Origin of the sequence: Embleya sp. NPDC056575, assembly GCF_042793325.1 — a bacterium.
GTDB lineage: Bacteria > Actinomycetota > Actinomycetes > Streptomycetales > Streptomycetaceae > Embleya.
The window spans coordinates 9,032-65,166 of record NZ_JBHTVA010000047.1 but is presented as its reverse complement, the minus strand read 5'-3'; the positions used below and the strand labels follow the sequence as shown (position 1 = coordinate 65,166).

Sequence of the window (56,135 nt, the reverse complement as noted above, 5' to 3'; positions counted from 1 at the left end):
ATACCCGGTCGCTCTCCGACGCGCCCCGTGGCGCGGAGTGGTCCACACCCTTGCCGTATGGTGAAAACCGCCTGTCGAACGGCGAGTTGGGGAAGCCAGTGAAGACTCCGAAGATCCCGGCACACGAGCCCGCCGGCACGCCCGGGCCGACGGGCACGCCCGGGCCGACCGGCACGCACGATCCGGCCGCCGCCCCGGACGCTCCGCACACCGCCGACCCGCCCCGCCCGGCGACCACCCCCTCGGGCGCCCAGGCCGTGCAGCGCGCCCTCGGCATCCTGCACTGCTTCCGGGCCGGCGGCACCGACCTGAGCGCGTCGGACATCGCCCGCCGCCTGGGCCTGTCGGTGTCCACCGCACACCGGCTCGCCCGGACCCTGGTCGGCGCGGGCTTCCTGGACCAGGACGACCGCACCAGCCGCTACCGCCTGGGTCCCGTGGTCGCCGAGTTGGGCCTGCTGGCCTACCACCAGCGCGGCCTGCACCACGCCGCCCCGGAGTTGGAGCAGCTGTCCCGACGCACGTCGGCGACGTCCGACCTGGCCATCCGCAGCGGCCGGCACACCCTGGTCCTGGTCGGCAGCTCGGTCCAGCCCGGCACCGGCCTGGGCCTGCGCCGACCGCTGCACTCGACGGCGCTGGGCAAGGTCCTGCTCGCCTGGGCCGACCCGGCCGACGGCGGCCTGGCCCCCCTGCTCCCGCTCGCCCCGCAGACCGACCGCACGATCGTGGACCCGGTCGCGCTGCAGGCCCAGTTGGACGCGGCGCGGGCGATCGGCTACGCGCTCAACGACGGCGAGTCGGTACCGGGGGTACGCACCCTGGCCGTACCGATCCTGAACCGCGCCGGCCACGCGCACGCCGCGCTCGCCGTGCGCTCCACCCCCGCCGTGATGACCGACGAGCGCATCCCGTGGTTCCGTGACCGGGCCCAGGCGTGCGCCGACGCCCTGGAGGTACTGCTGCTCCCGCCGCATCGACGCCGACTGCGCGAGTCCGGACTGCCCGCCGAGTAGGCGCACACCGAAGGGCCCGCCCGGACCCCCGGCGAAGCGGGAGTCGGGGCGGGCCCGAGAAGTACCGGTCAGGCGGCGGCGACGAGCGCGTCGCGGCCCAGCACGCGGGTGCGGGTGGTGGAGGTGACGGTCGACGTTCCCTTCGGGCGGGCGAACACCGCGAGCCGCAGGAACACGAACCGGGCCAGACCCGCCACGCCGGAGGCGGTGAGATAGGTGGCCTGCTCGACCATGATGCTCGGCGCCGCCTGCACCGCGTGCAGCCCGAGCATCGCGGCGGTGGTGAACAGGTAGGCCACCAGGGCCGAACCGCCCGCCTGGACGTGCGCCTTGAGGTCGGCCCGACCCGCGCGGAAGGAGAACCGGCTGTGCAGTTCGGTGGCGAGGACGGTGCCGGCCGCGGTGACCACGGCGTTGGTGACGACGAGCGGCAGGGTCCCGTTCAGCGCGACGAGCGCGGCGCTGGAGGCCAGTCCCGTACCCCCGCCGAAGACCACGAATCGAACGAAGGAGGCGACCGTGCCGGGGGCCGTCGAGTTGGTGGTGTCCTGCCCTGCGACCCGGCTGCGGTTGTTCACGTGACTCTCCTCGGCCCCCTGCGGACCCCCTCGGTCCGACAGGTCCAACCTAGGGATTCGGCAACACATTCCCCATGGTGCTCACTTCCCTCTGTGGGTAGGGCTGGCCCCACCCCGCACAGGGAGGCCCGCCGGCGGTCGAAATCGTCGTCCACGAGCCCGAAACACGCCCGACAAACCCCCATGAAACCGGACAGGAATCCGCCCGCGAACCCACCCCCCGGACCGGGGAACCAACCCGGCCCGCAACTCGTTCCCCGCGAATGTCTTACTCGTCACATCTCCCGGATCCGCGGCCTTTCCCACTCCCGACCCCCACGACCATCCACATGGTTACCGCGAGCCGGTAGCATTAGTTTCGTGAGCACACGAATCGCGGGCCTCGCCCCCGGCGGCGCCCCCCTGCTCGGCGAACCGCTGCCGGTGGAGCTGGCCAATACGCGCTACGCGGTACGGGGCACGCCGCACGAGGGGCTGGCCGAGCCCACGCACCTGGCCGCCTGGCTCCGCGACATCGCGCCGCGCCTGGTCGACCCGCCGTCCGAGGCCGCGCTGCTCGCCGTGGACGCGCACGACCTGGCCCGCGCCCTCGACCTGCGCGACTGCGTCGGCGCCCTGCTCACCGCCGCGATCACCGACACCGTGCCGGCCGCCGAGATCGTCGGGCGGCTGAACACCTATACCCGGGCCGCCCCGCGGTGGCGCGAGCTGACCTGGCCGACCGCCGTCACCCGCACCGAGGCCGACCCGATCACCGCGGCCCTGGCCGAACTGGCCGGCGCCACCGTGGACCTGCTCGGCGGCGCGGACCGCACCGAGCTGCGGGCCTGTCACGGCCCGGGCTGCATCCTGCACTTCGTCCGCAACAACCCGCGCCGCGAATGGTGCTCGGCGGGATGCGGCAACCGCGCCCGCGTGGCCCGGCACTACCGGCGCGGCAAGAACCCACCCGTCGACGGCTGACCCCGTCCGCGGGAGACACGGGAGACACAGGAGACAAGGGACTCCCCTGAAGACCGGAATGCCGGCCTCCGAAAGACTCTGGGCGAATCCCCAGCGAGAGGCTCAGATCTTCCATGCGCGTTCCGTCCCTGCTCCACACGCGCTCCGCGGGCGCCGCGGCCGCCGTCCTGGTCGCCACCACACTGCTGTCCGGCTGCCTCGGCAAGAGCGACGACAAGAAGGAGCCCAAGGCCGCCCCGGCCGCGACCGAGACCAAACCCCCGATCGTCACGATGCCCCCGGCTCCGACGCTGCCCGCCAAGTCCGACCCGTCGGCGAGCCGGCCGCCCGCCGGCACCGCGAACCCGAACAGCAGCCCCGGCCGGGTCAAGATGGTCAAGCTGCACAAGGGCGACTGCATCAACCAGAAAGGGGAGGACGTCCTCACCGTCGCGTGCACCACGCCGCACGACGCAGAGGTGGTGGGCGAGTACACCATCCCCGACTCGCTGCCTCCGACGAGCATGAAGTTCAAGGACGAGATCACCGCGAAGTGCACGGAACTGACCTCGGGCGCGGCCGGCCGCAACAGCACCATCGAGTTGTCGAAGCTGTCGTTTCGACCCACGTCCGGCAGCTGGCTCAATGAGCACGACCGGGACCTGACCTGCCTGCTCAAGCGCACCGACGGCACACCCCTGACGGCGCCGCTGAAGTAACGCGGCACGCCGCACCGTTCCCGACCGCAGCCGACCCCGCCCGTGTCCCCGGGCGGGGTCGGCTGCGGCATGTCGGGCGCCCCTCGCGCGCGATCGCGAACCGGCTCCCGCCGGCGGTCGCGGACCCGCTGCCACCCACCGTCGTGAACCGGCCGACGGACGACGGGAATCGGCCGCGATTCCTTATCGCGTTGGCGATGATCGATGGCCTCTTCGGACCGGATTCACCCGTTCGAGGGGCTTGTGGGCCACACGACCGATCCGCCCCGGGCATCCGCGTAGCCTGGCGCCCGCGACGGTGGCTCGAATCGCCCTTCGGGCACCGGCACCGGCCGCGAGCGCACCCGAACATGCCACCGGCGGCCCGATCCGCCGAGCGGTCCGCAGGACACCCGCACGATTCGATTCCGACTTTTTCGAGGATGCCGATGGTTCTCGCTGGATCGTCCCCCGGAGGCCGACGGCCGGCCCTCGTCTGGATCCTCCCCTTCCTCGTGACAGCCGTGTGCGCGGCCGCGGCCGTGGCCGCGGTCTCCGACCAGGCCCGCCCGGCGGTGGCCCTGTGCGGCGGACTCGCGACCGTCGCCGTCGCCGTGTGCGCCGCGGAGGCGGGCAGGCGCGGGCGCACGATCGCACAACTGCACACCAGGCTCCAGCAGCAACAGATCGGCCTGCGCCGCCGACTCGCCGAGCAGGAGTCGGAGATGATCCGACTCTCCGAGGAGATGTTGCCCGAGGCGATCGGCCGACTGCAGATGGGCGAACCGGTGCCCGAGGTGATGCGCAAGGTCGCGCCGCACCCCGAGGAGCCGACCGAGTTCGCCATCGCGCACCGCAACGTGATCCGCTCGGTGATCGACACCGTCAGTGCCGAGGAGGACCTGCGCGAGTCCGCCCAGCGCGCGTTCGTCAACATCGCCCGCCGCGTCCAGGCCACCATCCACCAACAGGCCCAGGACATGCGGGACATGGAGGACCGGCACGGCGACGACCCGGTGGTCTTCCGCGACCTGCTCCACCTCGACCACGGCAACGCGCTGATCGGCCGCATGGCCGACAGCATCGCGGTGCTCGGCGGCGCCCGCCCGGGCCGCCAGTGGGAGACCGACATCGGCATGTACAGCGTGCTGCGCGGCGCGATGTCGCGCATCCTCGACTACCGCCGGGTCAAACTGTCGTCGGTCGTCGAGGTCGCGGTGATCGCCCAGCACGTCGAACCGCTGATCCACGCGATCTCCGAACTCCTCGACAACGCCACCCGATACTCGCCGCCCTCGACCACCGTGCACCTGAGCACGACCGAGGTGCAGAGCGGCATCGCGGTCGAGATCGAGGACGCCGGCGTCGGCCTGAGCGAGGAGGCCCGCCGCCGCGCCGAGCGCATCCTGTCCCTGGACGGCGACGCGCTCAACCTCGGCGACCTGGGCGAGACCCCGCGGCTGGGCCTGACCGTGGTGGCCCGCCTCGCGCACACCTACAACTTCAAGGTGATGTTGCGTCCGTCGGCCTACGGCGGCGTGCGCGCCGTCGTGGTCATCCCGCAGAACCAGATCACCGCGAACGTGCCGCCGATGTACCCGATGCCGGAGCATCTGTCGCACCTGGAAGAACTCCCTTCCCTGCACGACCTGATGACCGAGACTCCGGCGCACACCGAGTTCGGCGCCAACGGTCTGCCCCAGCGCCGCCGACGCGGCCTGGGCACGGTGCCCCGCGCCGGTGGCACGCGCGGACACCGCGCGGTCAAGCCGACGACTCCCGCCGCCGCCCCGAGCGTCGACGAGACCCCGCCGGGACTGGGCCTGGACGCCTTCCTCAGCGGCATCAACGGCGAACCGCCGCCCAAGGAACGACGATCCGAGACCGGCGAAAACTCGTGGGACGACGGGGGATACCGATGACGGCGTACCGACCCAACATGGACTGGATGCTCTCCGACCTCGCGAAGAGCGTGCCCTTCACGCGCTACATCGTGCTGCTGTCCGCCGACGGACTGCGGATGGCCCAGCACAACACCGCCGCCGACACCGCCGACCGGCTCGCCGCCGCGTGCGCCGGCCTGCAGAGCCTGGCCGCCGCGGTGGCCGCCGAATTCCCCAAGGGGGACGGGCGGATGCGGCTGGTGGTGATCGAGGTCAACGGCGGCTACTTCTACATGATGGCCGCCGGCGCCGGCGCCTACCTCGCGGTGCTCGCCGACGGACAGGTGGACACCGGCCTGCTCGGCCACCGCATGCGCGACCTGGTGATCCGCATCGGCGAACACCTGACCAGTCCGCCACGCCGCGACGGGGCCTTCCCGTGAGCGTGCCGCGGCGCACACGGCGCGTTCCCTACCCCGAACGGCTGTACCTGGTCGGGGAGAACCCGGACGACCCCGGCCGGTTGGACCTCGTGACGCTGTTCGTCGGCAAGCACACCCCCAGCCGCGGAGTGGGCCCCGAGCCCGCCGCGATCGTGCGGATGTGCGAACAACCTTTGTCGATGGCGGAGATCTCCGCCCACATGCGGTTACCCACCAGCGTCCTGACGCTGGTGCTCACGGACATGGTGACCGCGGGCGAGTTGGAGGCCCGGGCCCCGATCCCGGCCGCGTCGTTGCCCGACATCGATCTCCTCAAGGCGGTGATGCATGGACTACAACGGCTCTGAGACCCTCGTCGGGCCGCGTCCCGAGGACATGCTGCCCGCGACGGCCACCTCCGCGGTCAAAGTCGTGATCGTCGGCGGATTCGGGGTCGGCAAGACCACCCTCGTCGGCGCGGTCAGCGAGATCCGTCCCCTCACCACCGAGGAGACGATGACCCAGGCGGGCGTCGGCATCGACGACCTCGCGGGCGTCGAGGCCAAGACCACCACGACGGTGGCGATGGACTTCGGCCGGATCAGCCTCAACGAGCGCCTGGTGCTCTACCTGTTCGGCACCCCCGGGCAGGAACGCTTCTGGTTCCTGTGGAACGGCCTGTTCGACGGGGCGCTGGGCGCCGTGGTGCTGGTCGACACCCGGCGCCTGGAGGTGTGCTTCGACGTGATGGGCCGCCTGGAGGATCGCGGCGTGCCGTTCGTGGTCGCGGTCAACACGTTCCCCGAGTCGCCGGCCTACCCCATGGACGAACTGCGCGGCGCGCTCGACCTCGACGACACCGTACCGATGGTCGACTGCGACGCCCGCGACCGAGGTTCCAGCCGGGATGTGCTGATGGCGCTCATGCAATACCTCCACACGCTCACCACGAACCGGGAGACGCCATGACCGCTCCTCCCCCCGTTCCGCCGCCCGGTTGCCCCGCGCACGCGGGCGCGACGGCCACCGAGGGCATCACGCGGTTGTACGGTCCGGAGACCATCGCGGATCCGGGTGCCGCGTACGAACGACTGCGCGCCGAATACGGGGCGGTCGCCCCGATCCTGGTCGACGGCGACTTCCCCGGCTGGCTGGTGCTCGGCTACCGGGAGAACCTCGAGGTCATGCGCACGCCGAGCCGGTTCTCCCGGGACGCGCGCAACTGGCGCGACTGGCGCGAGGGCAGGATCCCGCCGGACGCGACGATCCTGCCGATCATGGAGTATCGCCCCGACTGCGTCTCCAGCGACGGCGCCGAACACCAGCGGTTGCGCTCGGTGGTCACGGAGAGTCTGGACCGCTTCGACCGGCGCGGCATCCGCAAACACGTGCAACGCCTGTCGCACGACCTGATCGACCGGATCGCCGCCGACGGACACGCCGACCTGGTCGCCCAGTTCGCCCAGCAGTTGCCGATGCTGGTCATCGCGCAGCTCTACGGTCTGCCCGACGAGATGGGTCCGCAACTGGTGCAGGCCAGCGCCGAGTTGATGATGCAGAGCGAACGCGCCCTGGAATCCAACGAGTTCATCCTGCAGACGCTGCGCGATCTGGCCGACCGCAAACGCCGCGAGCCGGCCGCCGACTTCCCGTCCTGGCTGATCGAGCACCCGAACCGGCTGTCCGAGGACGAGGTGCTGCACCACCTCAGGCTCGTGATGGTCGCCGCCAACGAACTGACCATCGCGCTGATCGCCAACACCCTGCGCGTGGTGCTCACCGACGACCGGTTCGCCGCCTCGCTGGCCGGCGCCCGGCTGAGCCTGCCCGACGCGGTCGAGCAGGTCCTGTGGGACGAACCGCCGTTGTGGGTCATCCCGGGCCGCTGGGCGCTGGTCGACACCGAGTTGGGCGGGCGGCGGATCCGGGCCGGCGACCTGCTGGTGCTCGGCGTGATGGCCGGCAACGTCGACCCGCGGATCCGTACCGACCTCACCGTGCCCGTCCACCACAACCGGGCCCACCTGGCGTTCAGCGGCGGCGCGCACCTGTGCCCGGGACAGGACATCGGCCGGGCCATCACCGACACCGCGATCGACACCCTCAACAGCCGACTGTCCGACATCCGACTGGCCCACCCGGACCGGCCGCCCGCCTGGCACGCCGCCACCTGGGCCCGCTACCTGACCTCGCTGCCCGTCGAGTTCACCCCGGTACCCCTGGTGGAGCCCGCCGAGTGGGTCCGCCCCGCCCGCGCCGACCACACGACCCGCCCGCCGGAACCGCTGCTCCCGCCGCCGCCCACCACGTGGTGGGCGCGGCTGAGCACGTGGCTCTTCGGCTGACCCGGCGAGCGCCGGGCCGCCCCCCGGCGCTCGCTCACCGCACGAACACGGTGCGGGCCCGACCCGCCGGGTTCACCGCTTCGCGGTGATCACCCGCAGCAGGGCCCCGACCGCGTCGACCATCGCCGCCCGCGAAGCGGACAGCGCCGGTCGCGGGTCGGCCTTGCCGGGGGTGGCCGCCAAGCGCTCGCGCAGCGTGCCGGTGTAGGCGATGTTCAGCGCCGTACCGACGTTGATCTTGGTCATCCCGGCCGACACCGCCGCCCGCAGCTCCTCGTCCGGCACACCCGACGAGCCGTGCAGCACCAGCGGGACGCCGACCGCCGCGCGCAGCCGGGCGATCAGGTCGTGGTCGAGCATGGCGGTGCGATCGAGCATCGCGTGGCTGCTGCCGACCGCGACGGCCAACGCGTCCACTCCCGTGGCCTGTACATATGCCGCCGCCTCGGCCGGATCCGTGCGCGCCCCGGGCGCGTGTGCGTCCAGCGCGGGATGGCCCGGCTTGCCGCCCACCTCGCCGAGTTCGGCTTCCAGGGTGATGCCCCGAGCATGCGCCCAGACCACCGCGTCGGCCGTCGCCGCCACGTTCTCCGCGTAGCCGAGCCGCGAGGCGTCGAACATCACCGAACTGATCCCGGTGCCCTCGGCCGCCGCCAGCAGTTCGACCGACTCGACGTGGTCCAGGTGCAGTGCCACCGGCACCTCGGCCTCCTCCGCCAACACCCGGCACGCGGCCGCGAGCGGCCCCAGCCGCCCGCCCCGGAACTTCACCGCGTTCTCGCTGATCGCCACCACCACCGGCAGTCCGGCCCGCTCGGCGGCCGTCACCACCGCCTCGGCGTGTTCGAGGGTGATCACGTTGAACGCGGCCACCCCCACCCCGTCCGCCCGCGCCGCGTCGGTCAGTATCCCCGTCGAGGTCAAGCCCATCGCACAACTCCTCTGGAACGATCCCGCCCGGCACCACAACCATCACCACCGCGCCGCCCGCGCCCTACGCCGGCGGCGCCACCGCCTCCACCCGCACCCGAGGCCGCCAGGCCCGGTACAGCTCGCCGTCCACGTCCCCGGCCAGCGGCGCGGCCACCGCCGCCGCCGACAGGGCCACCGCGTCGCGCAACCGCTCCGGCCACGGCACTCCCTCGGCCAGCCCCCGGGCCAGCGCCGCGACCGCCGCGTCCCCGGCGCCCGTGGCGTTGCCGTGCACCGACTCCGGCGGCACCGCCCGCCACCACCCGGCGTCGGAGGCGGCCAACATCCCGCCCGGACCGAACGACGCGACGACCGCGCCGCCGGCCCCCGTCCGCGCCGCCAACCGGGCCACCGCGCGCAGCGGATCACTCTCCCCGGTCGCCGCGCGCAACTCGTCCGCGTTCGGCTTGACCACATCCGGCCCGGCCGCCACCCCCGCGAGCAGCGCCGGCCCCGAGGCGTCCAACAACACCGGCACGCCCGCCTCCCGCGCCCGGGCGACCAGTTCCGCGTACCCGCCCTGCGGCACCCCCGGCGGCAGACTCCCGGAGAGCACCAACACCGAGGCAGCGGGCAGCAGTTCGGCCGCCGCGGCGACCACCCGCGCCCACTCCTCGGCGGTCCGCGAGGGGCCGAGTTCGTTGAGCGACGTCGCGCCGCCCGAGGCGGTCTCCACGATGGTCGTGGTGCACCGCGTCTCGCCCACCACCGGCACCGAGGTCAACGCGATGTCCGCGGCGGCCAGGTCGGCCCGTATTCGCTCGCCCGTCGGCCCGCCCAGCGGCGCCACCGCCGCGACCGCGACCCCGAGCGAGCGCAACACCCGGGTGACGTTGATCCCCTTGCCGCCGGCCCGCCCGCCGACCGACGCCGGCCGGTTCGCCCCGTGCCGCTCCAGTCGTTCCAGGTGGTAGGTGACGTCCCAGGCCGGATTCGGCGTCACCGTGACGATCACGACGCCCGCCCCGCCGGCCCGCGCCCGAGGTCCGTCACGACGCGTCCAACACCACGGACCGGGTGAGGTGCCTCGGCTCGTCCGGGTTCAGCCCGCGGCTCTCCGCGATCGCGACCGCGAGCTTTTGCACCCGGATCAGCTCGGCCATCGGGTCGAGCGCGCCGGCCACGAAGGTGCCGCCGGTGACCGCGACCTGCTCGGCCAGCCCCTCCGGCACCGGACCGAACACCCACGTGACCCGGTTCGGCGCGGCGATGCTGATCGGCCCGTGCCGGTACTCCATCACCGGGTAGCTCTCCGTCCACGCCCCCGCCGCCTCGCGCATCTTCAGCGCGGCCTCGGCGGCCAGCCCCGCCGACCACGACGAGCCGAGGAAGGTGAACTGCTCGGCGGCCACGAACGCCGCGTCCGGCTCCCAGGCGACGGCGGTCCGCGCGTCCCGCACCGCCGCGGCCAGGTCCTCGCCCAGATGCGCGCGGAACAACGCGAGCGCCGTGGTGGCGAACCGGGTCTGCACGACCGAGCGCTCGTCGGCGAAGTCGAGCATCACGATCTCGTCCGCCGCGGTCGTGATCGGCGTGCCGGGCGGGCCGGTGATCGCGGTCGTGGCGACCTTGCCGCGCACCTCCGCGAGCAGCCGCAACACCTCGGTCGTGGTGCCGGAGCGGCTCAGCGCGACCACCCGGTCGTAGTCCCGTACGCCGGGGAACTCCGAGGCCGCGAAGGCGTCGGTGACGCCGAGCCCGGCCCGCTCGCGCAACACCGCGTACGCCTGCGCGATGAACCACGACGTCCCGCAGCCGACGACCGCGACCCGCTCGCCGCTTTTCGGCAGCCCCGCGCACTCTCCCGCGAGCGCGGCGGCGCGGGCCCACAACGCGGGCTGGGTGGCGATCTCGGCGGAGGTGTGACTGACGGTCGTCATGGCGCTCCCGGGGTGCTCGGACGATGCGCAGTGCTGCGCACTGCTGCACTCACATGCTTGAAACTATTCATTTGATAGCAGTTTCACGCACGAATGAGCAACGTCGTACACCCGACCCAGGCCCGGCTCATCCCGATTCACGGCAAATTTCGGCACGATCGCCGCCCCGTGCCCCGCCCGCCGGCGCCGATCACCCACCCCGCCGGACAGGGCCTAGGCTCCTCCCATGGATGGATTGGCCGACCTGCTGCGCGGGATCAGGGCCGACGAGGCCCTGTTCGACCGGCGGATCGTGCCCCCGGCGGGGTCCGTCCGACTCGACTGCCGCACGCCGCTGACCGTCTGCGCACTCGTGCGCGGCGGCGGGCGCATCGTGCCCGAGGGCGGCCCGTCGCGCGCGCTGCGCCCGGGCGACACGGCGGTGGTCCGCGGCCCGGCCCCGTTCACCTTCGTCGCCGACGCGCCCGCCGACCCGGCCACCGACGCGCCGGCCGAACTGATCTCCGGCGCCTACCGCACGCACACCGACATCGGCCGCCGGCTACCCACCGCGCTGCCCGACCTGCTGGTGGTGCCGGACCCCGACGGCGACCATCAACTCCTGGACTTCCTCTCCGCCGAGGTCGCCGCCGAGCGGCCGGGCCAACAGGTCGTGCTCGACCGCCTGCTCGACTGGTTGCTCGCCTGCACGCTGCGCGCCTGGTTCGACCTCCCCGAGGCGCACGCCCCGCAGTGGTACCTGGCCCTGGCCGATCCGATCGTGGGCGCCGCCCTGCGCGCCGTACACGACGCCCCGGCCCGCCCCTGGACGATCGCCGCCCTGGCCGCCGAGGCCGGCGTGTCCCGCACCTCGCTCGCCGAACGCTTCACCGCCCGCGTCGGCCAACCCCCGCTCACGTACCTGACCGAGTGGCGGATGGCCCTGGCCGCCGAGCTGCTCACCGAACCCGACGCCACGGTCGCCGCCGTGGCCCGCCGGGTCGGCTACGCGGACGCGTTCGCGTTCAGCACCGCCTTCAAACGGGTCCGCGGCCTGAGCCCGTCGGCCCACCGCGCCGCGTAGTACCGACCCGCCGCGAATCCGCGCGGCGAACGAGGTTCCGGACGCACGCACATGCCCCCCGGCTTCTCACCCATGGTTGCCGGGCGAAGCGCGAAGCAGGCTGGACGCATGACAACCACGAACCGACCCGCATCGCGGCACCCGATCCTCGTCCTGGGCGGCACCGGCAAGACCGGCAGCCGCGTGGCCGCCGCCCTGCGCGCCCGGGGAGCCGACGTCCGGGTCGCCTCCCGATCCACCGAGGTGCCCTTCGACTGGTCCGACGAGAGCACCTGGGATCGCGTCCTGGACGGCGTCCGTGCCGTCTACCTGGTCCCGCTGGACGGCGCCGAGGCCGGTCCCGCCTTCGTGCGTCGGGCGGTCGCCGCCGGCGTCGAGCGCATCGTCCTGCTCTCCGCGCGGGGCGTCGACACCCCCGGCTACTTCGCCGCGGACGATCCGGCCACGCGGGCCCGACTCGACCTCGAGGCGGCCGTGCGCGGCGCCGGCCCGGCGTGGACGATCCTGCGCCCGGGGTGGTTCGCGCAGAACTTCAGCGAGGGCCTGTTCCGCGACGGCATCCGCGCGGGCGAGCTGGTCCTGCCGACCGGCACCGCGGCGGTGTCCTTCGTCGACACCGAGGACATCGGCGCCGTGGCCGCCGCCGCCCTGCTCGACCCCGGCCACGACGGCGAGACCTACGAACTGTCCGGACCCCGGGCGGTGACCTTCGACGCCGCGCTGACCGAGATCGCCGCGGCCGGCGGTCTGCGGGCCGACTACGTGGCCGCCGACCCCGACGAGTACGCCGCCGCCCTGATCGCCCAGGGTGTGCCCGAGGTCGAGGTGGCCATGTGGACCTCCGCCCTGGGCAGCATCCATCGCGGCCTGGAGGCCGCGATCTCCGACGGCGTCCCGCGCGCGCTGGGCCGCCCGGCCCGCGACTTCACCGAGTTCGTGCGCTCGGCCGCCCCCACCGGCGCCTGGACGCCCTGACCCCCGACCACCCACCCGCCGGGCCCGTCCGACCACTGCGGACGGGCCCGCCCGCACGCCCGCGACCGAATTCCCACCGCCCCGCCGGATGTCCCGCCCGCGCCGCCGGAGAAGGCGAAAAGAATCCGGCCCGCAATCACCCGACCGCATTCCCGATGCCACCCGCCGAATCACCGCGCTCACCCATCGCGTCCGAAAGCGGCACGCTCGGTATCGGCCGCCGAAACCTTCCGCCCGAATTCACTCTTTCGCCGGCGCGGCGCACCGGATATCCATCCCGCCGGCAAAACAATCACGCGCAACCGCAACCACCCGAACAGCCGATGAATACCAACCCCGGCGACACCCGATTCCCGGCGGCCCGCACCACCGCGCGCATTACCGCCGCAGCGCCGCGGAAAAGTCCCGGCCGCCGCTTTCCGCCACGCCCCGGTCCGCGTCCCGGCCCTCGCCGGCCCACCCGCCGGAGCCCGACGACCGGCGACGGCCCCCGACTTCGCGGGCGTAACGCGCCCCAGGGCGGGCATTCTCAAGACAGGTTCGGGATCGTCCGAGCGACCCCGACGCCGACGACCGGTCCCTGTCCTGTCCCTCCGACCCCACCCTCCCCGAACATCCGTCTCGTCCCACCGGCATCCGGTCGCCGCCGATCCCCGGCCCGGCAGGCGTGTGCGACCGCGCCCGAGCCCGGAAACCCGGGCCCATCGGCACGATCACGCAGATCACCGGACCGTCCCGCACACTGGGGGACCAACCGCTCGAAGCCGCTGCGGACCGACGTGACCCAGGTCACCCTCGTGGAGGCGTAACACTTGTACCGATCGGAGCGATGCCTTGAGTGGCGCCGGCAGCGCCGACGGGTCCGGTCCCGCGGATCCGTCATCGATTCGGTGTAGTTGCGGCGCCGCAGCATGCCCGCGTGAACCGAGAGGTTATTTGTGACCCCGAGCTCGTCCAGCACGCTTCCCAACAGAATCGCCGAATCGGAATCTCTGGTGGCGCTCATCGAGCGCGGCCGTGCCGAAGGATCGATTACCGGCGAGGACATACGCCGAGCCTTCGAAACGGATGCCATCCCTGCGACGCAGTGGAAGAGCATCCTCCGCAGCCTCAACGAGGTTCTTGACGAGGCGGGTGTGACGCTGACCGTCAACCCGGTCAAAGAGACCCAACGGAGAGACGTAGCCACAACTCGGCGATCTGTCAAGAAGACGCTATCCACGCGCTCAACCCGTGTCAAGAACACAGAGACCTTGCCCGCGCAAGCCACGCCCGCGGCAACGGAATCGGGAGAGTCCGTCGTGGAATCTGCTCCGAAGCCGAAGAAGGCCGCAGCCAAGAAGAAGACCGCGGCCAAGAAGACCACGTCCGCCACCACCACCGAGACGACCCCCGTCGAGCCGAGTGTCCCCAAGGACGCCGACGAGGCGTTGGTCGAAGAGGACCTGTTCGACGAGCCCGGCGACGCCGTGGCCCCCGAGGTCGGGCCCAGCGGTTTCGTTCTCACCACCGACGAGGACGACGCCCCGCAGCAGCAGGTCACCACCCCGGGTGCCACCGCGGACCCGGTCAAGGACTACCTGCGGCTGATCGGCAAGGTCTCGCTGCTCAACGCCGAGCAGGAGGTGTCGATCGCCAAGCGCATCGAGGCCGGCCTGTTCGCGCTGGAGAAGCTGGACACCGAGCCCGGTCTGACCCCGCAGTTCCGGCACGAGCTGGAACTGGTCGCCGAGGACGGCAAGCGGGCCAAGAACCACCTCCTGGAGGCCAACCTCCGCCTGGTGGTCTCGCTGGCCAAGCGCTACACCGGCCGCGGCATGCTCTTCCTGGACCTGATCCAGGAGGGCAATGTCGGTCTCATTCGTGCGGTCGAGAAGTTCGACTACACGAAGGGCTTCAAGTTCTCCACCTACGCCACGTGGTGGATCCGGCAGGCGATCACCCGGGCCATGGCAGACCAGGCGCGGACGATCCGCATCCCGGTCCACATGGTCGAGGTGATCAACAAGCTCGCCCGCGTGCAGCGCCAGATGCTCCAGGACCTGGGCCGCGAGCCCACCCCGGAGGAGCTGGCCAAGGAACTCGACATGACGCCGGAGAAGGTCGTCGAGGTCCAGAAGTACGGGCGCGAGCCGATCTCGCTGCACACCCCCCTCGGCGAGGAGGGCGACAGCGAATTCGGTGACCTGATCGAGGACACCGAGGCGATCCGACCGGCCGACGCGGTCAGCTTCACCCTCCTCCAGGAGCAGCTGCACTCGGTCCTGGACACCCTCGCCGAGCGCGAGGCCGGGGTGATCTCGATGCGCTTCGGGCTCACCGACGGTCAGCCCAAGACGCTGGACGAGATCGGCAAGGTCTACGGGGTGACGCGCGAGCGCATCCGGCAGATCGAGTCGAAGACGATGTCCAAGCTGCGCCACCCGTCCCGCTCCCAGGTGCTGCGCGACTACCTGGACTAGTGGCAGGACCCCGGGTACGGACGGACCGCCACGGCGGCGCCCTCCGTCCGTACCCGGCGCAATCCCCCCGCGCCACAGCACCACCTCGACGCTCGGCCGATCCCCCAAGTGCGGACATCGGCCGATTCGTCCCCTCCGCCGATTCGCGAACTCCCGCGTGCGGCAAGGGAGTCGACCGCAGGAGCCCACCGGTCGCCGCCTACCATCGGCGGTGAGCCGTTCGGCCCCTCCGGCGACCACGAGGTGTTGAGATCATGACCGAGAACGCGGAATCCCGACTGTGGTCGACCGACCCGGAGGGCGCGCCCGCGCCGGCCGGCGTCGACGTCACGGTGCCCAGCGTCGCCCGCGTCTACGACTTCCTGATCGGCGGCAAGGACAACTACGCGGCCGACCGCGAGGTGGCCCGGAAGCTGATCGCGGTGGCACCCGACCTCGCGCGCGACGCCGGCGCGCATCGGCGCATCCTGCACCGGGGCGTGCGCTTCCTGGTCGAGCAGGGTGTCCGGCAGTTCCTCGACATCGGGTCCGGGCTGCCGACCGCGCAGAACACCCACCAGGTCGCCCAGGCGGTGGCGGCGGACAGCACCGTGGTCTACGTCGACAACGACCCGATCGTGCTCGCGCACGGGCGTGCGCTGCTGGCCGAGAACGAGCGGACCACGGTGATCACGGCCGATCTGCGCGAACCCGGGTCGATCCTGAAGAACCCCGAGGTGTTGCGCCTGATCGACTTCGACCGGCCGGTCGCGCTGATGTTGCTGGGCGTCATCCACCACATCAACGACGACGAGGACCCGGCCGGCCTGCTGCGCACCTACCTCGACGCGCTGCCGTCCGGGAGTTGGCTGTTCCTGACCCACTTCCTGCGCGGCGGTCCGGAGTCGGAGCAGATGGAGCGGGTCATGCAGGGCTCGCACAAGAGCGGCCGGTTCCGCGAGCGCGCGGAGATCGCCGCCTACCTCGACGGCCTGGAGCCGGCCGACCCGGGCCTGGTGTACGTCGACCTGTGGCGCCCGGAGGAGCCGGTCGACGAGGCCGACCTCACGGTGAGCCAACGCCTGGTCCTCGGCGCGGTCGCCCGCAAGCCGTAGCGGGCCGGCGGGCCGTGGCGGTCCGGCGGGGGTGGCGGTGGTGCGTGGGCGGTGTTCGCACGATGCATACGATGAGGCCATGAGCACGCCGATCGCGGACGATCCGGCCCGGTGGATCGGGCGGGATCTGCATCTGGAGGTGTCCGGGGCGGGCGGGCGGCGGGCCGGGCTGATCCGGGCGATCCGGGAGGCTATCCGCAGCGGACGGCTGGGGCCGGACACGCCGTTGCCGCCGTATCGTTCGCTGGCGGCGGATCTGGGCATCGCGCGCAACACCGTCGCCGACGCGTACGCGGAGTTGGTCGCCGAGGGCTGGTTGACCGCGCGGCAGGGGTCCGGGACGCGGGTGGCCCGGCGGGCCGAGCCGTTGGCCGCGCCGCGCCGCCGGGCCAGGGTGCGGCCGGTCGCCGGGAATCCGGCGGGGCCGACGTACAACCTGCGCCAGGGGCAGCCCGACGCGGCGTCCTTCCCGCGCGCGGCGTGGGTGGCCTCGGCGCGGCGGGCGTTGAACGCGGCGCCGAGCGAGGCGTTCGGGCCCGGGGATCCGCAGGGGCGCCCGGAGTTGCGGGCCGCGCTGGCGGACTACCTCGCACGGGTGCGGGGGGTGCGTACCCATCCGGACCGGATCGTGGTCTGCTCCGGGTTCGCGCACGCGTTGCGGTTGTTGTTCGGCGGGGTGTTGCGGGGGCCGGCCGCGGTGGAGGCGTACGGACTCGCCTTCCATCGCTCCATCCTGGCCGCGGCGTCGGTGCGCACGTTGCCGCTGGCGATCGACGAGCACGGCGCCGACACGGCCGGGTCGGCCGCGTTGGCGCGGGCGCGGGTGGCGGTGCTCACTCCGGCCCACCAGTTCCCCACCGGCGGGCCGCTGCCGCCGGAGCGTCGGGTCGCCGCGCTCGACTGGGCGCGGGCGGCCGGCGGGATCGTGGTGGAGGACGACTACGACGGGGAGTTCCGCTACGACCGGCGGCCGGTGGGCGCGGTCCAGGGCATGGATCCGGACCGGGTGATCTACGTCGGTTCGGTGAGCAAGAGCCTGTCGCCCGCGATCCGGCTCGGCTGGATGGTGTTGCCCGGGCATCTGGTCGAGGACGTGCTCGCGGTGAAGGGACAGCGCGAGGCGTGGGCCGGGGTCACCGATCAGCTCACGCTGGCCGACTTCATCGAGGGCGGCCACTACGACCGGCACATCCGCCGGATGCGGCAGCGTTATCGGGCCCGCCGGGACCACCTTGTGGCGGCGCTGGCCGAACACGCGCCGCACGTGAGCGCGACGGGGATCGCCGCCGGCCTGCACGCGGTGCTGCAACTACCGCCAGGCACCGAGCCGGCCGCCATCGCAGCGGCCGAACGCGAGGGCCTGGCCCTGGACGCCCTGTCCGTCTTCCGCCACCCCGACACCGACTCCCCCGTCCGCGACGGCCTGGTGGTCGGCTACGCCACGCCCCCGGACCACGCATACCCGACAGCGGTAACGGCACTGTGCCGAGCCCTGACGACGGCAACGGCGTAACCACGCCCCCGAGCACCACCAAACCCGCATCCGGAAAGCCCACACCACCCGCCCGGCCGGCACTCACACCCCGACGATCAGCGGACGACTCCCCCACTCCCCACAAACCACCCACCTCCACCCCACCGGAACCCACCCCACCCACCTCCCCGGCACTCACACCCCGACGATCAGCGGACGACTTCCCCAACTCCCTGCGGACCGCCCGCCTCCGCCCCACCGGAACCCACCCCACCCACCTCCCCGGCACTCGCAACCCGACGATCAGCGGACGACTCCCCCGACTCCCCACAGACCACCCGCTCTCGCCCCGCCGGAGTCCACTCCGGCCGCCTCCCCGGCACTCACACCCCGACGATCAGCGGACGACTCCCCCGACTCCCCACAGACCACCCGCCTCCGCCCCACCGGAACCCACTCCACCCCACCTCCCCGGCACTCACAACCCGGGGATCGGCGGGCGACTCCCCCGACTCCCCACAGACCGCCCTCCTTCGCCCCGCCGGAGCCCGCTCCGCCCACCTTCCCGGCACTCACACCCCGACGATCGGCGGGCGGCTCCCCCGGCTCCCCGCGGACCGCCCGCTCTCGCCCCGCCGGAGTCCACTCCGGCCGCCTCCCCGGCGCTCGCGCCCCGATGCTCGGTGGGCGGCTTCCTCACTCCCCCGCAAACCACCCGCCCTCGCCCCCGCCGGAGCCCGCTCCCCCCGGCTCCCCGGCGCCGCGGGCCCCGCGGTCCGGCGGGCGGCGGCGGCGCCTTGTGGTTTCGGCTCGCACGCCGGTCAGGCGAGTGCGTTGACGATTGTGGTGAAGGCGGTGGGGAGGCGGTGGGCGGCGGGGACGATCAGGCGGGCGGTTCGGGGATGGGCGCGGGCGGTGAGGAGGGCTTCGGTGAGTACGCGGTGGCGGCGGGAGAGGCGGCGCCAGTCGCTTTCGTAGCGCTCGGGGCGGCCCGCCCGCACGGCCGCGACCAGGGCGCGGGCCGAGGCCAGGGCCAGGGCGACGCCCTCGCCGGTGAGCGCGTCGGTGTAGCCAGCCGCGTCGCCCACGAGCAGCACCCGGCCCGCGACGCGGCTGCGCACCCGCCGGCGCAGCGGCCCCGCACCGCGTACCTCGCCGCCCGCCGCGCCCGCGAGCCGTTCGCGCAGGGCCGGGAACGCGGCGAGGTGGTCGGCGTAGGTGCGACCGCGCGGGCCGAGCATGGCGACGCCCACCAGGTCCGGGCCGACCGGGGTCACATACGCCTCGCCGCGCGGCGACCAGTGCACCTCGACGAAATCGGTCCACGGCGCGATCCGGTAGTGCCGGCGCAGCCCGTACCGCCGCTCCCGCCGATCGCGCGGCGCGGGGCCGAGCGCGGCCCGCACCGGCGAGTGCAGCCCGTCGGCCGCCGCGAGCCAGCGTGCGGTCAGCCCGGCCGCGGTCACCGTGTGCGCGTCCTGGCGGACCTCGCCGACCCGGCCGATCCGGTGCTCCACGCCGAGGGCCAGGGCTCGTTCGTACAGCGCCGCGTGCAGCGTGGTCCGGCGCACCCCGAGCCCCGGCCCGGCCCGGAACCGCGCCTCCACCGCGTGCCGGCTGTCCACGTACCGGATCCCGGCCAACGGCCGCCCGGCGGGCGTCACCCCGAGCGCGGCGAGCGCGCCCACCCCCGCCGGCATCAGCCCCTCGCCGCACGCCTTGTCCACCGGCGCCGGGCGCGGTTCGACCACCACCACGCGCAGCCCCGCGAGCGCGCCGTGGATCGCGGTGGCCAGCCCCGCCGGCCCACCACCCGCGACGAGCAGGTCGATCACGCGATCGCCGCCGACAACGCGGCCGACTCGCAGCGGATCCGGACCACCATCAGCGCGGCGTTGAGGGTGGTGAAGGCGAGCGCGGTGATCCAGGCGCCGTGCACCAGGGGCAGCGCCGCGCCCTCCACCGCGACCGCGACGTAGTTGGGGTGGCGCAGCCAGGAGAGCCGATACGGCCCGCGCCGGATCAGCGGCGACCCGGGCACGACCACGACCTGGGTGTTCCAGTGCGGCCCGAGCGCGGTGACGCACCACCAGCGCAACGCCTGCGCGGCCACCGTGAGCGCGACCATGGTCCACCCGAGCGCGGGTACGAACGGCCGGTCGGCCAGGCCGACTTCGAGTACGCACGCGGCCAGCAGGCCGACGTGCAGCACGACCATCGGCGGATAGTGCCCCCGCCCACTGACCACGCCGCCGCGAGCCAGACTCCAGGCCAGGTTGCGCCGCGCGACCACGAGTTCGGCGAGCCGTTCGAGGGCGACCAGGCCGACCAGGGCGAAGTACCAATACATCGCGACCTACCACTCCACCAGGACGAGTTCGGAGCAGAACCCGGGGCCCATCGCGATCATCAGGCCGGGGGTCCCGGGTTCCGGCCGGGCGGCGATCGTGTCGCGCAGCACGTGCAGCACCGACGTCGAGGACAGGTTCCCGGTCGCGGCCAGGGACCGCCAGGTCATATCGAGGGCGCCGGCGGGCAGGTCCAGCGTCTCGGCGACCGCCTCCAGCACCCTGGGGCCGCCGGGGTGGCACACCCATGCGGTGATGTCGGCCGTGGTCAGGCCGTGGTCGGCGAGGAAGTCCCGGACGTCGCCGCCGAGGTGGGTGCGGGCCATCTCCGGCACGTCGGCGCCGAGCACGATGCGAAAGCCGGAGCCACCCACGTCCCAGCCCATCACCCGCTCCGAGTCGGGATACATCCGGCTGCGCGCGGCGATCACCTCGGGCCCGTGCCCGTGTCCCGGCTCGCGGTCGTCCCCGCAGACCACCACCGCCGCCGCGCCGTCGCCGAACAGCGCGCTCGCCACCACGTTGGCCATCGACGCGTCGTCGCGCTGGAGGGTGAGCGAGCACAACTCGACCGAGACCAACACCGCGACCCCGTCGGGCCGGTCGCGCAGGTAGTCGTGCAATCGGGCGATCCCGGCCGCGCCCGCCACGCAGCCCAGGCCGAACACCGGCAGGCGTTTGACGTCCTCGCGCAGGCCGAGCCGGCCGACCAGGCGCGCGTCGACGGAGGGCACCGCCAGGCCGGTCACGGTGGTGAACAGGATCAGGTCCACGTCCCGCGCGCCGAACCCGGCGGCGCCGAGCGCGGACTCGATCGCCTCGGCGGCGAGGTCGACCGCGACCTCCAGCCAGACGTCGTTGGCCGCGCCGAAGTCCGCCAACTTGGCGTAGTGGTCGAGCGGCAGCGCCAGATGGCGGGTGTCCACGCGGGCACTGGCGTGCACCCGGTCGAGTACGCGCCGATCGGCGCCGGTCGGCAGGCACAGCGCCGCGAACGTGTCGGTGATCTCGGCCTGCGGGTATCGGTGCGGCGGCAGTGCACCACGGACGGCGGCGATGCGGGTCATGGCGATTCCCCTGCTGGATTAGGGGGCGGGGCTGGAACAGCGGGTGAAAAAGGCAGGTATCGGGAGGCGGGAGAGGTAGGGAACGCTGGAACAGTGCCCAGCGGGAACACGGAACCCACGTCGTTTGCCCGTAGTTGCCGCCCGCATGCGCTCCGACCCGTCCGGCCCCACCGCCGACTCGCTCGAAGGACACCCACGTGAGTGACACCGCAGCACCGAGCCGCCCCTCCCCGCGCCCCCTCGGCCGTCCCCTCGCCCGCCTGCGCGCCCGCCGCCGCGCCGGCACTCCCGGCCGCCCCGAACGGGCCCCCGTCGTCGGCCTCCTGCTCGCCTGCCACCCCGGCCCGACCGTCGCCGTCACCGCACTGACCACCGGGCTCGCGCGCGCCGCCGGCCGGGACGCGCGCGGCTGCGTACTGGTCGGCGCGGCCGTGCTCGCCGGGCAGTTGTCGGTCGGCTGGTGCAACGACGCGGTGGACGCCGAACGGGACCGGGCGGCGGGGCGGGGCGGCAAGCCGGTGGCGGCGGGTGTGGTCGGGGCCGATCGGGTGGCGCGCGCGGCCCGCCGCGCGCTCGTGGTGTGCGTTCCGCTGTCCTACGCGTCCGGGCCCGCGGCCGGCACCGCGCATCTGGTCGGCGTGGGTGCGGCCTGGGCGTACGACCTCGGGGTCAAGGGCACGGCCGGGTCGTGGGTGCCGTACGCGATCGGATTCGGCAGCCTGCCGGCGTTCGTCGCGTTCGGGTTGCCGGGCCGGCCCGGGCCCACCTGGTGGATCGTCGGCGCCGCCGCGCTGCTCGGCTGCGGGGCGCATCTGGCGGACGCGCTGCCGGACCTGGCCGGCGATCGTGCGACGGGGGTGCACGGCCTGCCGCACCGGCTCGGTTCGACCGGGGTCCGGGCGCTCACCCCGCTGCCGCTCCTCGCCGCCACCGCGCTGCTCGCGTACGGCCGGCCGGATCGCGCGGGCCGACTCGCCCTGCTCGGCGCGGGCACCCTCGCCGCGGCCGGCGCCGTGCTCGGCGGCCGGCGGCCCCGGATCCCGTTCGCGTCCTCCGTGGCGGTCGCCGCGATCGACGTTGTGCTGCTGCTGCGCCGGGGTACCGGGATCGCACGGGCGGGTTCGCGTGACGTCGAACGATCATCACGCCAATGCGCGTAGACCCGTCCCCGCCAGAGCTGTTTCGGTATGCCCTGAAAAAGGGCTGATGGGATCAAATAGAATGATCGCCGCTTGACAGTCTGTCAAATTGGATCTTCGTATTTAACAATCTGTCCCATTGTCCCGCTCAGAGCATCAGGAAATCATTCATGCCCATAGCTCGATCCAGGATCAGTCCAAACCGCCCGCAGATCGGTCACCCCGAGCCAGCTCGTGCCGTGCCGGCACCTCTGTCCCCTCACACTGGAGGAACCCGCACATGAGCGGTCGCTTCACCCACCGCCGTCTGATCGCGTCCGCCGCGACCCTGATCGCGGGATCCATGCTGTTGACCGCCTGTGGCGACGACGGCGGCGACAGCGCGCTCGGCAAGAAGGACGAGAACGCCCCGTTCTTCAAGATGCTGCCGCCCGACGTCCAGAAGTCCGGCAAGATCACGATCGGCTCCGAGGTCGCCTACGCGCCCATCGAGTTCATGAAGGACGGCAAGGCGGTCGGCGTCGACCCCGAGCTGGCCGCGGCGCTCGCCAAGCAGCTGGGCGTCAAGTACGACTACAAGAACTCGCAGTTCGACTCGCTGATCACCGGCATCACGTCCAAGCGCTTCGACATCGTGATGTCCGCGATGACGGACAAGAAGGAACGCCAGGGCCAGGGCCTGTCGTTCGTCGACTACTTCCGCGCGGGCACCTCGATCCTGGTACAGAAGGGCAACCCGCAGAAGATCACGTCGCTCGACGACCTGTGCGGGAAGACCGTCGCGCTCCAGCAGGCGACCACCAACGAGGACGTCGCCACCGCCCAGTCCAAGAAGTGTCAGGACTCGGGCAAGGGCGCGATCACCATCCAGAAGTACGAGCACGACGGCGAGGCCCTGCTCAAGCTGAAGAGCGGCGCCGCCGCGGCCGACCTCAACGACTTCCCCGTCGCCGCGTACAACGCGCAGACCTCCGGCGACGGAAAGGACTTCGAGGTCACCGGCGACCAGATCGATGCCGGCCTGTACGGCATCGGCGTCGGCAAGGACAACACGCAGCTCCAGCAGGCGTTGAAGTCGGCCCTGGAGGCGCTGATCAAGAACGGCGAATACGCCAAGGTCCTGGCCAACTGGAAGGTCGAGGCCGGCGCCGTCTCCGAGGTCACCATCAACGGCGCCACCTCCTGATCACGGGGTCCGGCCCGCCTCGTCGCCCGACGGCCGGGCCGGACCCGACCCGCGTCCGCCCGACCGCGTCCGTACTCGTGCTCCAAGAGGAGGTCACCCGCCCGTGACCACGCCCGCAACACCCCCTGCCGACAAACAGCCGGTCAAGCGGGAACCCATCAAGGCCATCCCCGTACCGCACTACGGCCGCTGGGTCGCCGCCGTCGTGGTCCTCGCCCTGGTCGGCCTGCTGATCAACGCGTTCGCCAGTGCGAAGATCCACTGGGACGTGACCGGCGACTACCTCTTCGACGACCAGATCATGAAGGGCGCCGGCAACACCCTGCTGATCAGCCTGGCGGCCATGGCGGTCGGGCTCGTCCTCGGTGTGCTGGCGGCGATCATGCGCCTGTCCGGCAACCCGGTCACCTCGACCGTCGCCTCGGTCTACATCTGGTTCTTCCGCGGCACCCCGGTCCTGGTGCAGTTGCTCATCTGGGGCAACCTCGCGCTGGTCTTCCCGACCATGTTCGGCCAGAACACCAACGACGTGATCACCCCGTTCATGGCGGCGCTGCTCGGCCTCGGCATCAACGAGGGCGCCTACATGGCGGAGATCGTGCGCTCCGGCATCCAGTCGGTGGACGAGGGCCAGACCGAGGCGGCGCACGCGCTCGGCATGTCCAAGGGCCGCACCCTGCGCCGGATCGTGCTGCCGCAGGCGATGCGGGTGATCGTGCCGCCGACCGGCAACGAGTTCATCAACATGCTCAAGACGTCCTCGCTCGCCAGCGCGGTGGTCTATCCCGAAGTGCTGCAGAAGGCGAAGGACGTGTACACGCACAACCTCGCGGTGATGGAACTCCTCTTCGCCGCATGTTTCTGGTACCTGCTGCTGACCACGGTGTTCAGCATCGGCCAGTACTACCTCGAGCGCTACTTCGCTCGTGGATCCAGTCGAGCCTTGCCGCCCACGCCGCTCCAGCGGATCATGGCCAGTGTGTTCAGCACCCGGCGCCAGGGGGTCGAGACCCGATGACGACCAATCTCGACAAGCCCGCCCCCCGCCCGGCCGAGCCCGGTCGGGTGATGGTCCGGGCCCAGGACGTCTGCAAGTCGTTCGGCCCGCTCGAAGTGCTCAAGGGCATCGACCTGGAGGTCGCGACCGGCGAGGTCATGTGCATCGTCGGCCCCTCCGGCTCCGGCAAGTCCACCTTCCTGCGCTGCATCAACCACCTGGAGAAGGTCAACGCCGGGCGGTTGTGGGTGGACGGACAGCTCGTCGGCTACCGGGAGAAGGACGGCAAGCTCTACGAGCTGAAGGACAGCGAGGTCGCGCTCAAGCGGCGCGACATCGGCATGGTCTTCCAGCGCTTCAACCTGTTCCCGCACATGACCGCCGCGGGCAACATCATGGAGGCGCCGACCCAGGTCAAGGGCATGGGCAAGACCGAGGCCCGGGCCCGCGCGCACGAGCTGCTGGCGCGGGTGGGTCTGGCCGACAAGGCCGACGCCTACCCCTCGCAGCTGTCCGGCGGCCAGCAGCAGCGGGTGGCCATCGCCCGGGCGCTGGCGATGGACCCCAAGCTGATGCTCTTCGACGAGCCCACCTCGGCGCTCGACCCCGAACTGGTCGGCGAGGTGTTGGAGGTCATGCGCGGGCTGGCCGAGGACGGCATGACGATGATCGTGGTCACCCACGAGATGGGCTTCGCCCGCGAGGTGGGCGACTCATTGGTGTTCATGGACGACGGGTTGGTCGTCGAGGCGGGTCATCCGCGCGAGGTACTGGCCAACCCGCGGCACGAGCGCACGAAGGCGTTCCTGTCCAAGGTGTTGTGACCTCGGCGTAGCGCGCGTCCGGTCGGGCCGGCGGCCGTCCTGCTCCGTCCGGGGCGGCTCGCCGGCCCGGACGGAGCAATTCCGTTCGAGTCGTGGCGCGCGTGGGGTAGGGGCACCGGTGTTGCCCGGCTCGGGAGTCCGGGGATCCACCACCGCGGAGGAATCCGTCATGCCGCACACCGCCGACCGCCTCGCCGCACTGGCTCAGCAGGTCCTCGGCCGCCCGTCGCCGATCCGGATCCGGGCCTGGGACGGCAGCGAGGCCGGTCCGCCGGACGGTCCGGCGCTGGTCGTGCGCAATCGCCGTGCGCTGCGTCGGCTGTTGTGGTCGCCGGGCGAACTCGGCTTCGCCCGCGGCTGGGTGTCGGGCGACCTCGACGTGGACGGCGACCTCTACGACGCGCTGACCCGGCTGTCCGGTCTGGCGCTCAACCGCGACGAGCCCGTGCCGGCGGGGCCGGTGGGCGGCGTCTTCGGGGCGGCCCCGCGCGGACCCGCCGCCCGGCTGCGCGAGGCCGGGCGTACCGCGCGCGCCACGGCCCGCCCGCTGGGCACGGTGCTCTCCCTGACCGGGCTGCCGGTGCCGCCGCCGGCGCCCGCCGAGGAGGTTCGGCGCCGCCGGGGCGTGCTGCACAGCGTGCGCCGCGACCAGGAGGCGATCCGGCACCACTACGACGTCGGCAACGACTTCTACGCCCTGGTCCTGGGTCCGTCGATGGTCTACTCGTGCGCCTATTGGGATCGTCCCGACGCGACGTTGGAGGACGCCCAGCGGGCGAAGCTGGACCTGATCTGCCGCAAGCTCGCGCTCGGCCCCGGCATGCGGCTGCTCGACGTCGGCTGCGGGTGGGGCTCGATGGCGCTGCACGCCGCCGAGCACTACGGCGTGGAGGTGGTCGGGATCACCATCTCGCACGAACAGGCCGACCTGGCCCGCAAACGGGTCTCCGAGGCCGGTCTGACCGGGCGGGTGGAGATCAGGATCCAGGACTACCGCGAGCACGCCGACGGCCCCTACGACGCGATCTCCTCGATCGGCATGGCCGAACACGTGGGCCGCGTGCAGTTTCGCGCCTACGCCGACACGCTGTACGAACTCCTGCGCCCCGGCGGCCGGTTGCTCAACCACCAGATCTCCCGCCGCCCGGTACCGAACGAAGAGACCTACCAGGTCGACGAGTTCATCGACCGCTACGTCTTCCCCGACGGCGAACTGGCCCCCATCGGCACCACGGTGTCGGTCCTGGAGGAGGCCGGCCTCGAAGTCCGCGACGTACACGCGCTCCGCGAACACTACGCGACCACGCTGCGCGCATGGGTGGCCAACCTCGAATCCAACCAGGAGCAGGCAGCCCGCCTGACCACCCAGGGCAGAGCCCGCGTCTGGCGCCTGTACATGGCCGCCTCGGCCCTGGCCTTCGAACAGAACCGGATCGGCGTAAACCAGATCCTGGCCGTCAAAACCCCACCCACAGGCCACTCCGGAATGCCCCCCACCCGAACCCTGTAGCCCCGGGCCGTCGCCTATCGCCCCCTCACCCACCAGGCATCCTGGGCGGCCTTGATCCTCTCCCACACCTCCCGAAACGCGTCCTCCGCCTCCGCCTCCCCCAAAACCGGCGGCTCCCCCCACTCCGCCACCGCCCCCACGGGACACCCGACCCGCTCCAAATCCGCCAACAACGCGAACCACGCCTCCCCGTCGGCCGGTTGCACCGTCGCAAGCACACCGCCGTCCACGGCGCAAAGCTCCGTGAGCGTCCCCTCGGGCCGAAGCCCCACGTCTCCCCCACCCACGTACCGCACCATCCGACCCACAACCGGAGGCGGCAGCCGAAGAATCACCAGGTCCCGCACATCGGCGACGAATTCCGTCCCGGCACGCAGCCGCAAATGCACCTGCCGCCCCTGCACATCCATGAGCACCCCCTCACGCCCCGAATACGCGTCCCGACACCACGCGTGCCGATAGCGCTCGAAGAACTCCCGCCCCCGATCGATGTCTTCCTGCGTACTCCCCGAAACCCACCGCCGAGTCGTCGATCGATATGCCATAGCGCACGTGTCCCTTCTCGTGAGTGCGGCCGACGCCGACTGCCCCACTCGCACGGTTGAGACGGGGACGCGATTCGCGTGGGCGGCGTGCCGCACCTGTGACCGTAGGGACGGTGCCGGAGGCGGGCCAGGGACGGGGTGGGCGACTTTGCCTGCGGGGTGGGACGTCGTGTCCTACTCGGTGGCGATTTGCAGGCGGTCCGCGAGGGCGAGGATCGGGGCGGAGCGGCGGTGTTCGCGGGAGGTCAGGTCGGTGATGACTCGGCGGGACGTGGCGTGGTAGCGGAGCCATTCCGGGGCGGTTTGTTCGGCTTTGAGGATGGCGTGTGTGGCTCTGGTGTCGTCGGCGAGGTCGATGTGGGCCAGGGCGCGGTCGACGTGGTGGCGGGCCTGCCACGTGGGTGGGAGGTGGTGGAGGCCGGTGATGCGGCGGGCTTCGGTCAGGGCCTGTTCGGGGCGGTCCATTTCGACGTAGGCGTTGACCGTGGCGACGCCCGCGTTGGTGGGGCCGAACGGTGTGGCGTAGTCCGTGCGGTCCGTGCCGATGCGGGCGGCGGCGGCGTTGGCGAGGCGCAGGAACTCGGCGGCGGTGTCCTTGCGTTCGGCGCGTACGGCGGCCGAGGCGGCGCGTAGGAGGAGGATGCCCCACAGCGCGACGTCGATCAGCGGTGTCTTCGTCAGCGACGGCTCGATCTTCTCCGCCGTTGCCTGGGCCACCCGTTGGGCGTCGTCTATCCGGCCCTGCTTGCTGAAGATCCAGGACAGTGTGGACATGCCGATGACTTCGAGGCGGGGGTCGTCGGAGTTCCGGGCCGCCCCGCCGGCGCGTTCCATCGCCGTGTACGCCGCGTCCTCCTTGCCGAGCGCGGCCAACGTGGTGGCCGCGACCTGGTACGCCTCGGCCAGTACGGCGAACGAGGCGGCGCGGTCGGCACCTGCGTGTTCGCGTGTGGCCGACCGGGCGTCCGCGATCAGGCGCGGCAGGATCGTGGCGATCTCCGACAGCCTCCCCTCGCGACGGATCGCCTCCGTCGACCGCAGCGCCTCGCGCAGATCGTGCACGGACGGCGATTCGCCGTCGGCGACCGCCGTTTCGTCGTCGAGCAGTTCGGCGACGGGAGTCACCGCCCGGCGCAGTGCCAGCAGGCTCGGGGACGGATCCCGGTCCGCCGCCGCTCCCTGGAACGTGGTCGGCTGCCCGATCAGCGTCGACGTCTCCACGTCGAGCGCGCCCGCGAGCGCGTTGAGTGTCGAAAGCCGGGCCGTGACGCGCTGGTTCTGCTCCAGTTTGCGGACCACGTCCACGGACACCCCCGCGACGGCGGCGAGCGATTCCTGCGTGTATCCCCTCCGCAGACGCAACCGCGCGATGCGGTCCCCGATGCTCTCTCGCATGGTCAGACTCCCGGCAGGTTGGGCGCTGCCCACCACGGTACGCCCCGATACGGGCGGGTCGGCAGCGCGAGCCGTCGGCGGCGAAGTGTTTGACCCTCACGTGGCGTCATGGCGCATTGTCGGGGGTGTGGAGGAGCACCTGACTGTGGGGCGTGTGGCCGAGTTGGCCTGTGTGAGCGTCCGGACGCTGCATCACTACGACGAGATCGGGCTTGTGCGGCCGTCCGCACGAACGAGGGCCGGCTACCGGGCCTATGCGGCCGGGGACGTGGAGCGGTTGCGGGAGGTGCTCGCCTATCGGCGACTCGGCTTCGGGCTGCGCGAGATCGCGGATCTGGTCGACGATCCCGACACCGACGCGGTCGCGCACCTGCGCCGATTGCGCGGTCTGCTGCTGGAGCAGCGCGACCGGGCCGCCGCCATGGTGACGGCCATCGACTCGGAACTGGAGGCACGGGCAATGGGGATCAGAACCACCTCGGAGGACCAACTGAAGGTATTCGGCGCACAGTTGTACGACACGATCGGATCCGCGTACCCGGTGACGCGCCGCACCGAGCCGCGCATCGCCGCGCGGGTCTGGGCAGCACTCGGCGACGCCCGAACCGTCCTGAACGTCGGCGCCGGCACCGGCTCGTACGAACCCCCGGACCGCGACGTGACCGCGGTGGAGCCGTCGGCGGTCATGCGGGCGCAGCGTCCCGCCGGCGCGGCCCCGTGCGTGGCGGCGGAAGCGGAAAGCCTCCCGTTCCCCGACCGGTCCTTCGACGCGGCCATGGCCTTCAGCACCATCCACCACTGGCGGGACCCGATCGCCGGACTGCGCGAGATGCGGCGGGTGGCCCGGCGCGTGGTGGTGTTCACCCACGACGCGCACGACACCGCGTGGCGGGACCGGTTCTGGCTCATCCGCGACTATCTGCCCGAGGTCACCGGACTCGTCGCCGGCCGGCCCTCGGTGCAGCGGTTGGCCGGCACGATCGGTGCCCGCCTGGAGCCGGTGCTCATCCCGTGGGATTGCGCCGACGGCTTCTTCGAGGCGTACTGGCGCCGCCCCGAGGCCTACCTGGACGAACCCGTGCGCCGCGCGATCTCGCTGTGGACCCGCGTCGGACCGGAGGCCGAACAGCGAGCGGTGGACCGGCTCCGCGACGACCTCGCCTCCGGCCGGTGGTCCGAGCGCAACGGCGACCTGGCCGACCTCGACGCGGCGGAACTGGGCCTGCGCCTGCTCGTGGCCTGAACACGGCCGCCGGACCCGCGGAATGGTTGTCGGCAGCGTTTGCCGGAAAAGCACCCCTCGGTGAACGGGAGGGGACCGATGGCCGTTCGTGGTGCGGCACCCGTATGGCGGAAGGTCGCGGCGGTCGCGCTGGGAGTGCTGCTCGCGATTGTTTCGGCGGGTTGCGGCGGCGATGGCGGCAATGCCGCTTCAAGCTCTGCGGAGCAGGATTCCGTACCGGATGAAGGGCGACTGCGGAAGTACCTGGACGGCTACGTCGCATTGCTCAACGCGGGCGACGTGTCGAAGTTGGCCCGGCATCTCGACATCGGCGGTGACCGAGGCAAGCAGGACGCCGAACTGCGGATGAAGGAGCACGGCCGGCAGCATTGGCGCGACGTCACCTACACGTGGAATCAACCGGTCTCCGTCGACCTGTACGACGTCAAGATCAAGGCATTCGCCGCCGCCACGTCCTCGTGGGTGCACGTCGACGAGAAGGTGGTCTGGAAGCGTTCCCGCGATCGGTGGGTGATCGTGTCGCACATTCCGGCGACAGCCGACCCGAGGAAACCGCACTCGGTCACCGGGCTCAGTCCGGTACCCGACCTCGACCCGAAGAGCCTCGCGCCGAAGGCGTGGCGCCCGAACTCCGGTTGAGTCCGCGGCCGTTCCTCCGACGCGATGGCGGTTGCCTCAGACCTCCCGGGCCTGGTCCAGTCTGCCCTGGAGTTTGCGCATGCCGGCCAGCCAGCGGTCCGGGTCGGCGGCTCGGCCCGCGTACATGTGGGCCACGTCCGGGTGGGGCAGGATCAGGAACGGGGCGCCCGCCGCGACCGCGTCGACCACCATGTCGGCGACCTGCTCCGGCTCCACCGCGTCGTCGTCCAGGAGCAGGCGGGCGGCCGGGCCGGAGGCGTCCAGGAGGGCCGTACGCACACCGCGAGGGCAGACCGCCTGGACCGTGATGCCCTTGGCGCCGTACGTGATCGCCATCCACTCGGCGAACGCGTACGCCGCGTGTTTGGTGACCGCGTACGCCGACGCGTCCAACATGGTGAGCAGCCCGGCGGCGGAGACCGTGGTGACCAGGTGGCCGCGACCGCGCGCCAGCCAGGCCGGGGTGAGCAGTCGCGCGGCGCGTACGTGCGCCATCACGTTGACGTCCCAGGACTGCTCCCACGCCTCCTCGGGCGCGTCCAGGCCGACGCCCGCGCCGATGCCGGCGTTGGCGCAGTAGACGTCGACCTCGCCGAGCGCCGCCCGGGCCCCGGAGATCAGCGCCGCGACGCCCGCCTCCGTGGCCGCGTCGCCCGGCACCGCGACGGCGTCGATGTCGGCGGCCACCGCGTGGCACGCCTCCGGGTCGAGGTCGTTGACCACCACCCGCGCACCGGCGGCGGCGAAGCGGCGGGCCAGGGCCGCGCCGATCCCCGCGCCACCCCCGGTGACCACCACGCCCGCCCCCGCGAGCACCGTCACCCCACACCGCCGGACAGGCTCACGCCGCCGTCCACGAGCAGCGTCTGGCCGGTGATCCACCCCGCCTGCTCGGACAGCAGGAACGCCACCGCGCCGGCCACGTCCTCGGGCACGCCGAGCCGGCCCATCGGGTACGCCGCCGCGACCTCCTCCTCGCGACCCTCGTACAGCGCGGTCGCGAAGACGGTCTTGACCACGGCCGGCGCGACCGCGTTCACCCGTACGCGCGGGCCGAGTTCGCTCGCGAGCTGCGCGGTCAGGTGGGTCAGCGCGGCCTTGCTCACGCCGTAGAAGCCGATCCCGTGCGCGGGCCGCTCGCCGGCCATCGAGGACACGTTGACGATGGCGCCGCCGTGTTCGCCCAGCCACGCCTTGTACACCCGCTGGGTCCAGGCCAGCGCGGCGAGCAGGTTGACCTCCAGGATCTTGCGCCCGGCGTCGAGGTCGAGTTCGACCAGCGGGCCGTAGACGGGGTTGATCCCGGCGTTGTTGACCAGCATGTCGATCCGGCCGAACGCCTCCAGGGTCGCGGCCACGGCGGCGTCCTGGTGGGCCGGGTCGTGCGCCTTGCCCGCGACGCCGATGGCATGCTCCGGGCCGCCGAGCGAGGCGACCACCTCGGCCAGGGTGTCCGCGCCGCGCGCGGTCACGCAGACCCGGTCGCCGCGCGCGACCAGCGCCTGGGCGATGCCCAGGCCGATGCCGCGGCTGGCGCCGGTGACGATGGCCACGGGGCGGGAGGTGTCGGTCACTGGGTGGTTGCCTCTCGATCGGAACGGGGTGCGCGGTTCACTGGTCCGCGTCTCGGTAGGGCTTGAGTTCGCGGTGGGCGAGCGAACGACGGTGTACCTCGTCCGGTCCGTCGGCCAGGCGCAGCGTGCGGGCGTGCGTCCACAACGAGGCGAGGACGAAGTCCTGGGACAGGCCGCCGGCGCCGTGCGCCTGGATGGCCTTGTCCAGGATCCATTCCACGGTGCTCGGCGTGGCGATCTTGATCGACTGGATCTCGCGGTGCGCGCCGCGGTTGCCGACGGTGTCCATCAGCCACGCGGTCTTCAGCACGAGCAGCCGCAACTGCTCGATGCGCACCCGGGATTCGGCGATCCACTCCTGGATCACCCCCTGCTCGGCCAGCGGCCCGCCGAACGCCTCGCGCGCCAGTACCCGGCGGCACATCAGTTCCAGGCCGCGCTCGGCCATCCCGATCAGCCGCATGCAGTGGTGGATCCGCCCGGGGCCCAGCCGGGCCTGGGCGATCGCGAAGCCGTCGCCGGCGTTGCCGACGAGGTTGGTCGCGGGCACCCGTACGTCCTCGAAGACCACCTCGGCGTGTCCGCCGTGCGGGCCGTCGGTGTAGCCGAAGACGTGCATCCCGCGACGGATGTCCACCCCCGGGGTGTCGCGCGGCACCAGGATCATGCTCTGCCGGCGGTGGCGCGGCGCGTCGGGGTCGGTACGGCCCATCACGACCAGGATCTCGCAGGCGGGCGCCATCGCCCCGGAGGACCACCACTTGCGGCCGTTGATCACGTAGTCGTCGCCGTCGCGCACGATGCTCGTGGTGATGTTGGTGGCGTCGGAGGAGGCCACGTCGGGCTCGGTCATGCAGAACGCCGAGCGGATGGTGCCGTCGAGCAGTGGCCGCAGCCAGCGCTCGCGCTGCTCCGGGGTGCCGAAGTCGTGCAGCAGCTCCATGTTGCCGGTGTCCGGCGCGGCGCAGTTCAGCGCCTCCGGGGCCAGGTGCGGACTGCGCCCGGCGATCTCGGCGAGCGGCGCGTATTGCAGGTTCGTCAGTCCCGCGCCCTCCTCGCCCGGCAGGAACAGGTTCCACAGGCCGCGTTCGCGCGCCTCGGCCTTCAACTCCTCCAGCACCGGCGGGCGGCCCCACGGGTCGGCGCCCGGAGCGGCCACCTGTTCGTCGAACACGGCCTCGGCGGGGTAGACGTGTTCGGTCATGAACGCGAGCAGCCGCTCGCGCAGTTCCTCGGTTCGGGCGTCGTAGCCGAAGTCCACCGGCGTGTACCTCCTCCTGGGTCGTTCCCGAGTCGACGGCGTCGAGTCCGTAGGGTTTTCACGAGACGTGCGCAAGGCGTGTGCGCGAGGTGCACGAGGCGTGCACGGAACACGACGCACCCGATTCACGGTACCGACCGGTCGGTATCTTGGCTAGACTGGCGTGCGTACGCTCCCGCGAAAGGTTGAACATCATGGCGGCAAGAGGTCGCGGAAACGCGGCGCCGGTCGAGTCCGACGCCGACGGGGCGTCGCTGCCGCAGCGGTTGGTGCGCATCGCCTCCCGGATGTTCGCCGAGCGTGGCTTCGAGAGCACCTCGGTCCAGGAGATCGTGGCCGCCGCGGGGGTCACCAAGGGTGCGATGTACCACTACTACGCGTCCAAGGACGACCTCCTCGTCGAGATCTACCACCGCATGCTGGCGATGCAGACCAAACGCCTGAACACCATCGCCGACGGGCCCGAGCCGGTGCTCGACCGGTTGCGCGAGGCCGCCGCCGACGTGGTGGTCACCACCCTCGGCAACATCGACGACGCGGTGGTCTACTTCCGCTCGATGCACCTGCTCACGCCCGACAAGAGCGCCGAGATCCGGGCCGAGCGTCGCCGCTACCACGAGCGGTTCCGCGCGCTGATCGAACAGGGCCAGCGCGAGGGGCTGTTGCGCCGGGACGTGTCGGCCGACATCGCCACACACAACTTCTTCGGCGGCGTGCACCACCTGAACAGCTGGTACCAGTTCGACGGACCGATGTCGCCGCGCGAGGTCGGCGACGCGTTCGCCGACCTGCTGCTGCACGGGTTGGCGCCGACGGCGGCGCGCTGAAAATTCCGTGGCATCGGCGTCGGCGTGTCACCCACAATCGAACATGCTCACCGATCATTGGCCGGTATTCGGCATCCGCGTGACCACGCCCAGACTGGAACTGCGCCCGGCGACCCAGGACGACCTGGTGGCGCTGGTGGAACTGGCCGAGAAGGGTGTGCACGCCCCCGACTACATGCCGTTCAGCCTGCCGTGGACGCGCGAGCCGCAACCGGCGAAGGTCCGGAACGCGCTGCGGTTCTACTGGGGTACGTGGGCCAACTGGCAGCCGGACGACTGGCGCCTGCTGCTTGCCGTGGTGCACGAGGGCCGGGTGATCGGGACCCAGGAGGGCAGCGCCAAGGACTTCGCCCACCGGTGCGAGATCGGCTCGGGCTCGTGGCTGGGCCTTGCCCACCAGGGGCAGGGCTTCGGCACCGAGATGCGCGCGGGGTTGTTGGAACTGGCGTTCAACGGCCTGGGCGCACGATGGGCGATCTCGGCCGCCCTGTTCGACAACGCCCCGTCGCTGGCGGTCTCGCGCCGCCTGGGCTACGTCGACGACGGCATCGACGTCCTGGCGCACGACGGTGAGCCCCGGTCCTTCCAGCGCCTGCGGCTGACCCGCGAGGCGTGGTCGGCGCATCGCACCATCCCGGTCGAGGTCACGGGCCTGGACGCCTGCCGGGACATGTTCGGCGCGTAGCCTCCCGGCGGCGACGGCCGGTGCGACGCGCTCGTCGGGCGTCACTCAGGCGGGGTCGAAGACCAATCGTTTGCTCAGCGTGGACCGTACGGGCGAGCGTTCGACACGCTCCATGACCGCTTCCCGATGGGCCTCCAGGGCCGGGTCCAGCACGAGTTCGTACCGGAATCGGGTCTGCGTCCGACCGCGCTCCAGGTGCACGCGCACGTCCACGTCGGCGTCGCCGACGCCCAGGTCCGCCAGGGCCATGCGCGCGGAGATGGCCATGCACGTGGCCAGTGCCGCCTCCAGCAGTTCGTGCGGCCGCATCCCGGCCGCACCGCCGATGCCGCCCTTGAGGGTGTCGGCCATGCCCTCGTTGTCGTCGGTCCGGAACCCGACCTGCCAGGGAGTCGGCAGCGCCGTCGCCTCGATCATGATGCCTCGCACCCGCCTCTGTGTCGGAAACCGATCAGGATCAGGAGGGTAACGACGAGCCCACATGCCGAGAACGGGATTCCGAATGTTGGACCCCCATCGGCACGCGCGCCGGGTTCGACCGGCGGGCGTCGACGGGCCCACCCCGTCGACGCCCGCCTTGTCGGGGCCCGCTCAGCCCCGTCCGAGCGCCGCCAACTGCTCGGCGAAAGGCACGACTTCGTCGGTCGTGTCGGTCGCGGACGGCGCCGGCCGGGTCGCCGGGTGCGCCGGCGACCCGGCCACCAGGTCGGCCAGTTCGCCGCCCGCGCGAGCGATCCGCGTACCCACTCCCTCGACGCCTTCCCCGGCCGCCGCGCCCCATTCGTCGGTGGCCACGTACACCGAGGTCGGTACGACCGTGGCCCGCAGGTAGGCGAACAGCGGGCGCAGCGCGTGCTCGAGGGCGAGCGAGTGCCGCGCCGTGCCGCCGGTCGCCGCGATCAGCACCGGCTTTCCGATCAGCGCGGTGTTGTCCAGGACGTCGAAGAACGACTTGAACAGCCCGCTGTAGGACGCGCTGAATATCGGCGAGACCACGATCAGCGCGTCGGCGGCGACGACCGTGTCGATCGCCGCCCGCAACCCGGGCGGCGGAAAGCCGGTGACCAGGTTGTGCGCGATGTCCACGGCGAGATCGCGCAGTTCGATCGTGTGCGCCTCGACCGCGACCTCGCGCTCGTCCAAGTGCCGGCGGGTCGCCTCGGCGAGCCGGTCGCCGAGCAGCCGGGTGGACGACGGTTTGCCGAGTCCGGCCGAGACGACGACGAGCTTCAGCGGTTCTGCCATCACTGTTTCCTTCTCCCTTTCCACGCCGGTGGGTTCGGTGACGTCAGGACGTCTGCGGGACGGCGTCGGCCGGCACCGCCGCCGCGTCGCGCCGGGCGACCAGCGCCGCGTGGGTGGGGCCGTCCGGCACCTCGGCCGGCCGTCGGGCGGCGAACTCCCGGCGCAGCACCGGCAGTACCTCCTCGCCGAACAGGTCGAGCTGTTCGAGCACGGTCTTCAGCGGCAGGCCCGCGTGGTCCATCAGGAACAGCTGGCGCTGGTAGTCGCCGAACGAGTCGCGGAAGGTCAGCGTCTTGTCGATGACCTCCTGCGGGCTGCCCACGGTCAGCGGCGTCTGGTCGGTGAACTCCTCCAGCGACGGACCGTGCCCGTACACCGGCGCGTTGTCGAAGTAGGGACGGAACTCGCGCACCGCCTCCTGCGAGTTGCGCCGCATGAAGATCTGTCCGCCGACGCCGACGATGGCCTGGTCACGCGTACCGTGCCCGTAGTGCTCGAAGCGGTCCCGGTACAGGTTGATCAGGCGCACGAAGTGGTCGCGCGGCCAGAAGATGTTGTTGGCGAAGAACCCGTCGCCGTAGTAGGCCGCCTGCTCGGCGATCTCCGGGCTGCGAATCGACCCGTGCCAGACGAACGGCGGCACGCCGTCCAGCGGGCGCGGCGTCGACGTGAAGCTCTGCAGCGGGGTACGGAAGCGGCCCTCCCAGTCCACCACTTCCTTGCGCCACAGCTCGTGGAGCAGCGCGTAGTTCTCGATCGCCAGCGGGATGCCCTGACGGATGTCCTGACCGAACCACGGGTACACCGGCCCGGTGTTGCCGCGCCCCATCATCAGGTCCACCCGGCCGTCGGCCAGGTGCTGGAGCATCGCGTAGTCCTCGGCGATCTTCACCGGGTCGTTGGTGGTGATCAGCGTCGTGGAGGTGGAGAGGATGATCCGCTCGGTCCGCGCGGCGATGTAGCCGAGCATCGTGGTCGGCGAGGACGGCACGAACGGCGGATTGTGGTGCTCACCGGTGGCGAACACGTCCATGCCGATCTCTTCGGCCTTGAGCGCGATGGCCACCATCGCCTTGATCCGCTCGTGCTCGGTCGGCTCCCGACCGGTCGTGGGGTCGACGGTGACGTCACCGACGGTGAAGATCCCGAACTGCACGATGACCACTCTCTCAGTAGTTGAACTCTCAATCACCCCGTCCAAGCAGAATCCCACGCCGGGTATTCCCACCCCCACCCGCACCCCCCGGCCGGCCGGACCACGGCGGCGGCGACAGGGCCGACCGGAGGCTCCGGGCAGCGCACAACGGGCCCGCCGCCGGTGGCGACCGGGAACGAGTGGCAGGCGGGCAGGCGACGAGCGTGAGCGACCCGGCGGGGCGAGACAGCGGGCGGCGGCGGCCTCGCAGGCCGGACCGCGCCGAACAAGGCGGCTTGACGCGCGTCCGCTCGCGCGGGATCCGCGAGCGGACCTTGGGACAGGCCCTAGTCGCGCAGGATCCGCAAGCCGATCTCGAGTTCCGTCTCCGTTACCCGGCCGGCTGCCGCCGGGTCGCCTGCCCGGATCGCGGCGACCATGGCCGCGTGGGCATCGGCTCCCGGGTCGGCCGCGGCCACTCGTAGGCCCTTTGCGTCCATTGCGGCCAGCAGGTCCAGGAGGCCGGGGCGCATGGTTACCTGGAAGACCGCGAACAGGTCCGTGAGCACCTCGTTGTGTGCCGCCGCCACGATTGCCGCGTGGAACGCGATGTCGGCGTCGATGTACGCCTCGTCGTCGCCGAGCGCCGCGGCCCGGGCGAGGAGTCTGGCGTCCAGTACCGCCAGGTCCTCGTCCGTGCGCCGCCGCGCCGCCAACATCGCGGCCCGCACCTCGATCAGGTTGCGCACCTCGTACACCTCGACCGCCGACGCCCGCCGCAGCCGCGCGGTCAGGTCCTCCGTCGGCTCGGTCGCGATCACGAAGACGCCGGACCCCTGCCGCGACTCGACCAACCCGGCACCGGCCAGCGCGCGGATCGCCTCCCGCACCGTCGACCGGCCGATGCCGAGCTCGCGGCCGAGTGCCACCTCGCCGGGCAGCTTCGTCCCGATCGGCCAGCGCCCGGCGGCGATCTGGTCCCGAAGCCGTTCGGCCGCCTGGCCGACCAGCGGGTTGCGGCGCAGGGGGCCGAACGTCATCGTGTGTCGCCTTACCTCATGGCTGCTGCATCTCAGGTTGTCTGATGAATCCTATCCCGCGTCAACCGCGCGCTCGGTTCACCGCCGACACCGTCGCCTGCACCGAGGCCGCCAGGATCGACGTGTCGATCCCCACGCCCCACCGGGTCACCCCGTCCACCCGGCACTCGACATACGCCGCCGCCTGCCGATCCTCGCCCGCGCCGATCGAGTGCTCGACGTAGTCCAGGATCTCGACGCGAATCCCGGCCGTACCCAGTGCCGCCGTCAGGGCCGACAGCGGCCCGTTGCCTTCCCCGACCACGGCCCGCGACCCCGTACTCGACCCCGCACGTGACCCCGAAGGCGACCCGACGAGCGTCCCGCCGAACCGATGCCGCCCCGCCGCCGGCTCCTCGGCGCGCCACCCCGTGATCTCCACCGGCGTACGCCGCTCCAGATACTCCCGCCCGAACAGCGCCCCCAACTCGCCCGCGCCGATCTCCTCGCCGCTGTCGTCGGTGGCTTCCTGAACCACCCGGGAGAACTCGATCTGGAGCCGACGCGGCAGGTCCAGGCCGTGTGCGCTCTGCATCAGGTAGGCGACGCCACCCTTGCCGGACTGGCTGTTGACCCGGATCACCGCCTCGTAGTCGCGCCCGACGTCGGCGGGGTCGATCGGCAGATACGGCACGTTCCACGGCGCCCGGTCCTCGCCCACCCCCAGCCGCGCGGCCTCGCGCGTGTGATGCGCGAACCCCTTCCTGATCGCGTCCTGATGCGTACCGGAGAACGCGGTGTGGACCAGGTCCCCGCCGTACGGATGCCGGGCGTGCACCTCGATCCGGTTCGCGTACTCCACCGTGCGCCGGATCTCGTCGATGTCGGAGAAGTCGATCATCGGGTCCACCCCCTGCGTGTACAGGTTCAGCGCGAGCGTGACCAGGTCCACATTGCCGGTCCGCTCGCCGTTGCCGAACAGGCAGCCCTCGATCCGCTGCGCCCCCGCGAGCAGCGCCAACTCGGCGCACGCGACGCCCGTCCCCCGGTCGTTGTGCGGATGCACCGACAGCACGACCGCGTCCCGGCGGGCCAGATGGCGGTGCATGTACTCGATCTGATCCGCGTACACGTTCGGCGTGGCGAACTCGACCGTGGCCGGCAGGTTGTGGATCACCGGCCGATCCGGGCTCGCGTCCCACAGTTCGGTGAGGCTGTCGCACACCTCCAGGACGTAGTCGGGTTCGGTCAGGTTGAACACCTCCGGCGAGAACTGGAACCGGATGTCCGCCCCGGGTCGCGCGTCGGCCCCGCGCGCCACGTCCTTCGCGCCCGCCAGGATCAGCGCGTGCAGCGCGGCCCGGTCGTGGCCGAGCACGACCTCGCGCCAGGTCGGCGCGGTCGCGGTGTACATGTGTACGACCGCGTGCGGCAGACCCTCGATCGACTGGTGCGTACGTTCGATCAGGTCGGTCCGCGCGGCGGTGAAGACCACGACGGTGACGTCGTCCGGGACCGCGTCGCTCTCCGCCAGATGCCGGACGAAGTCGAAGTCGGCGCGGCTCGCCGAGGGATAGCCGACCTCGATCTCCTTGTAGCCCATCGCCACCAGCAGGTCGAACATCCGGCGTTTGCGTACGGGGTCCATCGGCTCGGCCAGCGCCTGATTGCCGTCGCGCAGGTCCACCGGGACCCACAGCGGCGCCTGCTCGATGCGATTGTTCGGCCAACTCCGCCGGGCCGGGTCGACGTCGACGCGGACCCGCTCGTGCGCCGGGCGGTAGCGGTGGTGCGGCATCGTGCCGGGACGTTGCCGGTTCCAGTGCGGGCGGCCCTCGGGGATCGGGCCGGCGGGGGTGCGCAGGGTGGGGAAGGTGTGGTCGGTCATACGGTCGGTCATGGTGCGGGATCGTCCTCGCCGCTCGGAGGGGTCGACCGGCGACACCGAACCCCGCGGCGGGGCGCCGGTCGGATCAGGCCCCGCCGCGGCGGCCGAGAAGAAGGACCACGCGCAGCTTCATGTCCGGGACGATAGCACAACTTGTCTGACAACCTGATGTCTTGGCGTTCGCCAGGGTCCGAAACAAGCCGCGGCTCACAACGCGAAGGAGGCGCCGACCCGGTGGTCCGGGGGCGCCTCCTCGTACCGACCGCGTGGTGTCGGGACGTGCGAAACAGTGTCGCGTGGTTCAGAGATTGCTCAGTTTCGCGTAGGGACGACAGATGCGTTCCTGGCGCGATCCGAAGTCGACAGTGACCGCGATGTCCTCTTCGACACCGACGATCCGACCGAGTCCGTACTGATCGTGCGTCACTCGAGCACCGAGTTCGAAATCCTCGATGATGGGAGCGACCGGGACATTGAAGGGACTGGTGGGCAGAATGCGCCGGGTCACGGCTGAGGTCGTCATCTCCCTCAGTATGCGCCTGTCGGGTGACGCGTGGGGCGTTCCGGGGCGGTATAGGCGAAGCCGTAACCGGAAAGTGTCCCCGCGATATGGCGGTTCGAATCCCCTATGCGCCCACCGAACCGGACCGAAATGCCACATCGACGCCGCTCCCGCAGGTCACGCGGCAACCGCCCGCCGGCACCCGCGGAGCACTGTTCGCACACGACGCCCCGTCACCCCCGATTGGGCCGAGCGGGGGAATCCCGAACGGATCGCCGAGGCGGGATGCGGGGTGTCGGGGCCCGCCGGCGCGGCGCCGGGTCTCGCGGGGACCCGGCGATAGGGTCGCCCACATGAGCGACAGCACCGCCCCGGCGGACATCGAGCTGGTCAGGCCGCCCGAGATCCTGCTCGCGCACGACGAGGTCAGGGTCTTCCACGGCGGGATCCTGCGTACGCCGGCCGGCCTGTTCACGACCATCGGCATGGAGACCTTGGCCCGCCCGACCGGCCCGCGCCCGCCCGCGCCACAGGTGTTCGGTCGGTACGGGGTGTCGGTGACCCGGTCGGGCGACCGGTTCGCTCACTCGGCGCTGGCCACGACCCTGTCCGCCGGGCCGATCCGGTTCACCTCGTGTCTGTTCGGCCATGTCCCGGACGGCGACCTCGTGTTGGACGTGGTGTTGCCGACCATCCCGCGCCGCCTGGTGCTGCGCTTCGACTCGGAACGCCACGACGGCGCCGGGCTCACCCTGCGCACGCCGCCCGCGATCGTGCGTACCGACGCGGGCGTGACGCTGTGGCACGCGGGCGTGCTGGCCACGGATGCCGGCCTGCTCACCCATGTCGAGGCGACCTCCTCCGACGACCGCGCGCTCGGCGGGGCCAAGTGGGACGTCGAGCACAACCCGCTCGCGGTGACCTGGGCCGACCCGACCCCGGCCCGCGAAGCACACCAGCGCGGGCGGGACTTCGTCAGCGCCGACTCCTGGATCGCCGCCCCCGCCGCGCACGGCAGCCTGCACTGCGCTCCGCTGGGCGTGACGCGGGACCTGTAGCGACGGCGGCGATCGCGGCCCCGAAGTCGGCGGCCCCGGGCGGCGGCCGTCGGGCATACCGGGGGCCGGACGCCTCCCCGTTCGGCCCGCCCCCGCCGCGCCGCTACAGCTCCGACCCGCCCGTGGCGTCCAGCGTCGTACCCGTCACCCACCGGGCAGCGTCGGAAGCGAGGAAGGCGACCGCGTCGGCGATATCGTCCGGGCGGCCGACCCGGCCCAGCACCGCCCGACTCGCCGCCCGCGCCCGCGCCTCCGGGTTCCCGCGCAGCCAGGACGCGTTGACGTCGGTGTCGACGATGCCGGGGGCGACGTTGTCGACGGTGATCCCGCGTGGGCCCAGGTGCTTGGCCAGGGCCAGGGTGAAGGTGTCGAGGGCGCCCTTGGTCATCGCGTACGCGATCGACTCGGGGAACGCGATCCGGGTCGCCCCGGAGGTGACGGTCACGATCCGGCCGCCGTCGCGCAACAGCGGCAGCAGGCGTTGGGTCAGGAAGAACGGGGCCCGTGTGTCGACCGCGAACACCCGGTCGTAACCGATCTCGGTCTCCGCCTCGATCGGCCCGGTCGAGCCGATGCCGGCGTTGTGCACCAGGACGTCCAGGCCGTCCGCCCCGAACTCGGCCCAGCCGGCCCGCAGTCCGTCGACGACCGTGTCCACGTCGCCCGGTACGCCGAGTTCGGCCCGCATCGCGAAGGCCCGGCCGCCGGCCGCCTCGATCGTCGCGACCACGTCCTTGGCGGCCGGCTCGTCCCGGCCGTAGTGCACCGCGACCAGCGCCCCGTCCGCGGCCGGCCGCTCCGCGACGCCGATCGACTTTGCCATTCCTTGGCTTTACAGCTGTATGTCGAAGGTCTAGATTTACAGCCGTAAGGAAACAAGCGTTAATTCAGGGGGCAGCTCGTGACCGGCAGCGCATCGACCCGAACCACCACCGCATCACCGACACCGACCGACGTTCCCGATCCCGCCGGGCACCCCCGGCGCTGGGCCGCACTGCTCGTGTTGTGCTCGACCCTCGTCGCGGTGACGCTGGACAACTCGGTGCTCAACACCGCGCTGCCGTCCCTGGCCAAGGGCCTGGACGCCTCGACCGCCGACCTCCAGTGGATCACCGACGCCTACACCCTCGTCTTCGCCGCCCTGCTGCTCCTCGCCGGCAGCCTCGGCGCCCGGTTCGGCGCCCGCCGCGCCCTCCTCGGCGGCCTGGTCCTGTTCGGTGGCGGCTCGGCCGTCGCCGCGGTGTCCACGACCGCCGGCGAACTGATCGCCTGGCGCGCGGTGATGGGCCTGGGCGCGGCCTTCGTGATGCCCGCGACGCTCGCGATCATCATCCGGATGTTCCCGCCCGTCGAGCGCCCCAAGGCGTTCGCCGTCTGGTCGGCCTCGGCCGGCGTGGGGGTGCTGATCGGCCCGGTCACCGGCGGCGCGCTGCTGACGCACTTCTCCTGGTCCAGCGCGTTCTGGATCAACGTCCCACTGGTGCTCGCCGCGCTCGTCGGCGTCCTGCGGATCGTCCCGACCATCCCGCGCCAGGGCACCGCCCGCCTCGACCTGCCCGCCGCCGTGTTGTCCGTGATCGGCCTCGGCATCCTGGTCGACGCGATCATCGAGGCGCCCGAACGCGGCTGGACCGACGCCGTAACCCTCGTCGAACTCGTCGTCTTCGTCGTGGTCGCCGCCGCGTTCGTAGTCTGGGAACTGCGTCGGGACGAACCCATGGTGCAGATACGGCTGTTCGCCAACCGCGGCTTCGTGCTCGCCGCCGGCACGCTGGCGATCACCTTCTTCGCCCTGTTCGGCACACTGTTCGTGCTCTCCCAATACTTCCAACTCGTCCACGGCTACAGCACGCTGAAGGCCGGGCTCGGCGCGATGCCGTTCGCCGCGGCGATGGCGGCGATGTCCGGACTGTCGCCGATCGTCACCGCCCGACTGGGCATTCGGGGCACCCTCACCACCGGACTCGGCGCGATCGCGCTCGGCCTGGGCGTGATGGGCCTGACCACCACCACCGACACCCCGTTCGTCGCCCTCGCCGGCGAAATGATGCTGGTGGGCGCCGGGATGGGGATGATGATGGCGCCCGCGAGCATGGAGATCACCGCGTCCGTACCGGCGCGCTTCTCCGCGATGGCCGGCGCGCTCAACAGCGTGGTCCGCGAACTCGGCGGCGTACTGGGCATCGCCGTGGTCGGCACGCTGGTCTCCTCGCACTACCGGAGCGAGATGGGCGACCAACACCTCACCGGCCCCGCCGCCGTCGCCGGGCACGACCTGCCCAGCGCCCACGTCGTGGCCGAGCACCTGTCCCCGGACGCGGCCGGCCGGCTCACCTCCGCCGCCGACCACGCCTTCACCACCGCGATGAACAACGGCGCGCTCGTCGCCGCCGCGGTCGCCGCGCTCGGCGTCCTGCTGGTCGGCTTCGGCCTCCCCCGCCGGGCCGCACAGGCCACCGCCCCCACCGGCAAGCCCGCCGAATCGGTCGACGTGCCCGCCGAACCGATCAACGCCCAAGCGCTGGAAACCATCTGATGAAGCCTCAACCCGCCACCCGGCGACCGGCCCCCGCCGGCCACCGGGTGGCGGGCGTCGTTCCGCGCGCCGTCGACAACCCCCGAGAAGGCCCCATGCCGAACAACGCCGTTCCCACGCCTCGTACGCTGAGCGCCATGGACGACGACCACGGGCCGAATCGCCGACGCAATCGCCGCGGCCAAGGGGCGCTGCTCCGCGACGACATCCTCGCCGCGGCGACCGACCTGATCGAGCGCGACGGCCACTCCGGCGACGTGACGCTGCGCCGGATCGCCCGGCAGGCCGCGATCACCGCGCCGTCGATCTACGCGCACTTCACCGATCTGGACGACATCCTCGACACGGTCCTCAACGGCTACTTCGACGACCTGCGCGCCGCCATCCTGGCCGCCTCGGAGGCCGAGGACACACAGGCCCGCTCGCTGCTCGCGGGCTGCCGCGCCTACGCCCGGTTCGCGATGGAGCGCCCGGGCCGCTATCGGGCACTGTTCCACCGGATGCGCCCGGCGTCGGAGGTGTCGGAGGCACCGGACGCGCCGAACCCGCCCGAGGCGCCGGTCGCACCCCCGCCGCCGCCCAGGCTGCCCAACCGCATGGACGTCTTCCAGACCCTCATCGACGCGATCGCCCGGACCCAGGCGGCCGGCCAGGCCGCCGGCACCGACCCGTACCAGGACGCGCTGGCGGTCTGGGCCGCGATGCACGGCGCGGTGCTGCTGAGGATGACCGCGCCGGTCTTCGAGTGGCCGGAACTGGACACGTTCATCGACACCCTGGTCATCCGGACAGCGCAGGTCACCCGGGTGGGCTGAACCGGTCCGGCGCGGTCCGATTCGACCGCCGTTGTGGCCGTTACCGCAACCGGGCGTGCCATCGCGGGTCTCGACGTGGAAGGGTGTCCTCACGGATCGCATCCAGTTCGAGAGCAGGAACGCACCATGGCTGACGAGACACCCGCGAACGAGACACCCGAGGAGACGGCCCCCGAGGCCGCCGAGCCCGAGAGCGCCGAGGACGCGACCAAGCGCAAGTTCCGCGAGGCACTGGCCCGCAAGCGCGGCACCAAGACCGACGGCGCCGGTGAGAACCCCGGTGGCGACGGTTCGAAGATCCACGGTGCGCACGGGCCTGCGGCACAACAGCGCTCGTTCCGGCGCAAGAGCGGCTGAATCGACCCACCCCGAACCGCGTCGGGCACGGGCTCGACGCACGGGCCGTCACACGACCGGACACACCGGTCGACACACGGGACGGCTCGTCGAGGGGCTGCCTTCGCCGGGTTACCGGGGAGTAGGATCGCCGGGATCGCGAGATTTCACGGCATGCCTACTGCCCGCCCGGCGAAGGGTCCCCTCGTGTTCGACTACGACGTTCTGGTCATCGGCTCCGGATTCGGCGGCTCGGTCGCGGCGCTGCGGCTGACCGAGAAGGGCTATCGGGTCGGCGTACTCGAAGCCGGCCGACGGTTCGCCGACGCGGATTTCCCCAAGACGTCGTGGCAGGCCCGCGACTTCCTGTGGGCGCCGGCGATCGGGCTGACCGGCATCCAGCGCATCCATGTGCTCAAGGACGTGGTGGTGCTGGCCGGGGCGGGTGTGGGCGGCGGCTCGCTGAACTACGCGAACACCCTGTACCGGCCGCCCCAGCCGTTCTTCGACGATCCGCAGTGGGGTCACATCACCGACTGGCGCGCCGAACTCGCGCCGTTCTACGCGCAGGCCGAACGTATGCTCGGCGTGGTGCGCAACCCGCACATGACACCCGCCGACGAGCACATGAAGGCCGTCGCCGAGGACATGGGCGTGGGCGACTCGTTCCATCTCGCGCCGGTCGGCGTGCTGTTCCCCGAAGAGGGGCAGCGGCCCGGCGAGGAGGTGCCGGATCCGTACTTCGGCGGGGCGGGCCCGAGCCGGACCACCTGCACCGAGTGCGGTTCGTGCATGACCGGGTGCCGGGTCGGGGCGAAGAACACCCTGCTCAAGAACTACCTCCACTTGGCCGAGCGGGCCGGCGCGGAGGTACACGCGGAGCGCACCGTGCGCCGGGTGCGCCCGCTGGCCGCCGGTGCGGACGGCGCGCCCGGCGGCTACGCGGTGGAGACGATACGCAGCGGGCCGCCGACGACCGCCCGCGCGCCGCGTACCTGGACCGCCGAGCAGATCGTGTTCGCCGCCGGCACGCTCGGCACCCAGCGGCTGCTGCACCGGATGGCGGCGGACGGTACGCTAGCGCGCCTGTCCCCCACGCTCGGCCGGTTGACCCGAACCAACTCCGAGGCCCTGGTGGGCGCGGTCGCGCCGACGACCGGGGTGATCGACGCGACGCGCGGGGTGGCCATCACGTCGTCGTGGCACCCGGACGCGGACACCCACATCGAACCGGTCCGCTACGGCAAGGGCTCGAACGCGATGGGGCTGTTGCAGACGTTCCTGACCGACGGGGACCGGCCCCGGGTACGGCAGTTGCTCGGCACGGTGTTGCGCGACCCGGCCAAGCTGAGATTCCTGAGCGTGCGCAAGTGGTCCGAACGCGCGGTGATCGCCCTGGTCATGCAGTCCCGGGACAACTCGCTGACGGTGTACCGGAAGCGGGGCCTGTTCGGCCGCACCCGGATCACCACGCGCCAGGGCCACGGCGAGCCCAACCCGAACTGGATCCCGGCCGGCCACGAGGCGGTACGCCGTATCGCGACCCGCCTCGGCGGCGTGGCCGGCGGCTCGTGGGGCGACCTGGCCAACGTCCCGATGACCGCACACATCCTGGGTGGTTGTGTCATCGGCGACTCGCCGGCCACGGGTGTGGTGGACCCGTACCAGCGCGTTTACGGCCACCCGGGCCTGCACGTCCTCGACGGCTCCGCGGTCAGCGCCAACCTCGGCGTGAACCCGTCGCTGACCATCACCGCCCAGGCCGAACGCGCGACGGCCATGTGGCCCAACCGCGGCGAGCCCGACAAACGCCCGGAGTCGGGCGAGCCCTACCGCCGGGTCCCGTACACCGCACCGGTGTGCCCGACGGTCCCGGCGGACGCGCCGGCGGCCTTGCGACTGCCGATCGTGGAGATCCGCTCTGGCCCTCGGCCGACGAAGGGTTGACGGCGGGTCGGGCGGCGGGCGGGGCCGCGGGCCGCGAAAAAATTCTCCGCGGGCTGTCGATCCGGGGGGCGTGCGTTCGTCGTGTTGATGAACGCGCCGAGCGAGACGACACGACCCGAGGAGAGCCGGACATGGATCGCGACAAGATTCTTGCGTGGGTACGGGACGAGCGACTCGGCCTCGCCGACCTCCTCGACGACCTGGGGCCGGACGACTGGGGCGTGACCTCGCTCTGCTCCGATTGGACGATGCACGAGTTGGCCGCGCATCTGACCACGTCGACGCGTACGACGGTGATGGGCATGATCCGAGGCGCGATCCGGGCCCGGGGCGACTTCGACCGGATGACGTCGCAGGAGGCCCGGGAGCTGGCTGTCGGGTTCACGCCGGCGGAGTTGATCGCCCGACTCCGCGAGACGGCCGGCTCACCGCGTCGTGCGCCCCTGACCTCCCCGCTCGACCCGCTCGTCGACGCGCTGGTGCACGGACAGGACGTGGCCCGGCCGCTGGGTCGAAGCCGCGAGATGCCCACGGAACGGGCGGTCGCGGCCGTCGGCCACGTGTTGGCCAGTCCGTTCTACGGCGCCCGGAAGCGATGCCGGGGCACCCGCCTGGTGGCCACCGACGCGGACTGGTCGGCGGGTACCGGACCGGACGAGGTCCGCGGCCCGGTCGCCGAACTCCTCCTGCTGACCACGGGCCGCCCGGAGGGCCTGGCAGCCGTCACCGGCCCGGGCCGCGCCCGCATCGCGAGCGTGCTGTCGGGCGCATCCGCCTGACCCGGCACCGGTGGGGCCGCGTCCGGGTCAGCCGCGGGCGATGCGGGCGCGGCGGGCCCTGGCCGCCTCCTCCTCGGTGTCGGTGTGGCGGGGGATCTTGACCCGCTTGAACACGTTGAACTCCGCGCCGTCGGGCAGTCGCAGGACGCCGCCGTAGACGGGATTGCCCGCGAACAGCACCAGTTCGCTCCGGGGGTTGCCTGCCGCGTCGAACAGGTACCGCGCAACCCCGACATACGAGCCGATCGCACGCTTGGTCACCGGATCGAGGAGCACGAGCCGAAGCGTGGCGCGCACGCCCTCGCCCTGCCGCTCCAGGCGGTAGCCGTAGCGGCGCCACGGGTATTCGCGCAGTATCCGCTCCGCGGCGCGCACCGAGGCGTGGCGGCGGGACAGCAGGATGCCGAGGTATACCGGAATCCCGCCCAGGGCGAAGAACGCGCCGAACGAGTCGTGGAAGACGACGGTCAACGTCACCAGCGCCGCCACGCCGAACAACATCGCCGCGTCCAAGCGGCGTTGCCGACGCCGTTGCCGCTCGATCGACACCCGCGTCTCCGCATCGCCGAGCGCGGGTCGCTCGTCTTCCGCGGGCAGCCCTTCCGAATCCGACATCCCGGTCCTCCCCCGTCGACAGGACTTCGGATTCTGCCGGCAGCCGGGGCGGTTCAGCCGGTGGACGAACCTTCTTCGGGCCGGCCCAGCGCCGAACGTGCCTGGTATGCCCAGTCGTTCGCTCCCCACGTGTCGGCGATGGCGGCGGCGCGGGTGAAGTGTTCGGTGGCCTCCTGTTCTCGGCCCAGGAAGCGGGCCAGTTCGCCCAGGGTCAGGGCCGGGGGGCGGAGCGCGATGGACAGGCCCGCACAGGCCGGGGGTGCTTGGGCCAGGGGGAGCAGGGTCGGGTAGAGCGCGGCGGCCTCCTCGCGTTCGCCGAGGGCGATCGCCGCCGTCGCGCGGAGCACGGACATCGGGGTGTGGAAGAAGTCGGGGCGGATCGGCTCGTTCAGCGCCCGCATCGCGCGGGCCTGGTCGATCCGGCCGGCGGCGGCCATCGCGAGCGCGCACAGGTCCGCCGCGAACGGGCCGAACATCGCCAGCATCCGCGGTGCCTCCTCGGCCAGTTCGCCGATCCGGCCCTGGCCGAGCCGGATCGTGGACACGGCCACCCACCGGAACCCGAACGCGTGCGGCGAACCCTGGGCGATCATCGGCTCGATGGCCCGGTGATAGCGCTCCTCGGCCTCCTCGTGGCGGCCCGCGATGTGCGCGAGGGTGGCGTGTGCGAGGGCGCCGACGCCGATCGCCTCGGGCATCCGGTATGCCTCGGCGATCGCCGCGCTCTCCTCGACCAGTCGCCGCGCGGTCGCGGGGTCGTTGCGGTCGGCCGCCGTCGTTGCCAGGTTGAACCGGGCGTACCAGCCGTAGACGGGCAGGTCGTATTCGTCGGCCAGGGACCGGAGTTCGCTCGCCGCCGCGTCCCGGGCGGCCTGCTCCGACAGCCGGCCCAGGTTGGCCGCCAGCGTGGCCAGGGTCAGGCCCCGCAGGTCGGGGTCGCCGAGTTCGCGGGCGAGCGCCACGGCCTCCTCGGCGAGCGCGCGCGGGTCGGGGACGATGTCTTCCTCGGACACCTCGGACGCGTACGCCTCCAACAGCCGGCAGCGGACCTCCGGGGTCGAATCGGTGCGGGCCGACAACCGGCGCAGCGCCGCCACGACGGGCTCGTCCAGGACTCCGTACGGCCGGCGCTGCCACGGGGTGGGCACGGTCCAGGCGGTGAACGCGGCGACGACGAGGTCGTCCCGGCCCGCCGCCTCGGCCGCCTCGAAGGCGAGTTGCCGCGTGTGCCGGGCGCCCGAGACGTCGCCGGCGCGGACCCGGGCGCGCAACAACCGGCCGTACAGGTCGGCCCGTTCGGCGTCCCGGTCACCGGGGATGGCCGCCGGGACGCGGTCCAGGCATTCCAGGGCGCGGACGAGCAGGTCGACGGCGGTGTCGTGGGCGAAGCGACGTTCGGCCAACTCGGCGGCGGCGATGTGTACTTCGACGGCCCGGGCGGCGGTGGCGGCGCCGACGCCGTGGCCGTGGTGGTGGGCGAGGGCCGACACGTCGTGGGTGCCGAGGCGTTCCAGGGCGGCGGCGATCCGGGTGTGCATCCGGGTCCGGCGCAGGCCGCTGAGGTCGGCGGCCATCGTGTCGCGAACCAGCGCGTGCACGAACCGGACTCGGCCGGGGGCGGGTTCGGTGAGCAGGCCGGCGATCAGGCCGGCGTCGAGCGCGTCCAGCACGCCGCTCTCGTCCACCTCGGCCGCGTCGACCAGGACGTCCACGTCCGCCTCACGCCCGACGACCGAGGCCAGGCGCAGGACGGCGACGGCGGGATCGGGCAGCCGCGCCAGCCGGCGGCGCAGCACGTCGCGAACCCCCTCGGGGACGTCCGACAGCGCGACGAGGGCGCCCTCGCTGTCCAACAGGCGTGCGCTCTCCCGGAGATAGAAGGGGTTGCCGCCGGTACGCTCGGCCAGCGCGGTGAGGGTGGCGGCGTCGACGGCGGTCTGCGACACCGAGGCCACCACGCGGGCGGCGGCGTCCGCCGAGAGCCCACCCAGCGCGAGCCGCACCGGCGACCGGCGGGCGAGATCCGCCAGCGTCTCGGTCAGTCTGCCGTCGACCTCGTCGGGCCGATAGGCGGCGACGACGAACAGCCGTACCGGCGCCTGCCTTCCGTCGGCCGCCCCCGTGGGCCCGGCCTCCGCTCGAACGCCGGCGGCGAGCAGGGCCAGGGTCTCGGCGTCGGCCCGGTGCAGGTCGTCGAGCACGACGGTCAGCGGTCGGCGTCGGGCGACGTCCGTCAGCCAGGCCCAGACCGCGCGGTGCAGCCGGAATCGCCCCGCCGAGGTATCGGCGCCGGGCCCGCCGGCGGCGTCGTCGGCCAGCAACGGCGCCAGCGCGTCGAGGAGTTCGTCCGGCGGCGGCTCGATCGCGGCGACCGTGCGCAGGGCCTCGACCCAGGCCCACGCGGGCGGCGCGCCGTCGACCTCGGGGCAGCGCCCGGTGGCCACGAGCCCGCCGTCCCGCTCCAGTTCCGCACCGAGCCGGCCCAACAGCGCGGACTTGCCCAGTCCGGCCTCACCGGTGACCAGCGCGGCCCGAACCCCGCCGGCGGCGGCCTCCCGAGCCGCCCCCAGCAACGCGGCCAACTCCTCGTCCCGCCCGACGAAGGGTTCGCCGGCGCCCGAGCCGGGACCGGAATCGAAAGCGGACCCGGCCTCGGAACCGAAGCCGGAACGCGTCTCGGAGCCGGGATCGGAGCCGGGATCGAAGCCGGGGCCGGAACCGACCCCGGAGGCCGGACCGGGTCGAGGAGTGGACGCGAAGCCGGTCCCGGTCCCGGCCCCGGTCCCGGCCTCCACCGATTCGCCGACGCCGAAGCCCTCGCCCCCCGACCCCACCGCCGCCCGCAGCACCTCCATCCGCTGCCCCAGGATCGCCTCCTCGACCTCCGTCAACGCCGGTCCCGGGTCCAGGCCGACGTCGTCCGCCAGCACCGCGCGGGCCCGCCGGAGGGCGGCCAGGGCGTCGGCCTGGCGGTGGCTCGCCCACAGGGCCAGTGCGTGCAGCCGCCAGCCCTCCTCGCGCAGTGGGGCCTCGCGGGTGAGGCGTTCGGCGTCGACCGCCGCGCCCGCCGGATCGCCGCGGCGCAGGCTCGCGGTGATGTGCAATTCGCGCGCGCTCAGGTGCAGTTCGTCCAGTCGTGCGGCCTCGGCGACGGCCCACGGCTCGTCCGAGGCGGCGGCGAAGGCCGGTCCGCGCCACAGCGCCAGCGCCGCGTCGACCAGCTTGCGGGCCTCGGCGGGATCGGCCTCGACCCGCTCGCGCGCGGTATGGAGCAGGCGTTCGAAGCGCCACGCGTCCACCGCGTCGTCCGGCAGTCGCAGGGCGTAGCCGGGCGCCGCGCTGACCAGGATCGTGGCCGGCGCCCGGCGCGGCCGACCGGGTTCGAGCAGCCGGCGCAGGTTGGACACGTACGCCTGGAGCGAGGTGACCGCCTGTGCGGGCGGTTCGCCGCGCCACAGGTCCTCGACCATGCGGTCGATCGACACGACCCGGCCGCGCGCGACCGTCAGGAGCGCGAGTACCGCACGCTGGCGCGGACCGCCCAGGGGCACGGTCACGTCCGCAACCTCGGCCTCGAACGGGCCGAGCACGCGCAGGTACACCATTCCGACCCCAACCCCAACCCGAATCCGTCGACGTCCGCCCGGTGACCACCCGTACCGGTCCTGGGACAACCCGACCGGGCCGCTCCATGTTCCTTCCAGGCGCCTTCCAGGATTGTTCCAAGACGGCGGGACGAGGCTTGCACCACTCCCCACGACGACGGGTCGGGGATCGCCGAAAGGGATCATCGCCATGACCACCACCCCCATCACCCCCGCTCAGGCCGGCTTCGACACCCGGGAGATGGTCGTCGTGCACCGCGGGTTGCGGCGCGAATCGCGGCTGTTGATCGAGCTGATCGGCGCGGTCGAGTCGGGCGACACCGCCCGTGCCAAGGTGCTCGCCGAGCACTTCGACCTGTACCGCCTCGGCCTGCACGGCCACCACACCGGCGAGGACGAGCTGCTGTGGCCGCCGCTGCTGGCCCGCGTCGACCTGGAGGCGGAGCTGGTGTTGCGGATGGAGGCGCAACACGAGCGGGTCGCCGGTTCGCTGGCCGTCGCCGAACAGTTGGCGAGCGCCTGGGCGGCGGGCGCCGGGGTCGCCGAACGCGACGCGCTGGTCGCGGCACTCGTCGAACACCGCGCGGCGCTGATCGAACACCTGGACGACGAGGAGACCGAGCTGCTGCCGCTGGCCCAGCGCCTGCTCACCGCAGCGGAGTGGCATGCCATGGGCGAACACTTCGTCGAGTCCACGCCCAAGCCGCAGATCCTGCTGCTGCTCGGCATCGTCCTGGAGGATGCGACGGAGCGGGAGCGGGCGCAGATGCTGGGCGGGCTGCCGCTCCAGGCTCGGCTGATCTGGTACGTGATGGGCCGGCCGATGTACGCCCGCATGGTCCGCCGGGTCCGCGGCTGACCCGGGTGCGTGACGTCCGCCGCACCCGGGACCTGGTGCCCGCCACGGGGCCCGGGTGCGCGCATCGGCGCGTCGGGTGCGTTTGGATGGGTCCATGACCACCGCACTCGATCCGCATCCCGCCCTGACCCGACCCGAGTTGCTCGCGGAGCCCGTGGCCCGCGCGCTGGCCGGTTGGCCGACCGCGTCCGCCGAGTTGGTGAAGGTGGCCGCGATCGATCCGGAACTGGCCGACACCGCCGCGTTCTGCGACCGCTACGACGTGGCCCCGGCCGACAGCGCCAACTGTGTGGTGATCGCGGCCAAGCGCGGCGGCACCGTCGGCTACGCGGCCTGCCTGATCGCCGCCACGACCCGTGCGGACGTCAACGGCCTGGTCCGCCGCCGACTCGACGCGCGCAAGGCCTCGTTCGCGCCGGTGGACGTGGTGTTGGCCGCCACCGGCATGGAGTACGGCGGCATCACCCCGATCGGCCTGCCCGCCGACTGGCCCGTGCTGATCGACGCCGCCGTCGCCGCGCATCCGGGCGTCGTGGTCGGATCCGGGATCCGGGGCTCGAAGTTGTGGGTCCCGGGTCGGCTGCTGGCCGAACTCCCGGGCGCGGAGGTCGTCTCGGACCTCGGCGTCCCGATCGCCTGACCGACGCCGGGCCCACGCGTACGCCCCCGCCCGACCACGATCACGAGCCGGGCGGGGCGGCCCGCGTACGCCGGCCGGAGCGTCAGCAGTGCGGCGCGAAGAGGTTCACCCCCACGCCGTCCGGAATCGGCCCCGAGGGCGAACCCCCGGGCGGCGGGTGGACCGTCCGGCCCGCCTTGATCGTCTCCTCGATCGTGATACCGGCGATCTCCGTCCCCGGTACGGTCACCGGATTCGCGCTCAGGATCACCAGGTCGGCCAGTTTGCCGACCTCGATGGTGCCCTTCTCCGCCTCCTCGCCGTACTGGTAGGCGGCATTGACCGTGATCGACCGCACCGCCTCCAGGCCCGATACGCACTGGTGTGCGCCCAGCGTCTCGCCACTGCGGGTGAGCCTGGTGACCTGGCTCGACAGGATCGCGATGGAGCTGGGCCGGGCGACCGGCGCGTCGTGGTGGGAGGTGTGGATCATGCCGCGCTCCAGCGCCCACCGGGCGGGCGAGATGTCCACCGCGCGGGCCGGTCCGAGGACGGTTTCGTAGTACCAGTCGCCCCAGTAGAACGTATGCATGGAGAAGAACGACGGGATGATGCCGAGCAGGCGGAACTGCTCGATCTGGTCCTCGCCGGCCGTCTGGCAGTGGATCCCGGTGGTGCGCCGATCACCGGGTCCGGCCTCCTCCTCGGCGGTGCGTACGCAGCGGATCAGCTGCGCGATCGCGGCGTCGCCGTTCACGTGCGCGATCACCTGCCAGCCGTGCTCGTAGCCGGCGCGGACCTGGTCGAGCGCGACCTTCTCGTCGAGCGCGGGGTAGCCGCGATAGTCCTTGTCCATGCCGTCCGGCGGGGTGGTGTAGGGCTTGCGCAACCACGCGGTGCGGCCCTGCGGCGAGCCGTCCAGGACGAGCTTGATGCCGGCGGCACGCAGGCCGTTGTCGTACTGCCCGCTCGCCCGCACCAGTTCGGGCCGTGCGATCGCCTCGGCCGCCTTGACGTAGACCACGACGTCCAGGGGCAGACCGCCGGGTGTGGCGTCGGCGACGTCCCGCAGTTGGCCCAGTACGTCCAGTTCGGCGGCGCCCTCCTGGACCGTGGTGAAGCCGTAACTCGCCGCCGCGGCCAATCCCTTGGCCAAGAAGCCCGCCTTGTCCCGATCGGCCATGCCGAAGATCGCGTGCCCGGCGGCGGGGTTGAACGCGGTCTCCTCCAGGACGCCGTCGGGTTCACCGTACGGCGGCACCGACATGTCGCCGCGACGGATCACCCCGCCCGGCGGATCCGGCGTCTCCGCCGTGTAGTTCAGTAGTTCCAGGCCCTTGCTGTTCACCGCGCCCAGGTGGAACGACTGGTGGATGGCCAACACGGGCCGATCCAGCGAGACCCGGTCCAGGTCCGCCCGGGTGGGGTGGCACCGTTCGGCGAGCCGGGAATCGTCGTAGCCGAAGCCGATGATCCAGGTGGAGCGCGAGCCGATCTCGCTCACCGCGAACTCGGCCAGTTTGCGTCGGATTCCGGCGATGTCCTCGACGTCCCCGTCGGGCTCACCGAGCAGGTCGGCGATGCTCTCCTGGAGTCCGGTGCCGACCACATGCCCGTGCGGGTCGATGAATCCGGGAAGCAGCGCGCTCCCGGCCAGATCGCGCATGCGGGTCCCGTCGCCCTGCCATCGCGCACACGCCTGGTCCAGGTCACCGACGAAGACGATCCGCCCGTCCTTGACCGCGACCGCCTCCGGCCGCGGATCCGGTGACCTGGGACCGGCCGCCGGGCCGGCGACCGTCTCGATCTCACCGCCATGGAAGATCGCATCGGCCGCACCCGACCCGGTCGGCGGGGATTCCTCGGTCACCACACAACTCACCCGATCCTTCGCCGACTCGCCGGCCCACGGACGCACCGACACGATGCCGGCGTCGCCATGCAGTCTTACGGTGACGGATCGTGACAATGAAGATCGAATCCGGCCATTCTGCGAATTCCATTCCCTGCCGGCATGATTCCGACGCGGCTCAGGGCCCGCGCTCCCCGGGCCCGGGCCCGGGCCCGGCCGCCCGGTCGGTCGGCTCACGCGGGGCCCGGGGCGGGGGCGGGCGCCGGGGGTGGGGCCCCCCC

52 protein-coding genes are annotated in these 56,135 nt (G+C 72.3%); 30 read left to right on the top strand and 22 right to left on the bottom strand.

Annotation, left to right across the window (positions count from 1 at the left end; all coding sequences use genetic code 11):
• Nucleotides 1–257 precede the first annotated feature (257 nt).
• Entirely contained in the window at nt 258–1,016 is a 759-nt protein-coding gene (locus ACFRCG_RS31765; RefSeq protein ID WP_380037816.1) for an IclR family transcriptional regulator, read from the top strand.
• Between the two features lie 68 nt (nt 1,017–1,084).
• Here ACFRCG_RS31765 and ACFRCG_RS31760 read toward each other — a convergent pair whose 3' ends face one another.
• Nucleotides 1,085–1,594, bottom strand: a complete 510-nt coding sequence (locus ACFRCG_RS31760) for a hypothetical protein (RefSeq protein WP_380037779.1) — start codon at nt 1,592–1,594, stop codon at nt 1,085–1,087.
• 360 nt (nt 1,595–1,954) lie between these two features.
• Here ACFRCG_RS31760 and ACFRCG_RS31755 point away from each other — a divergent pair, with 360 nt between their 5' ends.
• The 7 genes from ACFRCG_RS31755 to ACFRCG_RS31725 all read left to right on the top strand — a co-directional run bounded on the left by ACFRCG_RS31755 (nt 1,955) and on the right by ACFRCG_RS31725 (nt 7,884).
• Nucleotides 1,955–2,557, top strand: a complete 603-nt coding sequence (locus ACFRCG_RS31755) for a CGNR zinc finger domain-containing protein (protein ID WP_380037777.1) — start codon at nt 1,955–1,957, stop codon at nt 2,555–2,557.
• Between the two features lie 113 nt (nt 2,558–2,670).
• Complete coding sequence (locus ACFRCG_RS31750) at nt 2,671–3,255, top strand: septum formation family protein (RefSeq protein ID WP_380037775.1); 585 nt, start codon at nt 2,671–2,673, stop codon at nt 3,253–3,255.
• Nucleotides 3,256–3,749: 494 nt separating this feature from the next.
• A complete protein-coding gene (locus ACFRCG_RS31745; RefSeq protein WP_380037773.1) occupies nt 3,750–5,156 on the top strand; it encodes a sensor histidine kinase in 1,407 nt (468 codons plus the stop codon).
• Nucleotides 5,153–5,560 (top strand): roadblock/LC7 domain-containing protein, encoded by a 408-nt coding sequence (locus tag ACFRCG_RS31740; RefSeq protein WP_078978184.1) that lies wholly within the window; start codon nt 5,153–5,155, stop codon nt 5,558–5,560. Before ACFRCG_RS31745 ends, ACFRCG_RS31740 begins: the two co-directional genes overlap by 4 nt.
• A complete protein-coding gene (locus tag ACFRCG_RS31735) occupies nt 5,557–5,907 on the top strand; it encodes a DUF742 domain-containing protein (RefSeq protein ID WP_380037771.1) in 351 nt (116 codons plus the stop codon). The genes ACFRCG_RS31740 and ACFRCG_RS31735 overlap by 4 nt, the downstream gene beginning before the upstream one ends.
• A complete protein-coding gene (locus ACFRCG_RS31730; protein ID WP_380037769.1) occupies nt 5,888–6,508 on the top strand; it encodes an ATP/GTP-binding protein in 621 nt (206 codons plus the stop codon). Before ACFRCG_RS31735 ends, ACFRCG_RS31730 begins: the two co-directional genes overlap by 20 nt.
• On the top strand, nt 6,505–7,884 hold the full coding sequence (locus ACFRCG_RS31725) for a cytochrome P450 (protein ID WP_380037767.1): 1,380 nt from the start codon (nt 6,505–6,507) through the stop codon (nt 7,882–7,884). The genes ACFRCG_RS31730 and ACFRCG_RS31725 overlap by 4 nt, the downstream gene beginning before the upstream one ends.
• 72 nt (nt 7,885–7,956) lie before the next feature.
• Here ACFRCG_RS31725 and ACFRCG_RS31720 read toward each other — a convergent pair whose 3' ends face one another.
• The 3 genes from ACFRCG_RS31720 to ACFRCG_RS31710 all read right to left on the bottom strand — a co-directional run bounded on the left by ACFRCG_RS31720 (nt 7,957) and on the right by ACFRCG_RS31710 (nt 10,736).
• Nucleotides 7,957–8,814: a ketose-bisphosphate aldolase gene (locus ACFRCG_RS31720; protein ID WP_380037765.1), complete on the bottom strand. Its 858-nt coding sequence runs from the start codon at nt 8,812–8,814 to the stop codon at nt 7,957–7,959.
• 64 nt (nt 8,815–8,878) lie between these two features.
• Complete coding sequence (locus ACFRCG_RS31715) at nt 8,879–9,811, bottom strand: 1-phosphofructokinase family hexose kinase (RefSeq protein ID WP_380037763.1); 933 nt, start codon at nt 9,809–9,811, stop codon at nt 8,879–8,881.
• A 34-nt stretch (nt 9,812–9,845) separates the two neighbouring features.
• Entirely contained in the window at nt 9,846–10,736 is an 891-nt protein-coding gene (locus tag ACFRCG_RS31710; RefSeq protein ID WP_380037761.1) for an SIS domain-containing protein, read from the bottom strand.
• A 226-nt stretch (nt 10,737–10,962) separates the two neighbouring features.
• Between ACFRCG_RS31710 and ACFRCG_RS31705 the strand changes: the two genes are divergently transcribed.
• The 5 genes from ACFRCG_RS31705 (at nt 10,963) to ACFRCG_RS31685 (ending at nt 17,843) form a co-directional block, all read left to right on the top strand.
• Nucleotides 10,963–11,799: an AraC family transcriptional regulator gene (locus ACFRCG_RS31705; protein WP_380037759.1), complete on the top strand. Its 837-nt coding sequence runs from the start codon at nt 10,963–10,965 to the stop codon at nt 11,797–11,799.
• Nucleotides 11,800–11,907: 108 nt separating this feature from the next.
• Nucleotides 11,908–12,774: an NAD(P)H-binding protein gene (locus ACFRCG_RS31700; protein WP_380037756.1), complete on the top strand. Its 867-nt coding sequence runs from the start codon at nt 11,908–11,910 to the stop codon at nt 12,772–12,774.
• 938 nt (nt 12,775–13,712) lie between these two features.
• The gene (locus ACFRCG_RS31695; protein ID WP_380037754.1) at nt 13,713–15,236 is read left to right on the top strand and encodes an RNA polymerase sigma factor; all 1,524 of its coding nucleotides are present in this window, start codon (nt 13,713–13,715) and stop codon (nt 15,234–15,236) included.
• 254 nt (nt 15,237–15,490) lie between these two features.
• Nucleotides 15,491–16,330, top strand: a complete 840-nt coding sequence (locus tag ACFRCG_RS31690) for an SAM-dependent methyltransferase (protein WP_380037752.1) — start codon at nt 15,491–15,493, stop codon at nt 16,328–16,330.
• A 79-nt stretch (nt 16,331–16,409) separates the two neighbouring features.
• Nucleotides 16,410–17,843 (top strand): PLP-dependent aminotransferase family protein, encoded by a 1,434-nt coding sequence (locus ACFRCG_RS31685; protein ID WP_380037750.1) that lies wholly within the window; start codon nt 16,410–16,412, stop codon nt 17,841–17,843.
• 782 nt (nt 17,844–18,625) lie between these two features.
• Here the strand turns inward: ACFRCG_RS31685 and ACFRCG_RS31680 are convergent.
• Genes ACFRCG_RS31680 through ACFRCG_RS31670 form a run of 3 tightly spaced genes read right to left on the bottom strand, consistent with a single transcriptional unit; the run spans nt 18,626 to nt 21,219 of the window.
• Nucleotides 18,626–19,639 carry an NAD(P)/FAD-dependent oxidoreductase gene (locus tag ACFRCG_RS31680; RefSeq protein WP_380037748.1) on the bottom strand — a complete coding sequence of 338 codons (1,014 nt, stop codon included), beginning with the start codon at nt 19,637–19,639 and terminating at the stop codon, nt 18,626–18,628.
• Complete coding sequence (locus ACFRCG_RS31675; protein ID WP_380037746.1) at nt 19,636–20,154, bottom strand: isoprenylcysteine carboxyl methyltransferase family protein; 519 nt, start codon at nt 20,152–20,154, stop codon at nt 19,636–19,638. The genes ACFRCG_RS31680 and ACFRCG_RS31675 overlap by 4 nt, the downstream gene beginning before the upstream one ends.
• Before the next feature lie 6 nt (nt 20,155–20,160).
• Nucleotides 20,161–21,219, bottom strand: a complete 1,059-nt coding sequence (locus ACFRCG_RS31670; RefSeq protein WP_380037743.1) for a type III polyketide synthase — start codon at nt 21,217–21,219, stop codon at nt 20,161–20,163.
• A 260-nt stretch (nt 21,220–21,479) separates the two neighbouring features.
• Here ACFRCG_RS31670 and ACFRCG_RS31665 point away from each other — a divergent pair, with 260 nt between their 5' ends.
• The 5 genes from ACFRCG_RS31665 to ACFRCG_RS31645 all read left to right on the top strand — a co-directional run bounded on the left by ACFRCG_RS31665 (nt 21,480) and on the right by ACFRCG_RS31645 (nt 26,875).
• Nucleotides 21,480–22,379, top strand: coding sequence for a UbiA family prenyltransferase (locus tag ACFRCG_RS31665; RefSeq protein WP_380037814.1), 900 nt, complete (start codon nt 21,480–21,482; stop codon nt 22,377–22,379).
• 259 nt (nt 22,380–22,638) lie between these two features.
• Nucleotides 22,639–23,544: an ABC transporter substrate-binding protein gene (locus ACFRCG_RS31660; RefSeq protein ID WP_380037741.1), complete on the top strand. Its 906-nt coding sequence runs from the start codon at nt 22,639–22,641 to the stop codon at nt 23,542–23,544.
• A gap of 103 nt (nt 23,545–23,647) precedes the next feature.
• Nucleotides 23,648–24,562: an amino acid ABC transporter permease gene (locus ACFRCG_RS31655; RefSeq protein ID WP_380037739.1), complete on the top strand. Its 915-nt coding sequence runs from the start codon at nt 23,648–23,650 to the stop codon at nt 24,560–24,562.
• Between the two features lie 50 nt (nt 24,563–24,612).
• Complete coding sequence (locus tag ACFRCG_RS31650) at nt 24,613–25,365, top strand: amino acid ABC transporter ATP-binding protein (protein ID WP_380037812.1); 753 nt, start codon at nt 24,613–24,615, stop codon at nt 25,363–25,365.
• Nucleotides 25,366–25,534: 169 nt separating this feature from the next.
• Nucleotides 25,535–26,875, top strand: coding sequence for a class I SAM-dependent methyltransferase (locus ACFRCG_RS31645; RefSeq protein ID WP_380037737.1), 1,341 nt, complete (start codon nt 25,535–25,537; stop codon nt 26,873–26,875).
• 14 nt (nt 26,876–26,889) lie between these two features.
• Here ACFRCG_RS31645 and ACFRCG_RS31640 read toward each other — a convergent pair whose 3' ends face one another.
• Both ACFRCG_RS31640 and ACFRCG_RS31635 read right to left on the bottom strand, forming a co-directional pair.
• On the bottom strand, nt 26,890–27,285 hold the full coding sequence (locus tag ACFRCG_RS31640; RefSeq protein ID WP_380037735.1) for a hypothetical protein: 396 nt from the start codon (nt 27,283–27,285) through the stop codon (nt 26,890–26,892).
• A 309-nt stretch (nt 27,286–27,594) separates the two neighbouring features.
• Nucleotides 27,595–28,815, bottom strand: coding sequence for a helix-turn-helix domain-containing protein (locus tag ACFRCG_RS31635; protein WP_380037733.1), 1,221 nt, complete (start codon nt 28,813–28,815; stop codon nt 27,595–27,597).
• 154 nt (nt 28,816–28,969) lie between these two features.
• Between ACFRCG_RS31635 and ACFRCG_RS31630 the strand changes: the two genes are divergently transcribed.
• Both ACFRCG_RS31630 and ACFRCG_RS31625 read left to right on the top strand, forming a co-directional pair.
• The gene (locus ACFRCG_RS31630; RefSeq protein ID WP_380037810.1) at nt 28,970–30,058 is read left to right on the top strand and encodes a methyltransferase domain-containing protein; all 1,089 of its coding nucleotides are present in this window, start codon (nt 28,970–28,972) and stop codon (nt 30,056–30,058) included.
• 78 nt (nt 30,059–30,136) lie between these two features.
• The gene (locus ACFRCG_RS31625) at nt 30,137–30,697 is read left to right on the top strand and encodes a hypothetical protein (protein WP_380037731.1); all 561 of its coding nucleotides are present in this window, start codon (nt 30,137–30,139) and stop codon (nt 30,695–30,697) included.
• A gap of 36 nt (nt 30,698–30,733) precedes the next feature.
• On the opposite strand, the gene ACFRCG_RS31620 is transcribed toward ACFRCG_RS31625, so the two are convergent.
• Genes ACFRCG_RS31620 through ACFRCG_RS31610 form a run of 3 tightly spaced genes read right to left on the bottom strand, consistent with a single transcriptional unit; the run spans nt 30,734 to nt 33,532 of the window.
• Nucleotides 30,734–31,519 carry an SDR family NAD(P)-dependent oxidoreductase gene (locus ACFRCG_RS31620; protein WP_380037729.1) on the bottom strand — a complete coding sequence of 262 codons (786 nt, stop codon included), beginning with the start codon at nt 31,517–31,519 and terminating at the stop codon, nt 30,734–30,736.
• A complete protein-coding gene (locus tag ACFRCG_RS31615; protein WP_380037727.1) occupies nt 31,516–32,271 on the bottom strand; it encodes an SDR family oxidoreductase in 756 nt (251 codons plus the stop codon). The genes ACFRCG_RS31620 and ACFRCG_RS31615 overlap by 4 nt, the downstream gene beginning before the upstream one ends.
• 37 nt (nt 32,272–32,308) lie before the next feature.
• Nucleotides 32,309–33,532 (bottom strand): acyl-CoA dehydrogenase family protein, encoded by a 1,224-nt coding sequence (locus ACFRCG_RS31610; RefSeq protein ID WP_380037725.1) that lies wholly within the window; start codon nt 33,530–33,532, stop codon nt 32,309–32,311.
• A 194-nt stretch (nt 33,533–33,726) separates the two neighbouring features.
• On the opposite strand from ACFRCG_RS31610, the gene ACFRCG_RS31605 reads away from it, so the two are divergent.
• On the top strand, nt 33,727–34,359 hold the full coding sequence (locus ACFRCG_RS31605; protein WP_380037723.1) for a TetR/AcrR family transcriptional regulator: 633 nt from the start codon (nt 33,727–33,729) through the stop codon (nt 34,357–34,359).
• 43 nt (nt 34,360–34,402) lie between these two features.
• Complete coding sequence (locus tag ACFRCG_RS31600) at nt 34,403–35,044, top strand: GNAT family N-acetyltransferase (RefSeq protein ID WP_380037721.1); 642 nt, start codon at nt 34,403–34,405, stop codon at nt 35,042–35,044.
• A 45-nt stretch (nt 35,045–35,089) separates the two neighbouring features.
• On the opposite strand, the gene ACFRCG_RS31595 is transcribed toward ACFRCG_RS31600, so the two are convergent.
• From ACFRCG_RS31595 to ACFRCG_RS31570, 6 genes are all read right to left on the bottom strand, one after another.
• On the bottom strand, nt 35,090–35,461 hold the full coding sequence (locus ACFRCG_RS31595; RefSeq protein WP_380037719.1) for an OsmC family protein: 372 nt from the start codon (nt 35,459–35,461) through the stop codon (nt 35,090–35,092).
• A gap of 174 nt (nt 35,462–35,635) precedes the next feature.
• A complete protein-coding gene (locus tag ACFRCG_RS31590; RefSeq protein ID WP_380037718.1) occupies nt 35,636–36,289 on the bottom strand; it encodes an FMN reductase in 654 nt (217 codons plus the stop codon).
• 43 nt (nt 36,290–36,332) lie between these two features.
• Entirely contained in the window at nt 36,333–37,445 is a 1,113-nt protein-coding gene (locus ACFRCG_RS31585) for an LLM class flavin-dependent oxidoreductase (RefSeq protein ID WP_380037717.1), read from the bottom strand.
• Nucleotides 37,446–37,771: 326 nt separating this feature from the next.
• Nucleotides 37,772–38,464, bottom strand: a complete 693-nt coding sequence (locus ACFRCG_RS31580) for a FadR/GntR family transcriptional regulator (protein ID WP_380037715.1) — start codon at nt 38,462–38,464, stop codon at nt 37,772–37,774.
• Nucleotides 38,465–38,525: 61 nt separating this feature from the next.
• The gene (gene leuA, locus ACFRCG_RS31575; protein ID WP_380037713.1) at nt 38,526–40,343 is read right to left on the bottom strand and encodes a 2-isopropylmalate synthase; all 1,818 of its coding nucleotides are present in this window, start codon (nt 40,341–40,343) and stop codon (nt 38,526–38,528) included.
• A 289-nt stretch (nt 40,344–40,632) separates the two neighbouring features.
• Nucleotides 40,633–40,854 carry a hypothetical protein gene (locus ACFRCG_RS31570; protein ID WP_026218929.1) on the bottom strand — a complete coding sequence of 74 codons (222 nt, stop codon included), beginning with the start codon at nt 40,852–40,854 and terminating at the stop codon, nt 40,633–40,635.
• A gap of 332 nt (nt 40,855–41,186) precedes the next feature.
• Between ACFRCG_RS31570 and ACFRCG_RS31565 the strand changes: the two genes are divergently transcribed.
• Nucleotides 41,187–41,891, top strand: coding sequence for a hypothetical protein (locus ACFRCG_RS31565; RefSeq protein ID WP_380037711.1), 705 nt, complete (start codon nt 41,187–41,189; stop codon nt 41,889–41,891).
• Between the two features lie 103 nt (nt 41,892–41,994).
• Here the strand turns inward: ACFRCG_RS31565 and ACFRCG_RS31560 are convergent, their stop codons facing one another.
• Nucleotides 41,995–42,714: an SDR family oxidoreductase gene (locus ACFRCG_RS31560; RefSeq protein ID WP_380037709.1), complete on the bottom strand. Its 720-nt coding sequence runs from the start codon at nt 42,712–42,714 to the stop codon at nt 41,995–41,997.
• Nucleotides 42,715–42,792: 78 nt separating this feature from the next.
• Between ACFRCG_RS31560 and ACFRCG_RS31555 the strand changes: the two genes are divergently transcribed.
• The 5 genes from ACFRCG_RS31555 to ACFRCG_RS31535 all read left to right on the top strand — a co-directional run bounded on the left by ACFRCG_RS31555 (nt 42,793) and on the right by ACFRCG_RS31535 (nt 48,304).
• On the top strand, nt 42,793–44,427 hold the full coding sequence (locus ACFRCG_RS31555; protein ID WP_380037707.1) for an MFS transporter: 1,635 nt from the start codon (nt 42,793–42,795) through the stop codon (nt 44,425–44,427).
• A 137-nt stretch (nt 44,428–44,564) separates the two neighbouring features.
• On the top strand, nt 44,565–45,242 hold the full coding sequence (locus ACFRCG_RS31550; RefSeq protein ID WP_380037705.1) for a TetR/AcrR family transcriptional regulator: 678 nt from the start codon (nt 44,565–44,567) through the stop codon (nt 45,240–45,242).
• Nucleotides 45,243–45,368: 126 nt separating this feature from the next.
• Complete coding sequence (locus ACFRCG_RS31545; RefSeq protein WP_380037703.1) at nt 45,369–45,599, top strand: DUF5302 domain-containing protein; 231 nt, start codon at nt 45,369–45,371, stop codon at nt 45,597–45,599.
• A gap of 153 nt (nt 45,600–45,752) precedes the next feature.
• Nucleotides 45,753–47,525, top strand: a complete 1,773-nt coding sequence (locus tag ACFRCG_RS31540) for a GMC oxidoreductase (protein ID WP_380037701.1) — start codon at nt 45,753–45,755, stop codon at nt 47,523–47,525.
• Between the two features lie 131 nt (nt 47,526–47,656).
• Nucleotides 47,657–48,304, top strand: coding sequence for a maleylpyruvate isomerase family mycothiol-dependent enzyme (locus ACFRCG_RS31535; RefSeq protein WP_380037699.1), 648 nt, complete (start codon nt 47,657–47,659; stop codon nt 48,302–48,304).
• A 27-nt stretch (nt 48,305–48,331) separates the two neighbouring features.
• On the opposite strand, the gene ACFRCG_RS31530 is transcribed toward ACFRCG_RS31535, so the two are convergent.
• A complete protein-coding gene (locus tag ACFRCG_RS31530) occupies nt 48,332–48,919 on the bottom strand; it encodes a hypothetical protein (protein WP_380037697.1) in 588 nt (195 codons plus the stop codon).
• A 53-nt stretch (nt 48,920–48,972) separates the two neighbouring features.
• Nucleotides 48,973–52,524, bottom strand: a complete 3,552-nt coding sequence (locus tag ACFRCG_RS31525; protein ID WP_380037695.1) for a BTAD domain-containing putative transcriptional regulator — start codon at nt 52,522–52,524, stop codon at nt 48,973–48,975.
• Nucleotides 52,525–52,714: 190 nt separating this feature from the next.
• Here ACFRCG_RS31525 and ACFRCG_RS31520 point away from each other — a divergent pair, with 190 nt between their 5' ends.
• The gene (locus ACFRCG_RS31520) at nt 52,715–53,383 is read left to right on the top strand and encodes a hemerythrin domain-containing protein (RefSeq protein WP_380037693.1); all 669 of its coding nucleotides are present in this window, start codon (nt 52,715–52,717) and stop codon (nt 53,381–53,383) included.
• 94 nt (nt 53,384–53,477) lie between these two features.
• Nucleotides 53,478–54,023: a YbaK/EbsC family protein gene (locus ACFRCG_RS31515; RefSeq protein ID WP_380037691.1), complete on the top strand. Its 546-nt coding sequence runs from the start codon at nt 53,478–53,480 to the stop codon at nt 54,021–54,023.
• A gap of 82 nt (nt 54,024–54,105) precedes the next feature.
• On the opposite strand, the gene ACFRCG_RS31510 is transcribed toward ACFRCG_RS31515, so the two are convergent.
• Complete coding sequence (locus tag ACFRCG_RS31510) at nt 54,106–55,926, bottom strand: amidohydrolase (RefSeq protein WP_380037689.1); 1,821 nt, start codon at nt 55,924–55,926, stop codon at nt 54,106–54,108.
• Nucleotides 55,927–56,135: the final 209 nt, after the last annotated feature.

Bases quoted from the DNA above. Each gene is read 5' to 3' on its own strand.
- ACFRCG_RS31690 (WP_380037752.1), top strand. From the start codon at position 15,491: ATGACCGAGAACGCGGAATCCCGACTGTGGTCGACCGACCCGGAGGGC.
- ACFRCG_RS31725 (WP_380037767.1), top strand. From the start codon at position 6,505: ATGACCGCTCCTCCCCCCGTTCCGCCGCCCGGTTGCCCCGCGCACGCG.
- ACFRCG_RS31645 (WP_380037737.1), top strand. From the start codon at position 25,535: ATGCCGCACACCGCCGACCGCCTCGCCGCACTGGCTCAGCAGGTCCTC.
- ACFRCG_RS31535 (WP_380037699.1), top strand. From the start codon at position 47,657: ATGGATCGCGACAAGATTCTTGCGTGGGTACGGGACGAGCGACTCGGC.
- ACFRCG_RS31675 (WP_380037746.1), bottom strand. From the start codon at position 20,154: ATGTATTGGTACTTCGCCCTGGTCGGCCTGGTCGCCCTCGAACGGCTC.
- ACFRCG_RS31705 (WP_380037759.1), top strand. From the start codon at position 10,963: ATGGATGGATTGGCCGACCTGCTGCGCGGGATCAGGGCCGACGAGGCC.
- ACFRCG_RS31545 (WP_380037703.1), top strand. From the start codon at position 45,369: ATGGCTGACGAGACACCCGCGAACGAGACACCCGAGGAGACGGCCCCC.
- ACFRCG_RS31740 (WP_078978184.1), top strand. From the start codon at position 5,153: ATGACGGCGTACCGACCCAACATGGACTGGATGCTCTCCGACCTCGCG.
- ACFRCG_RS31605 (WP_380037723.1), top strand. From the start codon at position 33,727: ATGGCGGCAAGAGGTCGCGGAAACGCGGCGCCGGTCGAGTCCGACGCC.
- ACFRCG_RS31635 (WP_380037733.1), bottom strand. From the start codon at position 28,815: ATGCGAGAGAGCATCGGGGACCGCATCGCGCGGTTGCGTCTGCGGAGG.
- ACFRCG_RS31670 (WP_380037743.1), bottom strand. From the start codon at position 21,219: ATGACCCGCATCGCCGCCGTCCGTGGTGCACTGCCGCCGCACCGATAC.
- ACFRCG_RS31685 (WP_380037750.1), top strand. From the start codon at position 16,410: ATGAGCACGCCGATCGCGGACGATCCGGCCCGGTGGATCGGGCGGGAT.
- ACFRCG_RS31595 (WP_380037719.1), bottom strand. From the start codon at position 35,461: ATGATCGAGGCGACGGCGCTGCCGACTCCCTGGCAGGTCGGGTTCCGG.
- ACFRCG_RS31560 (WP_380037709.1), bottom strand. From the start codon at position 42,714: ATGGCAAAGTCGATCGGCGTCGCGGAGCGGCCGGCCGCGGACGGGGCG.
- ACFRCG_RS31700 (WP_380037756.1), top strand. From the start codon at position 11,908: ATGACAACCACGAACCGACCCGCATCGCGGCACCCGATCCTCGTCCTG.
- ACFRCG_RS31650 (WP_380037812.1), top strand. From the start codon at position 24,613: ATGGTCCGGGCCCAGGACGTCTGCAAGTCGTTCGGCCCGCTCGAAGTG.
- ACFRCG_RS31525 (WP_380037695.1), bottom strand. From the start codon at position 52,524: ATGGTGTACCTGCGCGTGCTCGGCCCGTTCGAGGCCGAGGTTGCGGAC.
- ACFRCG_RS31530 (WP_380037697.1), bottom strand. From the start codon at position 48,919: ATGTCGGATTCGGAAGGGCTGCCCGCGGAAGACGAGCGACCCGCGCTC.
- ACFRCG_RS31550 (WP_380037705.1), top strand. From the start codon at position 44,565: ATGGACGACGACCACGGGCCGAATCGCCGACGCAATCGCCGCGGCCAA.
- ACFRCG_RS31625 (WP_380037731.1), top strand. From the start codon at position 30,137: ATGGCCGTTCGTGGTGCGGCACCCGTATGGCGGAAGGTCGCGGCGGTC.
- ACFRCG_RS31570 (WP_026218929.1), bottom strand. From the start codon at position 40,854: ATGACGACCTCAGCCGTGACCCGGCGCATTCTGCCCACCAGTCCCTTC.
- ACFRCG_RS31520 (WP_380037693.1), top strand. From the start codon at position 52,715: ATGACCACCACCCCCATCACCCCCGCTCAGGCCGGCTTCGACACCCGG.
- ACFRCG_RS31750 (WP_380037775.1), top strand. From the start codon at position 2,671: ATGCGCGTTCCGTCCCTGCTCCACACGCGCTCCGCGGGCGCCGCGGCC.
- ACFRCG_RS31600 (WP_380037721.1), top strand. From the start codon at position 34,403: ATGCTCACCGATCATTGGCCGGTATTCGGCATCCGCGTGACCACGCCC.
- ACFRCG_RS31730 (WP_380037769.1), top strand. From the start codon at position 5,888: ATGGACTACAACGGCTCTGAGACCCTCGTCGGGCCGCGTCCCGAGGAC.
- ACFRCG_RS31580 (WP_380037715.1), bottom strand. From the start codon at position 38,464: ATGACGTTCGGCCCCCTGCGCCGCAACCCGCTGGTCGGCCAGGCGGCC.
- ACFRCG_RS31640 (WP_380037735.1), bottom strand. From the start codon at position 27,285: ATGGATGTGCAGGGGCGGCAGGTGCATTTGCGGCTGCGTGCCGGGACG.
- ACFRCG_RS31720 (WP_380037765.1), bottom strand. From the start codon at position 8,814: ATGGGCTTGACCTCGACGGGGATACTGACCGACGCGGCGCGGGCGGAC.
- ACFRCG_RS31540 (WP_380037701.1), top strand. From the start codon at position 45,753: ATGCCTACTGCCCGCCCGGCGAAGGGTCCCCTCGTGTTCGACTACGAC.
- ACFRCG_RS31565 (WP_380037711.1), top strand. From the start codon at position 41,187: ATGAGCGACAGCACCGCCCCGGCGGACATCGAGCTGGTCAGGCCGCCC.
- ACFRCG_RS31710 (WP_380037761.1), bottom strand. From the start codon at position 10,736: ATGACGACCGTCAGTCACACCTCCGCCGAGATCGCCACCCAGCCCGCG.
- ACFRCG_RS31590 (WP_380037718.1), bottom strand. From the start codon at position 36,289: ATGGCAGAACCGCTGAAGCTCGTCGTCGTCTCGGCCGGACTCGGCAAA.
- ACFRCG_RS31515 (WP_380037691.1), top strand. From the start codon at position 53,478: ATGACCACCGCACTCGATCCGCATCCCGCCCTGACCCGACCCGAGTTG.
- leuA (WP_380037713.1), bottom strand. From the start codon at position 40,343: ATGACCGACCGTATGACCGACCACACCTTCCCCACCCTGCGCACCCCC.
- ACFRCG_RS31660 (WP_380037741.1), top strand. From the start codon at position 22,639: ATGAGCGGTCGCTTCACCCACCGCCGTCTGATCGCGTCCGCCGCGACC.